47 protein-coding genes and 1 tRNA gene are annotated in these 57671 nt (G+C 59.3%); 28 read left to right on the top strand and 20 right to left on the bottom strand.

Going from position 1 to position 57671, the window contains the following annotated elements; all coding sequences use genetic code 11:
• The first annotated feature begins 169 nt into the window (after nt 1-169).
• A complete protein-coding gene (locus ADM64_RS06395) occupies nt 170-427 on the top strand; it encodes a hypothetical protein (protein WP_152907555.1) in 258 nt (85 codons plus the stop codon).
• 94 nt (nt 428-521) lie between these two features.
• Here ADM64_RS06395 and ADM64_RS06390 read toward each other — a convergent pair whose 3' ends face one another.
• The 3 genes from ADM64_RS06390 to ADM64_RS06380 are packed head-to-tail and all read right to left on the bottom strand — an operon-like array spanning nt 522 to nt 10148.
• Nucleotides 522-3704, bottom strand: a complete 3183-nt coding sequence (locus ADM64_RS06390; protein ID WP_049193583.1) for a Z1 domain-containing protein — start codon at nt 3702-3704, stop codon at nt 522-524.
• Nucleotides 3704-5203, bottom strand: coding sequence for an ATP-binding protein (locus ADM64_RS06385; protein ID WP_049193581.1), 1500 nt, complete (start codon nt 5201-5203; stop codon nt 3704-3706). The genes ADM64_RS06390 and ADM64_RS06385 overlap by 1 nt, the downstream gene beginning before the upstream one ends.
• Nucleotides 5204-5210: 7 nt before the next feature.
• Nucleotides 5211-10148, bottom strand: coding sequence for a DEAD/DEAH box helicase (locus ADM64_RS06380; protein ID WP_049193580.1), 4938 nt, complete (start codon nt 10146-10148; stop codon nt 5211-5213).
• A 280-nt stretch (nt 10149-10428) separates the two neighbouring features.
• Here ADM64_RS06380 and ADM64_RS06375 point away from each other — a divergent pair, with 280 nt between their 5' ends.
• Nucleotides 10429-11550, top strand: a complete 1122-nt coding sequence (locus ADM64_RS06375; protein ID WP_049193577.1) for a hypothetical protein — start codon at nt 10429-10431, stop codon at nt 11548-11550.
• A gap of 765 nt (nt 11551-12315) precedes the next feature.
• Nucleotides 12316-13431 carry an esterase/lipase family protein gene (locus ADM64_RS06370; protein WP_049193575.1) on the top strand — a complete coding sequence of 372 codons (1116 nt, stop codon included), beginning with the start codon at nt 12316-12318 and terminating at the stop codon, nt 13429-13431.
• A gap of 73 nt (nt 13432-13504) precedes the next feature.
• Here ADM64_RS06370 and ADM64_RS06365 read toward each other — a convergent pair whose 3' ends face one another.
• Both ADM64_RS06365 and ADM64_RS06360 read right to left on the bottom strand, forming a co-directional pair.
• A complete protein-coding gene (locus tag ADM64_RS06365) occupies nt 13505-14284 on the bottom strand; it encodes an LURP-one-related/scramblase family protein (RefSeq protein ID WP_049193573.1) in 780 nt (259 codons plus the stop codon).
• Between the two features lie 42 nt (nt 14285-14326).
• Nucleotides 14327-14845: a type 1 glutamine amidotransferase domain-containing protein gene (locus ADM64_RS06360; RefSeq protein ID WP_049193590.1), complete on the bottom strand. Its 519-nt coding sequence runs from the start codon at nt 14843-14845 to the stop codon at nt 14327-14329.
• A 143-nt stretch (nt 14846-14988) separates the two neighbouring features.
• Between ADM64_RS06360 and ADM64_RS06355 the strand changes: the two genes are divergently transcribed.
• The 13 genes from ADM64_RS06355 (at nt 14989) to ADM64_RS06295 (ending at nt 29472) form a co-directional block, all read left to right on the top strand.
• Complete coding sequence (locus ADM64_RS06355) at nt 14989-16620, top strand: CTP synthase (RefSeq protein ID WP_049193570.1); 1632 nt, start codon at nt 14989-14991, stop codon at nt 16618-16620.
• A gap of 48 nt (nt 16621-16668) precedes the next feature.
• Nucleotides 16669-17322 (top strand): NUDIX domain-containing protein, encoded by a 654-nt coding sequence (locus ADM64_RS06350; RefSeq protein WP_049193568.1) that lies wholly within the window; start codon nt 16669-16671, stop codon nt 17320-17322.
• Nucleotides 17319-18257, top strand: coding sequence for a site-specific tyrosine recombinase XerD (locus ADM64_RS06345; protein ID WP_049193566.1), 939 nt, complete (start codon nt 17319-17321; stop codon nt 18255-18257). The genes ADM64_RS06350 and ADM64_RS06345 overlap by 4 nt, the downstream gene beginning before the upstream one ends.
• A 64-nt stretch (nt 18258-18321) precedes the next feature.
• Nucleotides 18322-19197, top strand: coding sequence for a ParA family protein (locus ADM64_RS06340; RefSeq protein ID WP_049189940.1), 876 nt, complete (start codon nt 18322-18324; stop codon nt 19195-19197).
• A gap of 3 nt (nt 19198-19200) precedes the next feature.
• Nucleotides 19201-20043: a segregation and condensation protein A gene (locus tag ADM64_RS06335; protein WP_172954612.1), complete on the top strand. Its 843-nt coding sequence runs from the start codon at nt 19201-19203 to the stop codon at nt 20041-20043.
• A 137-nt stretch (nt 20044-20180) separates the two neighbouring features.
• The gene (gene scpB, locus ADM64_RS06330) at nt 20181-20795 is read left to right on the top strand and encodes an SMC-Scp complex subunit ScpB (protein WP_049193564.1); all 615 of its coding nucleotides are present in this window, start codon (nt 20181-20183) and stop codon (nt 20793-20795) included.
• 420 nt (nt 20796-21215) lie between these two features.
• Nucleotides 21216-22349, top strand: coding sequence for a hypothetical protein (locus ADM64_RS06325; RefSeq protein WP_049193562.1), 1134 nt, complete (start codon nt 21216-21218; stop codon nt 22347-22349).
• Nucleotides 22350-22543: 194 nt separating this feature from the next.
• Entirely contained in the window at nt 22544-23902 is a 1359-nt protein-coding gene (locus tag ADM64_RS06320) for an adenosylmethionine--8-amino-7-oxononanoate transaminase (RefSeq protein WP_241486345.1), read from the top strand.
• 27 nt (nt 23903-23929) lie between these two features.
• The gene (gene bioD / locus ADM64_RS06315) at nt 23930-24619 is read left to right on the top strand and encodes a dethiobiotin synthase (protein WP_049193561.1); all 690 of its coding nucleotides are present in this window, start codon (nt 23930-23932) and stop codon (nt 24617-24619) included.
• 373 nt (nt 24620-24992) lie between these two features.
• Nucleotides 24993-25844 (top strand): pseudouridine synthase, encoded by an 852-nt coding sequence (locus tag ADM64_RS06310; protein WP_049193586.1) that lies wholly within the window; start codon nt 24993-24995, stop codon nt 25842-25844.
• A gap of 51 nt (nt 25845-25895) precedes the next feature.
• Complete coding sequence (gene der, locus ADM64_RS06305; protein ID WP_049193559.1) at nt 25896-28196, top strand: bifunctional cytidylate kinase/GTPase Der; 2301 nt, start codon at nt 25896-25898, stop codon at nt 28194-28196.
• A 123-nt stretch (nt 28197-28319) separates the two neighbouring features.
• Complete coding sequence (locus ADM64_RS06300; RefSeq protein ID WP_049193557.1) at nt 28320-29312, top strand: PASTA domain-containing protein; 993 nt, start codon at nt 28320-28322, stop codon at nt 29310-29312.
• 86 nt (nt 29313-29398) lie between these two features.
• Nucleotides 29399-29472, top strand: a tRNA-Pro gene (locus tag ADM64_RS06295).
• 98 nt (nt 29473-29570) lie between these two features.
• On the opposite strand, the gene rraA is transcribed toward ADM64_RS06295, so the two are convergent.
• On the bottom strand, nt 29571-30044 hold the full coding sequence (rraA, locus tag ADM64_RS06290) for a ribonuclease E activity regulator RraA (RefSeq protein WP_016422839.1): 474 nt from the start codon (nt 30042-30044) through the stop codon (nt 29571-29573).
• 190 nt (nt 30045-30234) lie between these two features.
• Here rraA and secA2 point away from each other — a divergent pair, with 190 nt between their 5' ends.
• The 5 genes from secA2 to ADM64_RS06265 all read left to right on the top strand — a co-directional run bounded on the left by secA2 (nt 30235) and on the right by ADM64_RS06265 (nt 35547).
• Nucleotides 30235-32514 (top strand): accessory Sec system translocase SecA2, encoded by a 2280-nt coding sequence (gene secA2, locus ADM64_RS06285; RefSeq protein ID WP_049193555.1) that lies wholly within the window; start codon nt 30235-30237, stop codon nt 32512-32514.
• Nucleotides 32515-32752: 238 nt separating this feature from the next.
• Nucleotides 32753-33178, top strand: a complete 426-nt coding sequence (gene odhI / locus ADM64_RS06280) for an oxoglutarate dehydrogenase inhibitor Odhl (RefSeq protein ID WP_038625554.1) — start codon at nt 32753-32755, stop codon at nt 33176-33178.
• 73 nt (nt 33179-33251) lie between these two features.
• On the top strand, nt 33252-34010 hold the full coding sequence (locus ADM64_RS06275) for a MerR family transcriptional regulator (protein WP_038625552.1): 759 nt from the start codon (nt 33252-33254) through the stop codon (nt 34008-34010).
• Nucleotides 34011-34055: 45 nt separating this feature from the next.
• The gene (locus ADM64_RS06270; RefSeq protein WP_049193553.1) at nt 34056-34655 is read left to right on the top strand and encodes a bifunctional nuclease family protein; all 600 of its coding nucleotides are present in this window, start codon (nt 34056-34058) and stop codon (nt 34653-34655) included.
• A gap of 388 nt (nt 34656-35043) precedes the next feature.
• Nucleotides 35044-35547 (top strand): MerR family transcriptional regulator, encoded by a 504-nt coding sequence (locus tag ADM64_RS06265; RefSeq protein ID WP_172620271.1) that lies wholly within the window; start codon nt 35044-35046, stop codon nt 35545-35547.
• A 163-nt stretch (nt 35548-35710) separates the two neighbouring features.
• Here the strand turns inward: ADM64_RS06265 and ADM64_RS06260 are convergent, their stop codons facing one another.
• The 7 genes from ADM64_RS06260 to gndA form a co-directional block, all read right to left on the bottom strand.
• Nucleotides 35711-37309, bottom strand: coding sequence for a hypothetical protein (locus tag ADM64_RS06260; RefSeq protein WP_049193551.1), 1599 nt, complete (start codon nt 37307-37309; stop codon nt 35711-35713).
• Nucleotides 37310-37406: 97 nt separating this feature from the next.
• The gene (locus ADM64_RS06255) at nt 37407-38324 is read right to left on the bottom strand and encodes a hypothetical protein (protein WP_049193549.1); all 918 of its coding nucleotides are present in this window, start codon (nt 38322-38324) and stop codon (nt 37407-37409) included.
• Nucleotides 38321-39535: a hemolysin family protein gene (locus ADM64_RS06250; protein ID WP_049193547.1), complete on the bottom strand. Its 1215-nt coding sequence runs from the start codon at nt 39533-39535 to the stop codon at nt 38321-38323. The genes ADM64_RS06255 and ADM64_RS06250 overlap by 4 nt, the downstream gene beginning before the upstream one ends.
• A complete protein-coding gene (locus tag ADM64_RS06245; protein WP_016422831.1) occupies nt 39532-40917 on the bottom strand; it encodes a hemolysin family protein in 1386 nt (461 codons plus the stop codon). The genes ADM64_RS06250 and ADM64_RS06245 overlap by 4 nt, the downstream gene beginning before the upstream one ends.
• 3 nt (nt 40918-40920) lie before the next feature.
• Nucleotides 40921-42150 carry a DEAD/DEAH box helicase gene (locus ADM64_RS06240; protein ID WP_241486344.1) on the bottom strand — a complete coding sequence of 410 codons (1230 nt, stop codon included), beginning with the start codon at nt 42148-42150 and terminating at the stop codon, nt 40921-40923.
• A 185-nt stretch (nt 42151-42335) separates the two neighbouring features.
• The gene (locus ADM64_RS06235; protein WP_049193543.1) at nt 42336-43949 is read right to left on the bottom strand and encodes a bifunctional hydroxymethylpyrimidine kinase/phosphomethylpyrimidine kinase; all 1614 of its coding nucleotides are present in this window, start codon (nt 43947-43949) and stop codon (nt 42336-42338) included.
• Nucleotides 43950-43996: 47 nt separating this feature from the next.
• On the bottom strand, nt 43997-45448 hold the full coding sequence (gndA, locus tag ADM64_RS06230; RefSeq protein ID WP_049170491.1) for an NADP-dependent phosphogluconate dehydrogenase: 1452 nt from the start codon (nt 45446-45448) through the stop codon (nt 43997-43999).
• Nucleotides 45449-45553: 105 nt separating this feature from the next.
• On the opposite strand from gndA, the gene ADM64_RS06225 reads away from it, so the two are divergent.
• Nucleotides 45554-46117 (top strand): PaaI family thioesterase, encoded by a 564-nt coding sequence (locus ADM64_RS06225; protein ID WP_224433479.1) that lies wholly within the window; start codon nt 45554-45556, stop codon nt 46115-46117.
• Nucleotides 46118-46209: 92 nt separating this feature from the next.
• Here ADM64_RS06225 and ADM64_RS06220 read toward each other — a convergent pair whose 3' ends face one another.
• Nucleotides 46210-47631, bottom strand: coding sequence for an NAD(P)/FAD-dependent oxidoreductase (locus ADM64_RS06220; RefSeq protein WP_048734034.1), 1422 nt, complete (start codon nt 47629-47631; stop codon nt 46210-46212).
• 280 nt (nt 47632-47911) lie between these two features.
• Between ADM64_RS06220 and ADM64_RS06215 the strand changes: the two genes are divergently transcribed.
• Nucleotides 47912-49273, top strand: coding sequence for a class I SAM-dependent methyltransferase (locus tag ADM64_RS06215; RefSeq protein WP_241486343.1), 1362 nt, complete (start codon nt 47912-47914; stop codon nt 49271-49273).
• A gap of 117 nt (nt 49274-49390) precedes the next feature.
• The gene (locus tag ADM64_RS06210; protein WP_049170503.1) at nt 49391-51100 is read left to right on the top strand and encodes an FAD-binding dehydrogenase; all 1710 of its coding nucleotides are present in this window, start codon (nt 49391-49393) and stop codon (nt 51098-51100) included.
• A gap of 38 nt (nt 51101-51138) precedes the next feature.
• On the opposite strand, the gene ADM64_RS06205 is transcribed toward ADM64_RS06210, so the two are convergent.
• Nucleotides 51139-51423: an Lrp/AsnC family transcriptional regulator gene (locus ADM64_RS06205; RefSeq protein WP_005511316.1), complete on the bottom strand. Its 285-nt coding sequence runs from the start codon at nt 51421-51423 to the stop codon at nt 51139-51141.
• A 174-nt stretch (nt 51424-51597) separates the two neighbouring features.
• Between ADM64_RS06205 and tpx the strand changes: the two genes are divergently transcribed.
• Complete coding sequence (gene tpx / locus ADM64_RS06200) at nt 51598-52095, top strand: thiol peroxidase (RefSeq protein WP_049193539.1); 498 nt, start codon at nt 51598-51600, stop codon at nt 52093-52095.
• 64 nt (nt 52096-52159) lie between these two features.
• On the opposite strand, the gene ADM64_RS06195 is transcribed toward tpx, so the two are convergent.
• Nucleotides 52160-53197: a hemolysin family protein gene (locus ADM64_RS06195; RefSeq protein ID WP_049193538.1), complete on the bottom strand. Its 1038-nt coding sequence runs from the start codon at nt 53195-53197 to the stop codon at nt 52160-52162.
• A gap of 3 nt (nt 53198-53200) precedes the next feature.
• Nucleotides 53201-54637, bottom strand: a complete 1437-nt coding sequence (locus tag ADM64_RS06190; protein WP_049193536.1) for a hemolysin family protein — start codon at nt 54635-54637, stop codon at nt 53201-53203.
• Between the two features lie 15 nt (nt 54638-54652).
• Between ADM64_RS06190 and ADM64_RS10925 the strand changes: the two genes are divergently transcribed.
• Entirely contained in the window at nt 54653-54865 is a 213-nt protein-coding gene (locus ADM64_RS10925) for a hypothetical protein (RefSeq protein ID WP_141744325.1), read from the top strand.
• 280 nt (nt 54866-55145) lie between these two features.
• On the opposite strand, the gene ADM64_RS06185 is transcribed toward ADM64_RS10925, so the two are convergent.
• The 3 genes from ADM64_RS06185 to ADM64_RS06175 form a co-directional block, all read right to left on the bottom strand.
• On the bottom strand, nt 55146-55364 hold the full coding sequence (locus ADM64_RS06185) for a hypothetical protein (protein WP_049193535.1): 219 nt from the start codon (nt 55362-55364) through the stop codon (nt 55146-55148).
• 213 nt (nt 55365-55577) lie between these two features.
• Complete coding sequence (locus ADM64_RS06180) at nt 55578-56288, bottom strand: YceI family protein (protein WP_049193534.1); 711 nt, start codon at nt 56286-56288, stop codon at nt 55578-55580.
• 17 nt (nt 56289-56305) lie between these two features.
• On the bottom strand, nt 56306-56698 hold the full coding sequence (locus tag ADM64_RS06175; protein WP_241486342.1) for a hypothetical protein: 393 nt from the start codon (nt 56696-56698) through the stop codon (nt 56306-56308).
• An 81-nt stretch (nt 56699-56779) separates the two neighbouring features.
• Here ADM64_RS06175 and ADM64_RS06170 point away from each other — a divergent pair, with 81 nt between their 5' ends.
• Complete coding sequence (locus ADM64_RS06170) at nt 56780-57169, top strand: RNA polymerase-binding protein RbpA (protein ID WP_005511311.1); 390 nt, start codon at nt 56780-56782, stop codon at nt 57167-57169.
• 188 nt (nt 57170-57357) lie between these two features.
• On the top strand, nt 57358-57671 hold a 314-nt coding region (locus ADM64_RS06165), incomplete at its 3' end, for a helix-turn-helix domain-containing protein (protein WP_241486319.1).

Genomic DNA, 57671 nt, shown 5'->3' with positions numbered 1-57671 from the left:
CTAAGCGCCAGTGGCCATTATCGGTGTCGTCCTTTCGAGGATAGGTAGAAGTTGATTCGAAAGGTACCCATGATGGTCGCCCTCTTTGTCATCGGGGCCCATCACAGGAACTAACTCGTACACCACGCTAACGGACGCAACCCTCGCTCTGGATAATACTAAGGAGCACTTGGACTCTCGACTGGAGAAGCTGAAAGAAAGAATTGCTATCACGGGCGAGATCGATAGAGCACAAGCGCAGGAAAGAATCGAGCGCTTCCGTTTCTACTTAAGTACAGTGCTAGCGGTGCTTGGTCTGCCGATTACTGTCTACGTATTTACCGGCGCGTGGCAGATGAGCGTCACTTACACCATCTTGATCATTGCCGATGTACTCTTGATAGGAACGCTGGCCTATATCATTCGGCAGAAGCGGCAGAAACAGTAGAGGTCTCGACGAAACCTCCTCCGCCTCGAAAACTCCAAGGCGCTGCGAGCCAAATGGGTGCGGAAGTTAGCGACGGCGTTTTAGCCTTGCACATTCACTTCACACCATCGACGGCACTGACGTCAACGATCGGGGATTCCTCCTCTCCCTCAGGCGCGGCCAGGTGTACGCCCCACTCGAGGAAGCCCTCGCTGCCCTTGATGGCAGCGTGTGGCGAACCAACCGCAATGGCGACGCCGATCTCGCCCTTCGACCAGTCCGGTTTTGTGTAGGTGCCAAGTTTCTTGGCGAGGTTGACGTCGGCGGGGTCGCGGTCGTCGAAAAGGGTCAACAACACGGCAGCACGTTTGTTGGCTTGCTCGCCTGTGATGTCGAACGGTTCGGCGCCTGGGTCGTAGTTCGCATTGACGTGTATGCCGTCCTTGGCCATTGCTTCGATTTCGGGCTGCCGGTGGACCGAGATTGGATTGCCGGAGGCAATACTTTCGAGGACGTAGGTATCCTTCCTGTCTGTACCGGTGATGTCGTTACGGCCTTCACGGCGTTTACGCACCACGAGAGGCACGTCGAAGGGAACGCCGGGGATGCTGACGGTTTCCGGAGTGCTCCCGCACTTTTTGTTCTTGGGGAGCAGGATGCCTACCTCAAGGAAGTCGGAGCGAGATGGGTCAGCGTGGCGTCCTCTCCCCAGCAAACCGCGGAGGTACTCAATGAGGGGTTGGACGATGTTGTGTTTGTAATTCACAGACTCGTTCCAATTCATTGCGTCGAGGATCTGAATGAATTTCTGGGCAGGCATCGTGCCGCAGTAATAATCCTTCATGCCGTGACGGTGGGTCACTTCATCTTTCCACTTGCCTTCCTTGCGGTAGAAGGCAGCTGAGACTGGGACCGGATTCATCTTTTTGAGCATGGGGATCGCGACATTTTCGAAATTTTGGCACAACGCTTCCTTCTGCTCCCGGACGGGGATGGAGTTGAACTCCACCGGGTGGGGTGCTGCTGCCTGCTTCATGATGTACGCGTTGAACATCTTTGAACTGCCCGTTGGTTTCAGGAACGGCAACGATTGTCGGACGAGCGGTGCAAGCTTCATCGGGGTGAGACGAGGTGCGTTGTCGTCGTCAAGCTCGGAGAACGCCTTGATATTGTCGCGGAAGACTTCCTCGTCATGCATGGCAGCTTCAAACATCTCGACCAGGTCAGCAGGTGCGTAGAGCCGAACGAGGTCTTGGTAACCCTTGCGGAACCCGAACCAGCGCCCGGTCTGCATGAGCGTGTCGGCGCTGCCCGCTCTGCGACGGAAATAAGAGACGGTGAGACCCTCGACAGTGTAACCACGCGATAGTTTCGCGCCACCGACCAAGACCTTCCAGACCTTGCCGGCCTCGAAGTTCGGGGAGTCGTTGCCTTCCGTGTCCACCTGCATCACCGGCCCCGAACTATCGGTGACGCCAACCATCATCTCTGCGAACGCTTTGTTGATGAACGGCAACAACTCTTCATAGCGCTCGGGATACGGGTAGCCAGGGTTGTAGCGTTTCTCCTGCATGACAGGCAAGAGGTCAGTCTCGAAGAGCTTCTTCATCTCGGGAATCGTGCGGCCAAGATTATAACCACGCTCCCTCCACAGTTCACGGAGCATCTGCGCTGCGTCCTGGTGAATGGCAGTATCGACGCCCTCGTGGACCAGCATCGTGTGGTGACGGAAGGAATACTTCGGGTCTTTCGCCTCACGGTACTTCTTCAGGGCGCCGGTGAGAACGAACATATCCAGGGCTGTTTGGAGCTCATCCCTGCGCGTTTCGTCATAAAACTCATCGCTCACTGAACTTTCGTCGATGAGATCGCGGATGAATGCCTTACTCTGCGAGTTCCGAATCGTCGGGAATTCGCTCCCATCAGCGAACTCTGCGCGGTCGTGGAACCAACGCGCACCACGATACGCTGGCGGCTCCTGCAGCATTAGCACAAAGTGGCGTGGGTACAGATCAACCGGGTCGTTGGGGTCGATGAACACGTTGGCGAATGGGGTAGCGGTGTAGCCGACATACTGTGCGCGCGGGCAGTTCTGCAGGATCTCGGTAATCTGCTTGTTCACTGCTGTACGGTCGTCTTCCTCCTTACTCCCACGGTTCTTCTGCGGACGGGTGTTAATCGACGCTTGGTCGGACTCATCGTCGATGACCAGCACTGGGAGGTTCTTAAACTCGGGATCTGCACCAGCGGCACGGCGTAGATCTGAGTTGAAGTGGCGCAGAACGGTGGCATTCTTCTTCACCACAGCAACCAAGCACTTCATATTCTCTAGGTTGGCTGGGTCATACATCGGCTTTGACTTGTCCGGGCGCTCAATATCGATGGTGTTGGTGCCTTTGCGCTGGTAGTCAATTTTCGACGTTGTGACGCGGCGGATACGTGGGAAGCCGGGCTCGCCGTAGCGCGGCCCGTGGCTCAGGAACGCACCACCACGGTCATTCCAGTCCCGCTCCCACTCCTCGTCCTCGTTAAAGTAGGTCTCGTACTTCACCTCTTCCTTCGTGAGGTTTTCATAATCCAAGCCATCGAGCACTGCTTCCTTACCGCACAGCTCCTTATCCATTCGGCGCTGCGTCTGCTCGCGCAAGTTGTTCATCGTGCCGGCAAGGATGATGATGAAGCGATACCCGGCGTCGATGGCCTTAGCGGCAAGCGCAGTGAAGTTCGCAGTCTTTCCCGACTGAACGTAGCCCACAACTAGGCCACGGGAAGACTGGTACTCAGCCTTCGTCGGGTCGGTGAGACGGCGAAGCACCTCCGTTGCTTGCTCGTCAACGGCGGCGATGGAGGCCGCATCCCAATTATTGCGGGACAGGACATTCTTGTAGTCGGTCCAATAGTTTGTGTTCTTGGCAGCACGCTCGGGGGTGTACCAATCATCAAAAGCCTGGTCAACAATCACCGAAGGTTCCGGGGACACGAGCAGCTTGTCGATTTCCCCAGAGAACTTGCCAAGGTGCAACTGTTCCAAAACCCATGCGATCCGCTCGGCGGAGTTCGGTGCAGTTGCTGTTTTCGGGTCGAGAGTCGCTCCGTCAGCATTTGCGATCTCGGTGATGTAAGAAACGAGCGGTTGGACGTCCGCGGGCGAGCCTTTACAGAGGTAGGCGCGGAGCTGGTCGTCGCTGAGTGTGGTGCCGGTGAGAAGTTCGACTCCCTGATGAATCGCAGGGCGGACACGAAGACTTCGTGCGTCATACAGATCTGAGATTGCGTTCTTAATATTGCTGAAATCCATTATTGGCTCCTACTATTCGTGTCTGCTTGCGCTGCGGCGGTGAGAAGGGCGTTCCACACTTCCACGTTCGCATTCGACTTCTTAGTTCGTTTTTGAACGGCGGCATCGTTAAAGAGAAGGTACAACAGCGTCTTGACAATCGGCGCGTCATTGAGCGAGCCTCTGCCGGGGTTAATGAGTTTGCGATACTTCGAATTGATGTAAATGCAGTGGTTGGGCTGATCGATTTCGATGAAATCTTCGCTCGGCAGTGGTTTGTATTTGATGTCGATTGGCTCGGTGAAGCGGAGGCGCGCATGCTCCTCAACTGCGCGTTTCACCTCCGGAGCGATTCCGACACCTGCTTCTGAGATCTGATCGGCATTACCTGACTTCTGGTTGGACTCCCGGAGGACGTCGCGTGCGTCTGTACAGACGTCATCGAACGTGCATTCCGCATCTTTGACGTCCCGGAGGGCATCGATGAACCTGTGGAAGCCTTCGCTCAAACGCACGGAACGCTTCTGCGGACTCACCATGAGGTACTCGTTGATCACTTGTGGGTCGTCGATAATGATTCGGAGCAGCTTCGTGTCTTTACTGTCACGGCGGAAGCCACTCCAGCCACCGCTGGTGAGGAGGCGGTCGGCGTCGTAAAAGTAGAAACCCTGGTGACCCATCGCGTCCTTGCCCTCAAGTATGAACTGATCCTTTGTGGAGCGGTTGGTCCAGATGTGGGCGGTAACACCCGGGGCGCCTGGTTTTCCGCCGACGGTGAGTGTGCGCGGGTAGTCTTTACGCGCTGAGCGGCTGTAGCCGACGGGGTTGATTGGTTTTACTGCGGGGGTCGGTGCCCAGTCGGCATCGTCCCAGCGGGTGAACATCGAGACGCTGAGGCTGCCGTCCTCGAGGAAACGGTGGTACCGGATACCGATGTGGCGGCGTACTTTCTCCAGCGTGCTAGAGATGAAGCCGAGGCCTTGTGCTTCGTCCTCACCCCGGTAGACATCGGTAAGGCTGTTCCACACGATGCTGGTTCCGTGCTTGAGAGTGAGCATGTCTGCGCGAAGGTTCCAGACGTCCATGATGGAGCGCTCACTTAACACGCCGGCATCAAAGCTTCCTTTACGCAGCTCGTAACCGGCAGAGTGCTGACCGCGCTGGCGCGACACCATGGTAACGATCTCCGCGTTGCTGAACGAGCCTTCTTTCATGCCCATCCCGTACCGGCCGATGTTCTTCTTGTTTCGCGCTTGGTGCCCACCGAGGCGGAGAATCTCCTGCATCTGCTGCACGGACATGCCGGTGCCGTCGTCGTGGATGCCGACCTGCACCAGACGGAACCCATCGACGTGGAAGTGAAGCACCACGTTTTGGGCGTGCGCATCGATGGCGTTATCGACCAACTCATCGAGGCCCGTCACCAGGTCATGGTTTGCCCCGAGGGCATGGTGAATTCCTTCGGTGGGTGGCAGGGCAACGATGTGTTCAATGTCGTTCGAGATCTCTCGGGCACTCATCCGTGTATTACCTCAGTCCCTCCACGATCCGCACCGTCTCCACCGCCACCCGCGTCACCTTGCCGATTAGGTCCACGATGTAGCGCGGGTTGCCAACCTCATCGGACCAATCGTTCGGGTCATTCACAATCCCGGACGCCTTATCCCGCTTCACCTGGTAACGATCAATCAGCCACGCCAACGCAGAACGCGACCCCAACACATACTCGTTAGCCTCAGCCGGGATACCGCTTATCGTCACGCGCTTGTTGTAAATCAGCTTGGTTACGTCGTTGACGTTCTTGCCGGTCTCCGGGTCCTTCTTGCGTGCCCACTTCATCTTCAACACACGCCAGGTATCCGGGTCGGACTCGTTGCCTTTGACCGCGATGTCCAGCGGGTACGGCCCCACATCCTCATAACCGACGTGCAGGTCCATCAATTCCTTGCCGACGCGCGCCAACTCATCAAACTCCTCCCGCGAACCCGGCGTCTCGATGTGCGGCAGCATCTTCTTCAAATCCGCCGCGTACGCCTCCCGATAATTCGGGTCGTGCAGCTTGCCGTAGACAAAGTGGAAGATATCGTCACCGGTTACATCCGCACCCAGGGCGTCGCGGTAGAGCGCCTTGATCTCGTCGGTGATGTTGTCCTTGCGCACATACCCCGCAACGACCTCGCCGACCTGCCCATAGATTGAGGACTCGCCCTCGCTTATCGACGCCCCTTCGCCGAACAACCCACCATCTTCAGCATCCACGGGTTCCCAGGTGAAACGCGAGAAGTACTGGGCCGTGTAAGTAAAGAACGAAAGATCCGGGAGTACATCGGTAGCCAACAACGCAAATGGAACTGCTTCGCGTGGCGCCATCACATCAAACCCGATGTTGTGGTGTTGCTGCGTAGGGAACATCGACGGCAACTGATACACCATGTCGTTGAGCTCTTTCGCAAAGTAACTGCGCTGTTTGAAAAACGGGCGGTACAACGAGGTGTACACACGGTCCGTATCAACCGTAATCTTGGTTCCACGGGCTAGCTCCTGTTTCAAGCTGCGGTTCCACGAACCTTGCGTGCTGTCGACCAACTCAGGGTGCTGCGCGAACAACGCGTCGACACCCCGTTTGCTTTCATCAAACCCTTCGCTTCGCAACACCTCTTGGGCTTGGCGGTAGTTTGCAACGTGCGTTCCAATGTTTTCTACGAGTTGGGCGGTCGCAGAAGAATACGACCACGCATCACGGCCAGTTTTTAAGCCTGCGGTATGGGTACCAAAGAACTTCGTCGCATCGCCCTTCTTCTCGCCGATGACCGGCCAGGTCGCGAACTCGTCGCTGCGCTGGTTCAACCAATCACCGTGCTGGTTTGGGGTAATTGAATGCCACTGAATCTGATCCACTGTCGAGTTTTCCGCAAACGCTAGTTTTTCATCACGCTTCTGATAATCAGCAGTCTGCGCATAGTGTAGGCGGAACCCCGACTTGGAAGGATCTTTCACGCCGATAAGCACGGCAACGCCAACCCGAATGTCAAACACATTGCCGCCCTCGCGCTTAGCCTGTTCACCAGCCATGCGGGAATTACCACGCAGGTTCAACACGTACAGGTCCGTGAAGTCCTCCGCCATCGACAGACGGACACCGTCACTGGTGTTGCCATCAAGCCAACCAGCGTTTGCGATAAACGCCACAACCCCCTGATCCCCGATCCGGTCGGTGGCCCACCGGAACGCACGCAAATACGAGTCATACAGGGAGTTCTTGTTCGTCGCCGTCGACTTCGCCGCATACGTTTCCGCGATCCGCGCATCCAGCGTCGGATACTTCACATTCGCGTTGTTATCGTTCGCGCTCGTCTGGCCCACCGAGTACGGCGGGTTGCCCACGATGACATTGATCGGGGCCTCCTTCTGCCGGACGATGCGTTCGTTGTTGTTCTTGAATACCGTGAGGTCGAGGATGTCGCCTTCCTCGTGGATCTGGAACGTATCGGCAAGCGCGATGCCCTCAAACGGCACATACTCCGGTTCCGGCAGTCCTTCGCGTTGTGCGGCCTCGGCCTGCAACGCGTTAAACGTCGTCTCGATATTTACCGCCGCCACGTAGTAGGCAAGCAGCATGATCTCGGTGGCGTGCAACTCGTTGGCGTACTTGCGCGCCAGATCCTTCGGATCAATCAACCCGGATTGCAACAGGCGAACCATAAACGTGCCCGTGCCCGTAAACGGATCCAAAATATGCACGCTCTCATCGCTTAAACCCCGGCCGAAGTGCTGCTTCGACACATAGTCGGCGGCGCGCAGGATAAAGTCCACGATCTCCACCGGGGTGTAGACAATGCCCAGCTTGTCAGCGTCGCGCTTGAACGCCTTTTGGAAGAAGCGCTCGTAAAGCTCCTTAATCACCTGCTGTTTACCGGAAGCGCTCGTAACCTCCGAGGCGCGCACCCGCACCGAGGCGTAGAACTTCTCCAGCGAGTCAGTCTCGGCATCCAGGTCACTGTCGTCGAGAGCGTCGACCATGCGCTGCATGACCTGAGAGACTGGGTTGTGGGCGGCGAAGTCGTGCTCGCTAAACAGGGCATCAAACACTGGGGCGGTAATCAGGTGCTGGGACAACATGCTGATCGCCTCGTCCTCAGAGATCGAGTCGTTCAGGTTGCCGCGCAGGCCCTCCACGAACGTGTCGAACTCACCGCGCAGTTTCGCATCCGCCTGGTCAAGCAGCGTCCGGATACGGGTGACCTGCGCCTGGGAGATGTCAGCGACGTCGTCGGCCCAATCCTCCCAGTAGGTGCGGGTGCCCACCTTGTCCACCAGTTTGGTGTAGATCACCTCCTGCCACTGCTCAAGCGAGAACAGCGCGATCTGTTGGGCGGTGACCTGGTCGGATTCGTGGGCCTGGGGCCGCTCACTGTTCGCGAGTTTCTTCTTCGCCTCCTGCACAGGATCAACGACTGGTTGGACGGAAATCGGCAAATCATCCTGAAGGTTCTCGTTGAGCGAAATCGAGTTCACCTTCGCGTTGAAGCGGTCGTCGTGCGCGCGCAACGCGTTGAGGATCTGCCACACGACCTTGAAACGCTGGTTGTCGTTCAGTGCCTCCGACGGCGACGCATCCGGAGCCACCGCGACCGGCAGGATGATGTAGCCATAGTCCTTGCCCTCGGACTTGCGCATCACGCGACCGACGGACTGCACCACATCGACCATTGAGTTGCGCGGATTGAAGAAAATCACCGAATCCAACGCCGGCACGTCCACGCCCTCGGAGAGGCACCGAGCGTTGGTGAGAATACGGGTCTCATCCTCGTCCACTGGGGCCTCAATCCAGGACAGTCGCGTACTGCGCTCCATCGCATTCATGCCACCATCGACATGCTGGACAGCTACGCGGAGGTCAATGTTCTGCGTGGAGACGTCGTTCAGCGCTGCCTTCTCCTTCATAGACTGCTGATAATTGTCGATTAGCAGCGGGTACGACTCTGCAATCTGCTTGGAAGTTTTAATATCGCGGGCGAAGGCAACCGTCCGGCGCATCGGTTCGGAGCCTTTGTCGAAGCCACCTTTCTTTCCTTGCAACGCGCCCGAACGCTTAGCCAAGCCGTTCCAGGCACCAATCATCGCCGAGGCCAATGTCAGATTGATTTCTTGCCCAGCGCCACGAGCCATTGCTTCGGCGGCAACGGACTCATCGACCGTCATGACAAGCACCTTGTAGTCCGTGAGCAGGCCTTTCTCCACTGCTTCACCGAAGCCGAGGCGGTGGAATTCCGGGCCGTAGATAGCCTCATCGTCCATAGATGCCAGTTCGGCGGAGTGCTCGGCGGCCTTCCCCTTGACAGTTTCGTCGAACAACCGTGGTGTCGCGGTCATGTAGAGGCGCTTGGCGGCCTTGATGTAGGTGGCGTCGTGAATCTTGGTGAAGTTCGAAGCTTCCTCGCCTGCCAGAGTCACGCCCGTGGTGCGATGTGCTTCATCACAGATAACCAGGTCGAACTCCTCCAACCCATGCGCTTGCGCTTCATGAACGGCCGGCAACGACTGATAAGTGGAAAATACTACGTTCAAACCCTTCGCCCGCTTGCCGACGCTAAAGCGTTCGGCAATATCGGCACCGTTCGTCGAAACAGGAACCTCAAGGTCGTACGAGGAAATATCCTCTGCCTTCTTAGAAACCTTCGAATCAGAGCAGACTGCGAAGCTGCGAAGATCAACGCCAGCCTGTGCAGTCCATTCCTTTAAGGTCTGCGACAGTAGAGAAATTGATGGTACGAGGAACAAAATGCGAGCTTTTCCGCCATTGTTTTCCGCAACCTTTTCAGCGAGGCGAAGCGCAGTAAACGTCTTGCCCGTCCCGCAGGCCATAATCAGTTTGCCGCGGTCGTACGTCGTGAAGCCCTGCAGAGTCTTTTCAATCGCAGTCTGCTGATGAGGGCGAGGTTTAAAGATCTCGTGCCGGGACAAGTTGATTTGAATCTCGGAGCCTGGGAACGCTACGTCCCAGTTGATTGGAGACTCCGCGATGGATGCCATCCCAATGCGATTTGTGGCGATGAGCTGGTTGGCTAGAGCCTCTTCAGCATGTGACGACCACAAATCGGTTGTCGAGATGATGAGGCGATTCTTAAAGTGCTCGGGCCCCTTCTCGGTATCGAAGGAACGGCCCGATGCCTCGAAGAAAGAGTCCAGGTTCGATTTATCGATTCGTGTGGTCGGCTTGTAAAACTTGCACTGAATCGCAGTCCAGGAATCGTCCTCAATACGGTGCGCTACGAGGTCAATGCCGGTATCCACCTTGCCACCGTTGTAGCGCCAGTCCGTCCAACGGACGACTTCATCGAACTCGTTCTTGAGAGTCGGATCCGTTCGGAAATAATTCACCATCAGTTTCTCAAACGCGATGCCGTACTTTGCCTTTGGCTGATTCTCGCGCAGCTGATCCAGAACCTCAGAGAACTTAGACATAAGTAGTATTATGACCTAACTAGTTTCCGTTTTGCAGCATTAGGTCAACATTATTTACGAGCGTGTATCGGCAGCATCTAGCACGTGGCTTCCATCGATAACAGAAAGGTTTAGCCAATGCAGACCTTCTCCTGCTCTGAGTCACTTGCAAACGCGAAGAGCCATTAAACCTGAGATTGAACAGACCACATATGTCAACCCCGGTGGCATAACCGACACGCTGACATGCGATCTATCTGCTACGATGCCGAACAACGCAACGCCGTCGGGAGTTTTCCCCATGTCGATCAGCAAGAAGTTCGCCGCAGGAGCGGCAGCCGTCGCCGTCGCCGTTGGCCTGGCGGCGTCCCTGACCGCCTGTAATGACGGCACCGACAACAGCACCGACGCCACACAACCGGCCACGACCGGAGCTGTCGAGGACGACCAGAACGCCGAACTACGCGAGCTGTACAACCAGGTCCTCGACAACAACCTGGACACCGACCGGTTCTCCAGCGAGTCGGCCATGCTCTACGACCCCACAGGTGAGTTCGAGTACTCCCTGGTTGACATCAATGGCGACGGGGTGGTTGAGATGATGGTCAGGGCGCTGTCGCCAAGTTTCAACATCAGCAAGGTCTTCGCCGTCCACAATGGTGAGCTGGTCGAGACGGACAAGCTGTTCGCTGACGGGGCCTCCTCCGCTGGCGGTGCCCGAGCAGCGACCCACGTTGACGCTGATCACCGCGGCGTGCTGGAAACCTCTGGTCAGGCTGGTACAGGACAGTTCTCCACGTCACGGTGGGAACTGCAGGGTGACGAGATGATCGAGACGCAGACCTGGGACTACCGCTCCGACCAGATCCCGTCCGACCTGGAGGACGCACAAACCGATATCGACTGGACTTCCACCGAAGACCGTGCGCCCCTGGACAATATCGGTGAGACCGAGCACGCCCCCGCAGATGATGACCGAGACGGTCCGAATCCCACCCCACCACCCAGCAGCGACGACAGTCACGGTGGTGATGATGACGGGGACGACACTGCAGCGCCCGCAGGTGGCAACCTGCCCCAGTCTGATATTGCCTCTCCTGGCCAGACCGGAACGACCTGTGGCACGGTCGACGGAGTGACGGTCACCGCCGGTAGCGCCACCAGTTGTGGGTTCGCCATGAACGTCGCCCAGCAGGCGCTGCAGCCCGGCAGCTGGGAACCGGGCGTGGCCCCCGACCCGACCGTGACCGCACCGTGGGGAAGGACTACGGTCACCGCATCAAGCCCGACGACCGGTGAGACGTACACGTTGAGTTGCAATTCCGGAACAGACTATGCCACCGCCAGTTGCACCGGCGGGAACAATGCTCGGATTACGTTCGAGAAAAGAGCGCAGGGCGGCTTGATGTATCTGGTCGGTTGATCAGGGCCACCATCATGGTCGTGACCTGCACTGTCAGGGCCCTCACCGTCACCCGGCCAGTAAACTGGCACTATTCAACGGAAAGAACCAGGACGGCTCTTCGCGTTTTGGAGTGCGTAGCTGACCGCAGCGCCCGGTTCGGGGTGGCGCAACATGTAGGGGTCCTGGCCAGTGCAAGATGAGAGTTACGACTCTTCCATCTGACCGACCCTGTGCTGCTTTCTGGGCTGGTGACAGTTTTTGTAACGGTAGTTGGTTCCGGTGCTTTTCCGGTTCTCCGTTGGAGCAAGCCGAAAGGCACAGTGCTGGAATAGTCAGTGTGAGGGCGAAAGTTTATCCCTTGTCCATGTGAGATACCTTGCTGTACAGGCAGGTGAAAAGGTGTTTTCCCCGAGTTCTGCTATCGGTGACGTGGTTTCCTCGCTGGAGGTGTAGAGCCCCGCATCGATGGCGGTCCGGCATGATCGCGAAACGGACGTTTAATCTTATCGGCGATTTGGACATCGGCAGCAATCCCGGGGATTGCAAAGAAAGTGTGGCTTGTTTTGGCCTGTGGTCGATATCACCTTAAAAGCCTGCAAACCTCTAAGTGAATAGTATTATAGTTATATTTAGTTTACATTTTATTAACCCTTTTGAAGGGCTTTCATTGATCGCCTTTCAGATTACGAAAACGATTCATAGCCTGTAATTTTTGGCTCTTGCCAATGCCGTAGTTCTTATTGGAACCGTTTTACTATTCAATGCTCTACGCAAGGAGTAATCATGGGCACTCATCGGGCATTTTCGAAGCTGGCACGGTCGGCCACAGCACTGGTAGCCGCAGCTGGTGTCGTTCTGGCGGCCGCTCCCATCGCGGCTGCCTCACCGACTTCGACAATTGGTAATAATCAGGTCCTGTCTTGGACGGAAATGGGCGAGTGGGGGCCAAAGGCAAATGATTTCCCCACCGTCATGGTCAATCAGGGGATGACGGAAAACATCAGTCCCGAGGGCGCAAATGTGCAGTGTGTTCCTGCTCCTGGTGAGAATCCGGTGGTCATGATCCACGGGATGAACTCGAACTCGTACCAGACCTATGCGCGCATGGCACCGGAGCTAAAGGCAATGGGGAAGTGCCTGTACGCATTTAACGTCGGCAAGCTGGGGCCTGACGAGTTTTCGGTGCTTGGCTCTATTCCAACCATGCGCAACATGACCCCGCTGGATACGGCTTTGGCTGAGTTGACTGCGAAGATTGACACTCTCAAGGCGGAAACTGGTGCAACCGCCGTCGATATTGTTGGTCACTCTGCTGGTGGCACATTGGCTGCCGCTTACGCCAAGCAGGAGCAGGGCCGGGGTATAGGCACGGTTGTGTCCCTGGCGGGCGTCCTGCACGGCACATCGCTGCTCGGTATCTCCTATGGTTTGGAGCAGCTCGACCAGTTCGACAACGCTGGCAATAAGGCTGCGGGGTACATTGTCAGCCCGAGCCTGGTGGATCTGCTGCAGCATAGCGAGTTCATGGCCAAGATGAATGAGGGCGGCTTGGAGCAGTCGGGTGTCAACTATGTTGCTATCTCTACCCAGGTTGATGAAGCCGTCACTCCAATGGCTGCAAGCCAGTGGAAGGCACCGAGCGCCAACAACATTCTTCTGCAGGACGGTTGCTCGGCGGACCTGTCGGGCCACATTGGTCTAACTTTCTCGCCGCGGGCAATTGCGCTGGTAGCTAATGCGCTGGGGCGCAATGTTGAGGTTCCATGTGTACCGGTAACCGCCGTTGTGGAAGGCGGCATCAATGACAATGCCGGTGTTCGCCCTGAACATGTCAATGCCGTTTCTGATGGCATCACGGAAATCGACGGACGCATTGCTCAGGCTGCGGAATCGCGGTAGCGATAGTCGCGAGCGCGACAGTAACCGGCAGTAAAACCGGACAAGGGATAGGGCGCGTTGTCGGCAGTAGCTACTAGCTGTCGGAACGCGCCTTTTTCGCCATCAAATCCAGGGCAATGGCCGCGCCAATAATGGCAGCGCGTAGCTGTGGCGGCAAATCATCCTTGAGCTGGAGCACATAGCGCTCATTGCCGGTTAGCATATTTGTAAAACCCGACCACTTGCGTGACATCTGTGCAACTTCGATGTCATTGATCTTGAAGGTTGCGTCGTAATGCCAAACGTCGCCGTCGACCTCGCAATTGGCAAAACCGGGGATGGAAATTTCCAGCCGCCGCTTAAAGAACGCAAATTTCTGCTGAATAGTTGCCAGTAGACGCGAAGCCTCTGCTCCAGTCTGCTGCTTGCCTTCAGAGGATGTCGCCTGCGGGTCGGGGTAGTAGACCTCGTAGCTGTCAAGGGCGAAATCGGTTGGATCGGTAATAACGAACACAGGAGTGCCGTCTGGTTCGGACACTGTCAGACGACGAGAGCCCATAAACATGCGGCTCAGCGTGCCGCCAGTAGTTTCAATCTTGCCGACGCAATTGCCCTCGGTGTCCAGGATGTCGAAATCATCCGCCATGAAATTTCGAATCTGCTGGATAACGATGCTGTTGTGCGAGAGCAGTCCCCGATAACGTCCTTGCTGTGGCGGAAGCTGTTCAGGTGTGGGAGGTTGCTCAGGAGCGGAGGGCTGCTCAGCCGCGGAAGGCTGCTCAGCCGCGGACGGCTGCTGCTCGGAAGCCTCTTCCGCATCATTTTGTGGAATCTGATCCCACAGTGACTTTGGGTTATCCCAATACGAAGTCATGGCAACAGCCTTCCTTGATGAGTCTTGGGGCAGGCGAGTGGGTTAGAAGTTCTCTACGAGCGCCTTGTTGAAAGCCTCAAGGTCAGCCGGGGTGCGGGAGGAAATCAGGTTGCCGTCAACGACAACTTCCTCATCGACCCAGTTGGCGCCAGCGTTAATCAGGTCAGTCTTGACGCTGATGTAGGAGGTAATAGTGCGGCCCTTCAGCACATCCGCATCGGTGAGAATCCAACCGCCGTGGCAAATCACGCCGATTGGCTTGTTAGCTGCGGCGAATCCCTTCACCAAAGCCACGGCATCCTTATCGATGCGAATCTGGTCTGCATTCACGGTGCCGCCAGGCAGAATCAGGGCATCGTAATCATCGGCAGAAACGCTGCTGGTGAGCTTATCGACATCGACCTTCGTGCCATTCTTGCCCTCAATGGAGCCTTCCTCCGTGGAGATAACGTGCACGGTCGCACCGGCATCCTTCACGGCCTCAGTCGGGCTAGTCAGCTCGGAGTCCTCGAATCCGTCAGTGGCCAAAACTGCAATGGTCTTATTCGTTAAATCAGTCATAGCCCCGAGGGTAACGACGTGATCGCGTTTATGCATCCAGGCGACCATGATCTTCGAGAGTCTTACCTAGTTGCGTAAGTAGTATCCGCCATTATGAAAAGTCGCTTGCGTTCACACCCGCGCAAGCGATATTCTGAAGTCCCGTGGTTACGAAATACATCATCGTTACGGGAGGCGTAGCCTCCTCCCTCGGCAAAGGCTTAACTGCGGCTTCGCTCGGCCGCCTGCTCACCTCGCGTGGTCTCAAAGTGACTATGCAAAAGCTCGATCCCTACCTCAACGTGGATCCGGGCACCATGAACCCCTTCCAGCACGGCGAGGTCTTCGTCACTGAAGATGGCGCAGAAACTGACCTGGACCTCGGTCACTACGAGCGCTTCCTCGATCGCAACCTCTCCGCCGGCGGTAACGTCACCACCGGCAAGGTCTATTCCTCAGTCATCGCCAAGGAGCGCCGCGGCGAATTCCTCGGCCAGACCGTGCAGGTCATCCCGCACATCACCGACGAGATCAAATCCCGCATCGTCGCTATGGGCAATGCCGACGCAAACGGCGAAAAGCCCGACGTGGTCATCACCGAGATCGGCGGCACCGTCGGCGATATTGAATCGCAGCCCTTCCTGGAAGCCGCACGGCAAGTGCGTCACGACGTCGGCCGCGAGAACGTCTTCTACCTGCACGTGTCACTGGTTCCGTACCTCGGCCCCTCCAAGGAACTGAAGACCAAGCCTACCCAGCACTCGGTGGCCGAACTTCGCTCGATTGGCCTGGTTCCCGATGCCGTCGTTTTGCGATGCGACCGCGACGTCCCCGACTCCCTCAAAAACAAGATTGCGCTGATGTGCGACATCGACCGCGAGGGCGTGGTGTCCTGCCCGGATGCTCCGAGCATCTACGACATCCCGAAGGTCCTCTATGAAGAGCACCTGGACACCTTCATCATCCGCCGCCTGAACCTGCCGTTCCGCGACATGGATTGGGCCGTGTGGGGAGACCTGCTCGAACGCGTCCACAACCCGAAGGGCGAGGTCACGGTGGCGCTCGTCGGCAAGTACATCGACCTGCCGGACGCCTACCTGTCCGTCGCGGAAGCTGTGCGTGCCGCAGGTTTCGCCCACCGCGTGAAGGCGAATATCCGCTGGGTCGCTTCCGATGACTGCGAAACCCCGGAGGGGCTGAAGAAGAACATGGCCGGCGTTGACGCGATTGTCATCCCCGGCGGCTTCGGCGGTCGCGGCATTGAAGGCAAGATCGCGACCATCCGCTACGCCAAGCAAACCGGCACGCCACTGCTGGGAATCTGCCTGGGTATGCAGTGTGTCGTCATCGAGGCGGCGCGTACTGCGGGTGTTGAGGGCGCGTCCTCGACCGAGTTCGACGAGAACGCGGCCGAGCCGGTGATCGCCACGATGGAGGAACAGCTCCAGGCCGTCTCCGGTGAGGCTGACCTGGGCGGATCCATGCGCCTGGGCTCCTACCCGGCGAAGCTTGCCGAAGACTCCGTCGCCGCGCGCCTCTACGGCGCTACCGAAGTTACCGAGCGCCACCGCCACCGCTACGAGGTCAACAACGCCTACCGCGCCCAGCTCGAAGAAGCCGGCCTGGTTATCTCGGGCACTTCGCCGGACGGCAAGCTCGTCGAATTCGTCGAGTACCCCACGGACGTACACCCATACCTCGTGGCCACGCAGGCGCACCCGGAGCTGAAGTCACGCCCCACCCACGCTCATCCGCTTTTCGACGGCCTCATCGCCGCAGCCCTCAAGCGCAACTAACCTTGGCTTCGCGAGGTCGAATCCGCCCTACCTATTAGAGTGAAACTCATGGCGCACGAATTTGACGTTGTTGATTCCGAGATTGTTCTCGAGGCACCTATTCTCGCGGTCCGCCGCGACCAGGTGCGAATGCCGGGTGGGAATATTTCCGCCCGCGAGATCGTGGAGCATTTCGGCGCTGTTGCAGTCGTTGCCGCAGATGAGGATAATCGCCTCTACCTGCTCAATCAGTGGCGACAGGCGGCGGGTCAGCGCCTGGTGGAGTTGCCCGCCGGGCTTCTCGACGTTGCGGACGAAGACCCGTTGGAGGCCGCTAAGCGGGAGCTGGTCGAGGAAGCCGGACTGGAGGCTGAGTCCTGGTCCCTGCTTACCGATATGTTCAGCTCACCCGGCTTCGCAGAGGAAGCGGTTCGGATCTACCTGGCCAGGGGGCTCCGTGCCGTCGATAAGCCGGAAGCCCACGATGAGGAAGCGGACATGACTGCGTCGTGGGTTCCGGTGGATGAGGCGGTGGCGATGGCGCTGCGCGGAGAGGTCCTCAACGGCATCGCGCTGTCCGGCATTCTGCTCGCGGCGGAGGTGCTGCTGCGGGGTGCGACGCCGCGCTCGGTCGCGGAGCCGTTCGAGATTCGGCCGACGGCTCTGGCGAAGCGCCGGACGGAGCAGCTCGGCGCCGGCGCGGACCTGAAACGTATCCGATGAGTTCGATCGATCCGCTTGTCGACGCCTTCGTGACCTACCTCGCGGTGGAAAAGGGCCTGTCAGCGAATACGCTCGCCAGTTATAAGCGCGACTTAGAGAAGTACCGCACCTATCTGCGGGAGATTGGGCGAGTGGAATTGGCGCAGGTCACCGAGCAGGATGTGACGGAGTTCCTGGCGTATCTCGCGCGGGGAGACAAGTCGGCGGGCAGGCCGGCGCTGGCCCCGACCTCGGTGACGCGGTCGCTGTCGGCCGTGCGGAGCTTCCATAAGTTTGCGGTGGGTGAGGGCGCGTTGGATGTGGATGTCGCCAAGCGGGTGGCGCCGCCGAAGCAGCCCTCGCGGTATCCGAAGGCGCTCAGCATTGATGAGGTCACCCGGCTAATCGAGTCCATCCCCAACGACGACACCGCCGAAGTGACGGATTTGCGCAACCGTGCACTGGTGGAGTTTCTGTACTCGACCGGTGCGCGCGTTTCCGAGGTCACCGGCCTGGATATCGATGACGTGGACCGCGAAACCAACCTGGTGCTGCTGCGTGGCAAGGGCGGCAAGGAACGCATCGTGCCCGTGGGATCGCCGGCCATGGCGGCGCTGGATGCGTGGCTGACACGCGGCCGGCCGAGCTGGGTGCGGGCAAACTCTGGGCCGGCACTGTTTATCAACTCGCTGGGGCGCAGACTGTCTCGGCAATCGGCAGGAAATACACTGGCGGAGCTGGGTGAGCGCGCCGGGCTGAAGGTGAAGATTTCCCCGCACACCCTGCGCCACAGTTTCGGCACACACCTCATCGAAGGCGGTGCTGATGTGCGCGTTGTCCAAGAGCTGCTGGGGCACGCCTCGGTGACGACGACTCAGATTTACACCATGATTACCGCGGAGAATATGCGACGAGTCTGGGCGGGGGCTCACCCACGGGCTGAATACTCGCGGTAATATGTGGCGGTAATATATCGCGCAGTAGAATTGATGAGAAATCTTCAAGGAAGAGGGATTGACTGTGGCTGAAGAAGGGTTGTTTGAGGCCGATCGAGTTGAACTCGGTCTCACCGGTCGTCCGGCACGTGAGCTGCCGGAACCCGCACCCCTGAACAGTCACGGCCCCGCAGTCATCCTGGCAATGTGTAACCAGAAGGGCGGCGTGGGTAAGACCACCTCGACCATTAACCTGGGTGCGGCGCTGGCAGAGTTCGGTCGTAAAGTCCTGCTCGTTGACTTGGACCCGCAAGGCGCACTATCCGCCGGTCTCGGTGTTCCCCATGAGGAACTCGACCTGACGGTCTACAACCTCATCGTCGACGACACCACCGATGTCCGCGATGCCATTCATCACACCAAGGTCTCCGGCCTGGACCTTGTCCCGGCCAACATTGACCTGTCGGCTGCGGAGATTCAGCTTGTCAACGAAGTCGGCCGCGAGCAGGCCCTCGGACGCGCGCTGCGTCCAGTGATGAATGACTACGACTTCATCATCATTGACTGCCAGCCGTCGCTGGGCCTGCTGACCGTCAATGCGCTGACCATCTCCGAGGGCGTCATCATCCCAATGGTGGCGGAGTACTTCTCCCTGCGCGGTCTGGCACTGCTCACCGACACGGTGGCCAAGGTCCGCGACCGCCTGAACTTCAACCTGGAAGTCTCCGGCATCCTGGTCACTATGTTCGACCGCCGCACGCGCCACGCCAAGGAAGTCATGGAACGCCTCATCGAGGTCTTCGGTGACAAGGTCTTCGACACGGTCATCACCCGTACCGTCCGCTTCCCGGAAACCTCCGTCGCAGGCGAGCCCATCACCACCTGGGCACCGAACACCCCAGCTGCGGCGCAGTACCGCAACCTGGCCCGCGAGGTCATCGAGCGCAAAGGCCGCAAATAATAGGTGACTTCCCCGGATAGTTACACTCCCGAACCGTCGTCAAGCGAGGGCGTGCAGGAAGAGATCACCGGCTTCCGCGTCGCGCTCGCGAACTTCAACGGGCCTTTCGACCTGCTGCTGCAGCTCATCAGCAGCAAAAAGATGGACGTCACCGAGGTCGCGCTGGCGGCGGTGACGGACGAGTTCATCTCGTACACGCGCAGCCTCGACGCAGTCAGCGATCTCGACGAAATCACCGAATTCCTCGTCGTGGCAGCGACGCTGCTCGACCTCAAGACCGCACGACTTCTGCCGCGTGGCGACGTCGACAGCGAAGAAGACCTCGAACTGCTAGAAGCACGCGACCTGCTGTTCGCCCGACTGCTGCAATACCAGGCGTATGGCAAGGTAGCCGACCAATTCGAGGAGTGGCAGAAGACCGCGCCGCGGCGCTATCCGCGAGCTGTGGGGCCGGACAAGCAGTTCGAGGAGCTGCTGCCGCCCGTGCGCCTGGGCATGACGCTCGGGGAGTTTGCCGAGTTTGCGGCCGTCGTGATGCGGCCGAAGCCGCCGGAGGAAGTCGGTGTCGGGCACATTCACGGTGTGCCCGTGTCCGTGCCGGAGCAGGCGGGCAAAATCCTCGACTCGCTGCGGCTGGCAGGCGAGGGGACCTGGCTGACGTTTACGCAGCTGACCTCGGAGTGCCGCGTGTCCATGGAAGTTGTCGGACGGTTCCTGGCGCTGCTGGAGCTCTACCGAGCCAAGGCGATCGGTGTGGAGCAGGAGGAGGCGCTGGAGGAAATCCACGTGGCCTGGACCGGGCTGGACGTGGACCCGGCCGTCGTGGCGGCGGCGAACTGGGAGTAGGTGGCTGGGCTGGCTGTTGGGCGTGGGCTTGGTTGGGACTTGGCTGTTGGGCGTGGGCTTGGTCGGGCTGGTGCTAACAGCTGATTAGCGCCCGGCCAATTAGCGCCCGGCGCGGGAGGTTGCGTAATCTGACGCGCATGAGCGAAACCAGTTCCGCACCATCCGAGCAGGCCACGGAGTCTGCGTCTGCTTCTTCGGCGCAGTTGCCGCCCATTGACCCGTTGCGAGCAGGCGTGGAATCGATTCTGCTGGTAGTCGATACGCCGGTGGCGGCGGAGGATATGGCGCGGGCGCTGGACGTTTCCGCAAGCGATGTCCGTGACGTGCTTCGCGAGATCGAGTACGAATACCGTGCACGTCGCAGCGGCATTGAGTTGCGTGAAACGGATGAGGGCTGGCGCTTCTACACGGCTCCCGCGCACGCTAGCGCGGTGGAGCGATTCTTGCTGGATGGCTCGCAGTCGAAGCTCTCACGGGCAGCTATGGAGACGCTGGCAGTGGTGGCTTACCGACAGCCCGCCACGCGTGCGCAGGTCTCCGGTGTGCGTGGTGTCAATGTTGATGGTGTGATGCGCACGCTGGTCGCGCGCGGTCTGATTGCGGAATCCGGAGAGGACCCGGCAACCGGCGCGCATTTGTACGTTACGACGACGCTGTTCCTGGAGCTTTTGGGGATTGATTCGCTGGACCAGCTGCCTGATTTGGCTCCGCTGCTGCCTGAGGTCGACTTGATCGACGAGCCGTTGGACTAGGTGGGGTTCTGGGGCGGTTGGACAGGGGGCCTAGCTGGGCCGCGGGGCTCGCACCATCGGCTAACCCACTTCACGACACGCGTGTCACCTCATGCCACCTCCACAGCTGCCACGAGGTGACATGGGTGTCGTGAAGTCGCATTTCGGGCTGGGTTTGCTGCTCGCCTCAGCTCACTGCGAGCCTTTGTACCCACCATACCCACCACACACCCACCACACGCCCTGTGGATAACTCCCGAAAACTGCAAACTATCCACAGTCGACGCCAAATTGACGCCTTCTGAGCCTCCGTGTGAGCCCAAAAATGAGAACGTAGCACTCACCAACACTCGCAAACACTCACAAACACACAAACCCACAAACACTCACACCCCGCCACCCACCAACCAGCAGTTGCAGGGACCTCAGGAGCGCAATCCGATGCCGCAGTGGATCTACGACGCCGACGACATCATCCGTACCGGCCAGCAGCGCGAATGCGCCCGCCCCAGCACATTCGCAATTTCCCGAATCGGCCAGCACTCCGACCGAGATCTCCGCCAGCGAGCCAAAAGCGGCAGCCTCCTGTGGCTCGCACACGGCGCGTACGTGCCGGTCGACAGGTGGCTCACCCTAAACAGCACCGAACGTTACATCCTGGAAATCAAAGCGCTCGTCCATCGCGGCACCACCACCGTAGTCACCCGCGATGCCGCCGCTGCTCTCCACGGTTTACCTCTGCTCACACACAACACTCCCATCGCGATAGCCAACTCCGGCCGCAGGCGCGGGCAATCGCGAAGCACACCGAATGGCCCGTACCAGCCGCACAAACGCCTCATCCGCGTCTCCGGCCGGATTCTCCCCGAGGACATCGTAGAAATCGATGGCCGCCTCGTCACCGATGTCCCAAAGTCCGTCATCGACGTCTGCCGTTCCCGCACCCCGCACAATGCACTAGTGCTTGCCGACGCCGCCCTCCAGCGCCACACCGACACCGAGGAGCTGTTGGCCACGTTGGCTGCATATCCGCGTGCTCCGGGAAATGCACAGGCCAGGAGATTGTTGGGGCAAGCGACAGCGTCGTCGGAAAGCATTGGGGAATCGCTCACTAAAGAAGCAATCGTCCAGGCGGGGCTAGCTGCTGTCGACGATTCTCGGGCTCCGTTGCTTCAGCAGGTTTCCTTTCGGGATGATCGTGGCTTCATCGCACGCGTGGACTTTTACCTGCCCGAACTTGGGCTGGTCGTCGAGTTCGACGGCCGTATGAAATACACCGATGGCGGGGTCGCGGACACGCAGGTGGCAATCGCAAAGGAGCTGGAGCGCGAAAAGCGCCTGAAGAATCTTGGACTGAATGTCATCCGGATCGTCTGGTCACAGCTTTTCGACGGCACCGCCGTAGCCACCTTGCGGCAAGCGGCCGCAGAAATCCGACGTCACCTGGCAAATGGTGGCAGTTGCTATCGCGGAAACTACGCCTTCGCGCGGCAGCCCATCACAATCACAGGTAAGGCGGCCGAGTTGGCCATGCGTCGCCGACGAGTGTGGAGCCAGGCGGGGCGGCTGTACTAGCTGGCTGGCTCATCGGGCCACCCCAACCTCACTTCACGACACAGGTGTCACCTCATGCCACCTCCACAGCTGCCACGAGGTGACATGGGTGTCGTAAAGTCGCTGAGACTGTCTGTAATCCTTGCGAGAAGCTCCACCACCAACCCCGAACGGCGTTCAAGTCTGGCGCTGTACAGGTATTATGCTTGAGTATCATGACAGCCTCGGAAACCGCCCAGCCGCACACCCCGCCGCCCGCCCAACCACCCGCCCAACCACACACCCCGCCAACCATCGCCGACCTCGCCCAATTCGACGCCGACCACATCTGGCACCCATACGGCCCCATCCCGTCGCCGGTCGCGCCCAAGCTGGTCGAGTCCGCCGAGGGCGTGAACCTCCACCTCGCCGACGGCCGCACCCTCATCGACGGCATGAGCAGCTGGTGGGCCGCCTGTCACGGCCACTCGCACCCGAAGCTGGTCGCAGCCGCGAAGAAGCAGGCCACCACGATGTCGCATGTCATGTTCGGCGGACTCACGCACCGTCCGGCCATTGAGCTGGCGGAGAAGCTCCTAAAGCTCGCAGGCCCCGGCTTCGATGCCATTTTTTACTCGGACTCGGGTTCGGTCTCTGTCGAGGTGGCGATCAAAATGGCGTTGCAGTATCAGCAGGCCAAAGGCCATCCCGAGCGCACCCGCCTGGCCACTTGGCGTGGCGGCTATCACGGCGACACTCGCGCGCCCATGACCGTCTGCGACCCTGAGGGCGGCATGCATTCGCTGTGGACGGGGCAGTGGACTCCGCAGGTCTTCGCCGACAAACCGCCCGCCCGCGGCGCAACCGAGGAGGAACGAGCACGCTATCTCGCGTACTTCGATTCGCTTATCGACGACTCCGTCGCCGGCATCATCATTGAACCGGTGGTCCAAGGCGCTGGTGGCATGCGGTTCCATGACCACGAGCTGCTTGTGGGGCTCCGGAAGCTGTGTGACAAGCACGGGATTCTGCTCATCGCGGATGAGATCGCCACCGGCTTCGGCCGGGCCGGTGACCTGTTCACGACGCAGGCGGCCGGGATTGTGCCGGATATTATGTGTGTCGGCAAGGCGCTGACCGGCGGCTTTATGAGCTTCGCAGCCACCCTCACCACCGCCGACGTGGCTCGCACCATTTCCAGTGGCGCAGGCGGAGGCATCATGCACGGCCCGACCTTCATGGGCAACCCGTTGGCCTGTGCCGTGGCCTGCGCGCAGCTCGACCTGATTGCAGAGGGGCAGTGGCGTGAGGATGTCCCGCGCATCGAGTCCCGACTCCGCAACCAGCTCCAACCCCTAGCCAGCAGCGATGCCGTGGCCGACGTGCGTGTCCTTGGTGCAATCGGGGTTGTGGAGATGCAGCGCCCGGTGGACATGGGGCTGGCCACCGCAGCAGCTGTCGATGCTGGGGTGTGGCTGCGGCCATTCGGCAAGTTGGTGTACACCATGCCGCCGTATATCAGCACCAATGACGAGGTCGATCGCATCTGTGAGGCCATCGCCGCCATCGTCGCCGCGGAGGAAAAACGCAAGTAGCGCAACCAAAAAGGAGCATCAACCACCATGAGCATCGTCCTTGTCACAGGCACCGGTACCGATATTGGAAAGACCATCGGCACGGCAGCCCTGGCGGCGGCACTTCGCGAGGAAGGCAAGGAGGTGCACGTCGTCAAGCCAATTCAGACCGGTTTTCCGGGCCCAAATGGCGGTGATTTGGACACTGTCGCGGAGCTGACGGGGATTGACAACCTGCATGGTTTCGAGCGTTACCCCGAGCCGATGGCGCCGGTGGCGGCGGCTCAGCGCGCGGGCATGCGCCTGCCGGAGGCTACGGAAATCGCGGAGAAAATCAAGCTTATCGACGGGCCGAACCGCGTTGTCCTCGTGGAGGGCGCGGGCGGCTTGCTGGTGCGACTCGGCGAGGACTGGGCGCTGCCGGAGCTGGCGGTGTTGCTGCCGGGTAGTCAGATGGTGGTCGTGACGCGGTTGGACCTGGGTTGCCTGAACGAGGCGGAGCTCACCGTCGAGGTGGCGCGGGGCCGTGGGGTTAATGTCACGGCGCTGGTGGGCGGTTCGTTGCCGGCGGAGGTCGACCCGATCATTGAGACGAACCTGGAGGAACTGCCGCGCATCACCGGGGTGCCGCTGCTGGGGTCGGTGCAGGCGGGAGCGGGCGCGCTGGACCGGCAGGAGTTTGTGGCGAAAGCTACGCAGTGGCTGCCGGGCGTGCGAGAGTGGGCCGCAGTGCTGTAGGGGAGCCGCAGTGCTTTAAGGGGCACTCTGGCGGCGCCTCGGAGTAGGGGCCGCGCAGGACGTCGTTAAGCTGGCGCTTTACTAGAAACGTGCTAAGGTGACTAGACGACAAGGCGCGAGGCTTTCTCTGTAATTCTCTTTATTAACCTGCTTCCACCGGCCAATTTTGGGCCCACGGGGGAGAGAACAGCGTCGCCTGGCGCTGACGTTCTAACAAACAGAACATTCTCCAACGCTTGAAAAGGATGTAGGTCAAGTGGCTAAACCCGCTCGCCGAGAAGGCACACCGGCACACAAGAACCGTAAGAATCAATCCAACCGCGGCTCCACTAACGCCCAGCGCAACCGCAGCCGTCGCGACAGCGGCGCGAAGATGGAGACCTCCAACGTCCACGCGAAGGACATCTACGTATCCAACGCTCGCCCGGCGCGCCACCAGCATGTGGACGACAACCGCCGCGGCTCGGGCAAGCGCGTGCACAGCGAAGCAGGCGAGGGCGTGCGCCTGCAGAAGGTATTGGCACAGGCAGGCGTGGCGTCGCGTCGTATGGCGGAAAAGCTTATCGACGAAGGCCGCGTCGAGGTCGACGGCAAGATTGTGACGCGGCAGGGCGTGCGGGTGGACCCGAACACGTCTGTGATTCGCGTTGATGGTTCCCGCGTCATCGTCAATGAGGACATGCAGTACTTCGTCCTGAACAAGCCGCGTGGTGTGCAGTCGACCATGCACGATGACATGGGCCGCCCGTGTGTGGGCGACATCATCGGTGAGAAGATCAGCGCTGGTCAGCGACTCTTCCACGTGGGTCGCCTGGATGCGCCCACCGAGGGCCTGCTGCTGCTCACCAACGATGGTGAGCTGGCCAACCGCCTGATGCACCCGAGCTACGAGGTCACCAAGACCTACATGGCCACCGTTGTCGGCGAGGTCGATGCCAAGGTCATGCGTGAGCTGGAAAAGGGCATTGAGCTTGATGACGGCATCGCTAAGGCGGACATGGCGCAGATCATCGATGTCTGGCAGGGCCGCTCCATCGTCCGCATCGAGCTGCACGAGGGCCGCAAGCACATCGTCCGCCGGATGCTCAAGACTGCGGGCTTCCCGGTCGAGCGCCTGGTGCGCACTAAGATTCACACTGTCCAGCTGGGCGAGCAGACCCCGGGCGCTCTCCGCGCACTCAACCGGGCTGAGCTGACCTCCCTCTACAACGCGGTGGGGCTGTAAATGGCACTAGTGAAAAAGAACGAAGAGAACCAAGGAGCTGAAGGAGCCCACATGAGCGAGCAGAACACTGACGACATGCTGTTGGTTGCCATTGACGGCCCTTCCGGCACTGGCAAGTCGACTGTCTCCCGGATGGTCGCAACCGAGCTGGGTGCAAAGTACTTGGACACCGGCGCAATGTACCGCGTGGCCACCCTGTGGGTGCTGCGCCAGGGTATCGACCCGACTGATGAGGAAGCCGTGGCCAAGGCGACGGCCGCCCTGCCACTGGAAGTCTCCGATGACCCGAACTCCACTGCGGTCCTCCTCGACGGCGAGGATGTTTCCGGCGAGATTCGCGGCCCGGAGGTCACCCGCAACGTGTCGGCGGTCTCCGCGATTCCGGCCGTGCGCACCAACCTGGTCGCACTCCAGCGTTCGCTGGCCGCATCGGCTGTGCGCTGTGTGGTGGAAGGCCGCGATATCGGCACGGTCGTGCTCCCGGACGTTCCGGCGAAGATCTTCATGACCGCCTCCGCAGAGGTCCGCGCTCGCCGCCGCTACGACCAGGACATCGCTGCTGGTCGTGAGGCTGACTTCGACACCGTGCTTGCCGACGTCATCCGCCGCGACGAACTCGACAGCAACCGTGCGACCTCTCCGCTGAAGCCAGCCGAGGACGCGTTCATTCTGGACACCTCTGAGATGGACATTGAAGAGGTCGTGGAAAACGTCCTCGATGTCGTTGAGGCCGGCTACCCGGGGTCCACTATGGACTGGGACGATGTCGACAACGAGGAGTTCGAGGGCTCTTACGACGACTCCGAGGACGACACCGCCGGACACCTGGTCGCAAACGTGGAGAGCGAAAACGCGCCGGGCACCGCAGGCAGCCACACCAGCGCAGACGAGTTCATCGACCGCACAATCGCTGACCACGAGACGATCATCTCCGAAGCCATCGAGCGCGCCGAAACCGGCCAGATCGATGACGATGCCGACTGGGAAGAATTGGAAAACGCCTTCGCAGCGCTTGGCGTGAGCGACGAGGAGGAAGAAGCTCTTCCGACCGTGGCCATTGTGGGACGACCGAATGTTGGTAAGTCCACCATGGTTAACAGGTTCATTGGCCGTCGTGAAGCAGTTGTCGAAGACTTCCCGGGCGTGACCCGCGACCGCATCTCCTACCTGGGGGAATGGGGCGGACGTCGCTTCTGGGTGCAGGATACCGGCGGCTGGGACCCGGACGCCAAGGGCATGCATGCGGCGATTGCTCGTCAGGCGGAGACCGCCATGGAGACCGCCGATGTGATTGTCATGGTCGTCGACACCACCGTCGGCATCACCGCCACGGAAGAGGTCATGGCCCGCCGCCTGCAGCGCGCGGAGCAGCCGGTTATTCTCGCCGCCAACAAGTTTGAGTCGGATTCGCAGCTTGGCGACGTCGCGGAGTTCTGGGCCCTCGGGCTCGGCGAGCCGCACCCAACCTCGGCCCTTCACGGTCGTGGCAATGCCGACGTAATGGACGAAGTGGTGTCCTCCTTCCCGGAGGTGCCGCGTGCGAAGTCGCTGCCGACCGGGCCGCGCCGCGTGGCGCTGGTGGGCAAGCCGAATGTGGGCAAGTCTTCGCTGCTGAACAAGCTCTCCGGTGAAGATCGCGCAGTGGTCAGCGACGTGGCCGGTACCACGGTTGACCCGGTGGACTCGCTGGTGCAGATGGACGAGGCGCTGTGGCGCTTCGTCGATACCGCTGGTATTCGCAAGAAGACCAAGACCGCCAAGGGCCACGAGTTCTACGCCTCGCTGCGTACTCGTTCGACGATTGACAACGCCGAGGTCGTGATTTTCCTGGTCGATGCCTCCGAGCAGATTACCGAGCAGGACCAGCGCGTGCTGCGCATGATTCTCGACTCTGGTCGCGCACTTGTGGTCGCCTACAACAAGTGGGACCTCATGGATGAGGACCGCCGCGATCTGCTCGAGCGCGAAATTGAAGAGCAGCTAGCACACGTGCCGTGGGCTCGTCGGGTGAACATCTCCGCCAAGACTGGTCGCGCTGTGCAGAAGCTGGAACCGGCAATGTTGGAGGCCGTGGAGTCGTGGGATAAGCGCATCTCTACTGGTCGCCTGAACACTTGGTTGCGTGCGATCATGCAGCAGAACCCGCCACCGCTGCGTGGTGGCCGCCAGCCGCGCGTGCTGTTTGCCACCCAGGCATCCTCGCGCCCGCCGGTAATTGTGCTGTTCACAACTGGGTTCCTGGAGCATGGCTACCGTCGCTTCCTGGAGCGCAAGCTGCGTGAAGAGTTCGGTTTCGAGGGGTCGCCGGTGCGCATCGCGGTGCGTGTCCGCGAGAAGAAGAAGCGCCGCTAGGAAGCTCCGCCAGTTGCGCGTGGCGAGCTGAGAAAAGCCCAAAATGTGATTTAGGCAATTGCATTTTGGGCTTTTCGTTGGCATTTTGGTTTTTTAGGAAATTAGCGATAAGGAGAACTGACAATGGTCAGGCGCGGCAATAACCGTGACGGCTCTCAGCACGATGGCCGAGACAACAGCTACGGACGCGATTCCTCAAGCTCGTACGGCGATGACTCCGCGACTCGCTACATTCCGCGGGACGAGGGATACCGCGGATACAACCCGGATGCCGACTTCGCGGGTGAGCAGCCGACCGAATACTTCGGCGGCGACTCCTCTGAGACACAATTCCTGCAGCGCGGCGATGAAACACGTTTTGAGAACTCGCGAGGTGCCGGGGCCGGCGCCGGGGCGCAAGGAGCAGGTGCACAGGGTAGCGGCCAGTACTGGGCTCCGCTTTCTGAAGAAGAACGCGGCTATGGTCAGGCGGGCCAGCAGGCAGGTGCAACCCAGCAGTACTCCGCAGGCGGCGCAGGCGGTTACGGCGACATGAATAACGGCAACAACCGCGGTAATAACCGTGGCAACAGTGGCAATGATGACTCCAAGAAGGGCTGGGGCAAGCCTGTCGCCATCGTGGCCATCGCCGCCATGGTGGCCGTAGTCGCGCTGGTAGCCCTGGTTTTGTCCTTTACTTCCGGAACCGAGGACAAAAACGACAATACGGCGGTGCCGACGCAGGAGACGTCGTCAAGCCCGACGCCGACGACAACCTCGCCGGAAGAAACCACGACAAGTCCCACCGATCGCTTGGACCCGTCGGGCACGATTAACGACACCCGTGAGCGCCTCGAGCAGGAGCTCGACCAACTTCGCGAGTCGCCGCCAGCTATCCCCGGCCCCGGTGAGCGCAGCAGCGGTTGGGGCACCATCCCGCAGGGCGTGGTGGGCAAGAGTCCGGCATCGGTTGAGGTGGAATTGCGTACCAACGGCTACCAGAATGTGACTGTCGTCGACGCCGAGGGCAATCCGACCAACTCTGTGGCCGCGATCATGGGTAAGGTTGCCTCGATCGATCCGCCGGAGGGACAGATGGCGGAGACATCCACGCCTGTGACCATCTACCTGCAGTAATGCGGTAGCCAGGGAAGGTGCCAGGGGCGATTTTCGCCTTCAAACTCCAATGATGTAACCTATAGCTCGTTGCACTTTCGTGCACACGGGCTGTAGCGCAGTTTGGTAGCGCACCTCACTGGGGGTGAGGGGGTCGTCGGTTCAAATCCGGTCAGCCCGACAAAAATAGCCGCCGTCTTCTGGAAGATTCCGGGAGGCGGCGGTTTTGTTTACGGCTATTGCTTAAGGCTTTTTGTTTGCCCATAGCTCACAAGCGCACTAGCGCACGACAATACCGTCGGAGTCAGCGTAGAGCGTCTCGCCCGGAACGAAGTCAATGCCGCCGAAGGAGACAACGACGTCGCGCTCGCCCTCACCGGTCTTGGTGGACTTGCGCGGGTTGGTGCCAAGCGCCTTGCAGCCGAAGTCCATCTCGCCAATCAGCTTGGAGTCGCGAATCGCGCCGTTGACGACCACACCAGCCCAGCCATTGTCCTTGCCGAGCCCCGCAATAACGTCACCGACCAGCGCCGTGTGCACAGAAGCGTCACCGTCGATGACAAGCACGCCACCCTCCGACGGTTCGGAGAGGACCTTCTTCAGCAGCGCGTTGTCCTGGAAACACTTGACCGTGGAGATCTTGCCGCAGAACTCCACGCGACCGCCGAGGTTACGCATCTGAGTATCGCAGGAACGCACGTCCGGGCCGATCTCGTCAACCAGGTCAGCGGTGGGGATGAATTCGATTGCCATAGGGGATTCAAGTCCTTCCGAAAATTGCTCGCATCAAGTGTTAAACCCATTGTTTCAAACTCAAGATGTGACTAAAGACATATGGTGCAAATTCGCTGGCAGCGATTGACACTCCGAAGGCCGGCCCAGATTGATTACTCTGGTGAGTCAGAACGCGCCGACAACCACACGCGCGCAGGAAGGGTAGAAGATGGCTGGGTTTAATTGGTTTTGGAAGGCTCTTAGCGGCAAGCAAGGGCGCAACCAAAAACGCAGCGTAGGGCTGGTGGCACACGCCGCTGAGCTCGAGCCGCAGGTACAGGCGCTTTCCGACGCCGACCTCGCCGACTTCACCCGCCAACACGCCACCGACGCACCGGAGCTTTTAGCCGCGCTCCGCGAAGTCTCCCAGCGCACCCTGTCCATGCGCCCCTTCGATGTGCAGCTGCAAGGCGCACTGGCGCTCATGGAGGGAGACGTTGTCCAGATGGCCACCGGTGAGGGCAAGACTCTCTCCGGCGCCCTGGCTGCAGCCGGTTTCGCGCTGCGTGGCCACCGCGTGCACTCTGTGACCGTCAACGACTACCTCGCAGGCCGCGACGCGCAGTGGATGCAACCGCTGTTCGGGTTCCTAGGGCTCTCGGTGGCGGCTATTTCGCCGCAGGAGGGACCGGGGGAGCGTCGTAAAGCATATGCGGCAGACATCGTCTACGCCGCCGTCAACGAACTCGGCTTCGACGTTCTGCGCGACCGCTGCGCGCCGGCCATCGAAGACCGCGTGCAGTCGCCCGCTGATGTCGCGATCATCGACGAGGCCGACTCCGTGCTGGTGGATGAAGCGCTAGTCCCGCTCGTGCTTGCCGGCAATGAGCCGGGCACCGCACCGACCGGTCAGATTACCGACGTGGTGCGTCGCCTGCAGCTCGGCGACGACTACACCGTCGACGAAGGTCGTCGCAACGTCTTCCTCACCGATACCGGCGCCGCACGCGTCGAACGGCTGCTTGGCATCGGCTCACTGTACGACGCCGAGCACGTCGGCACCACTCTGGTTCAGGTCAACGTTGCACTGCACGCCCACGAGCTGCTGCAGCGCGATGTCGACTACATCGTGCGCGACGGCAAGGTCCAGCTCATCGACGCTTCGAAGGGACGCGTGGCGGAACTGCAGCGCTGGCCGGACGGTCTGCAAGCAGCGGTAGAGGCCAAGGAGGGGCTGCAGGTCTCGGAGGGCGGCCGAATCCTCGACTCCATGACCATCCAGCAGCTCGTCGGCCGCTACGACATCACCTGCGGCATGACCGGCACCGCCACCTCCGCGGGCGACCAGTTCCGCGAGTTCTACGGACTCCACGTCTCCGTCATCGAACCCAACGTCCCATGCATTCGTGACGACGAGCCCGACCGCATCTACGCCACCACCGACGACGCGTTCGCCGCGCTTGTCGACGAGGTCGTGGAACTCAACGGCACTGGTCGACCAATACTCGTAGGCACCCGTGACGTGGCCGAATCGGAACGACTGGCCGATGCGCTAGTCCTGCGCGGCATCGAATCCTCGGTACTGAACGCGAAAAATGACGAGCTGGAGGCCCAAGTCATCGCGGGTGCTGGCGATATTGGCCGCGTCACGGTGTCCACCCAGATGGCCGGCCGCGGTACCGACATCCGCCTCGGAGGGGCAGACGAATCCAACCGCGATGCGGTGGTCGAGCGCGGTGGCCTATGCGTCATTGGTCTGGGCAAGCACCGCACTGACCGACTGGACAACCAGTTGCGTGGCCGTGCCGGGCGCCAGGGCGATCCAGGCTCGTCGGTGTTCTTTGTCTCCCTGGATGACCCGGTGATTTCCGAAGGTGCTGCCGGCGAAACACTGAGCGTGCTGCCTGAGGACGATGGACGCGTTCGCGATAAGAGGGCCTACCAGTTCATCGACCGCGCGCAGCGGGTGACAGAGGCGACCATGCTGTCGATTCATGCGACGACATGGAAGTACAACAAGCTCATCGGCGACCAGCGCGAGATTCTGGATGAGCGCCGGGAGAAACTGCTGACTACGAATGCTGCCTGGGAAGAACTGTCCAAGCTGGCATCGGCGCGAGCGAAGGAAGTGGAAGCCGCAGTTGGGCGCGACGTCGCCGAGGACGCTGCCCGGGAAATTATGCTGAGCCACCTGGATCGCGGGTGGTCGGACCACCTGGCGGATCTGGACGACCTGCGGGAGTCGATTCACCTGCGCGCGCTGGCTAAGGAAAGCCCCATTGATGAGTTCCACCGCGCCGCCATCGGAGCCTTTAAAAACCTGGTCAACAATGCTGTGACCGACTCAGTGCAGACCTTCCAGGAGGTCGAAATCGATAGCGATGGCGCGCATCTGGAGGACACGGGACTTGCCCGCCCGAGCTCGACGTGGACGTACATGGTCAACGACAACCCATTGAGCAATGGTGGTGGCTCGGTCGTCGGTTCAATTGCAGCGATGTTTAGGTAAGTCGTAACCACAGGTTTGGTAACAATTTGAAAATATTTCTCAAGTGACCGGCCTAGGTACACCCACGGAGAAAGCTCTCCGATGTCGGTATTTACGCATATCAATCATGTTGTACATACCCTGTCGGTGAGCTGCGTCACAACATGGTTGGGATTAGATAACAACATGAAATCGGTTGGGGCGCTATTATCTAAAAAGTAACGAGTAAATCGCCCAAGGTTATCCCGGAGGGAAAGATATGACTAGCAATAGCGGCCAGCCAGAGGCATCGGTCGAGACCACCTCGGTCTTCCGTGCAGATTTGCTGAAGGAGATGGAGTCCAGCTCTAACACGGACTCCACGGTCTCCGGTGTTGAAGGACTTCCGGCAGGCTCGGCACTCTTGGTCGTCAAGCGGGGGCCAAACGCGGGTTCGCGTTTCCTGCTCGATCAGGCAGTCACCACCGCTGGTCGTCACCCGGAAAGCGACATTTTCCTCGATGACGTGACTGTTTCCCGTCGCCACGCAGAGTTCCGCAAGAACGGTGACTCTTACGAGGTTGTCGACGTGGGATCGCTGAACGGCACCTACGTTAACCGCGAGCCGAAGAACTCCGCGGTTCTGGCTAATGGTGACGAGGTCCAGGTCGGTAAGTTCCGCCTCGTATTCCTTATCGGTAACTAATTCGACATCGGTTAGTGTCGACGTCTGTCGGCATTAACCCTCCCTTATTTTTGTAAAGGCTCGGAAAAGACCAGTGGCAGCAGTACACAAATCAGCGGTTTCGCAGCCGGCTTCGTCAGAAAGCACTGCGAAGCAAGCACGCTCGGTGGGCAAGAAGAAGACCATCGGTGCTGTGCTGAAGGAAGTCAAGGTTGAGTTCCCTGATGTAACGCTGTCCAAAATTCGTTTTCTCGAGTCGGAAGGGCTGCTGTGCCCGTCGCGTAGTTCCTCGGGCTATCGTCGCTACAGCCAAGCGGACATTGACCGTCTGCGCTACATTCTGACCGTTCAGCGCGATAACTACTTGCCGCTGAAGGTTATTAAAGAGCAGCTCGACGAAATTGATGCGGGCAACGCTGGCGGCGACGGTCTGGCTTCGGTTACTCCACTGGTGACGGCGGATCAGTTCCGCGAAGCTGCAGTGGTCTCGCTGACGCAGGCGGAGCTGGCAGAGCGCACCGGCGCTAGCGAGAAGTTCATCACTGAGCTGGTCCGCGTCGGCCTGATTACTCCGGATACGCTGAACATGTTCGACGGCGATGACCTGCTCATCACTGAGACGGCAGTCAAGCTGGCTGAGTTCGGCCTGGATGCCCGCCACCTCAAAACTGTGCGTACCGCTGCGACCCGTGAGGCTGATTTGGTGTCGCTGGCAGCTAGTCCGCTGAGTAAGTCGCGTGCGGCTAGTGGCAAGCAGAAGGCTGTGGAGATGGGCCGTGAGATGACCGCGCTGATGGTCACGCTGCACGGCACGTTGGTCAAGCGCCAGGTCAACAAAGATCTGGGGAAGTAGTCAGTAGTCGCGCGTGAATAGCGGCTCGCTACAATTATCGCTGTTATGGACGAAAAACTCGTAGAAGTCAAGTTTCTAGACTGGATGGCGCATCCTCCTGAGGACGATCCGGTACTGCTCCTGCATGCCGAAGAGACTAACCGGATTATCCCGATTTGGATTGATTTGGCGACGGCGACGGAGTACTCCGCCCGTGAGACCGGCGCTACGCAGCGTCGCCCAGGCATGCATGAGGTCTTCGTCGATACGCTGGACATGGTGGGGCAGAGCGCCCTGCGCGGCCAGATTACGGGCGTGCACGAGGGCGTTTTCATCGCCAGCCTGGTGCTCGAAGGTGGCGCAGAGATTGATATGCGCCCCTCCGACCTAATCCTTATCGCCAGCGAGCTTGAGGTCCCGCTGTATGTTGCGCGCGATGTGCTCGACGCCACGTCGGTGTCGGCGCGTCTTGTCGCTACCAATGGCGGTTCGCTTACCGACGATACGGAGACCGACTCTGTCGAGGCATCGGTGTCGGAGTTTGCTGAATTTCTCGACAGTATTGATGCTGACTACTTCGCCGAGCCGCATGGTGATGCGGAGGACAAGAAGTCTGATGGTGAAGCCGACGGTGGCGCCGATTCAGCTTCCGATGGCGACCGTTAAACGTGTGACTGGAGTGAATAACCGGTTACTTTTGAGGTAGTTGTGACGCTTATTTCCTCCGGCGTGTCGCTGAATGACCCCATAAAAGGGGTAACTTTTCGTAAGTTATAGTTTCATCCCGTCCTGCGGTTTTGCTCCCGGGTCGTGCTTGAGCTGGGGAAACTGTGACTCCAAACTCTAAACCTTAACTTTAGGTTTAGAGATTCGGCGTGTCGTCCTGTGATGTATTGACAGCCGATTAACCTTGGCGAAAGATAAATAACGGCAGTGAAACTACCTCGGGAGAATTTATATGGTCGACGACAACAGCGGTTCGCTCTTTGGCGACAATGAGCTCCGTGCGTCTGACTCGCAAGAGCCGCGCGCGGTTCAGGAATCCCTGTTCGACATGGGACCGGACGAGCAGGTTGGCTACCGCGTTCCTATCGCATGTCAGGTAGCGGGCATTTCTTACCGCCAGCTGGACTACTGGGCACGCACCAAGCTGGTGGAGCCTTCTATCCGTACCGCTAAGGGCTCGGGTACCCAGCGTCTGTACTCCTTCCGCGACATCCTCGTTTTGAAGATTGTTCGCGGTCTGCTGGACACCGGTATTTCCCTGCAGAATATCCGTCTGGCTGTCGATCGCCTGCGCGACCTCGGCGTCGATGACCTGGCTACCATCACGCTGGTTTCCGACGGTCGCACCGTCTACCAGTGCCGCTCCAATGAAGAGGTCATCGACCTGCTCAACGGTGGCCAGGGAGTGTTCGGCATTGCTGTCCCGGGCATTATGAAGGAACTGACTGGCACCATCGCCTCCTTCCCGTCCGAGCGTATTGACGGTACTCAGGAGAACCCAGGTACTGGCATCGACGAGCTGGCTGAGCGTCGTCGCCGCCGCATCTCCTAACCGCCAACAGATACGGTAACCGCCAACGATACGGCTGGACAGCGGCGTCGCTGCTATGGCCTCCGTTCAAATAGCCGAAACAAACTAAACGAAAACCGCCTTCCACAACTGGTTCCGTTTTTCCTCTCCCGAGGTTGGACCAGATGGAGGCGGTTTTTTCTACTTACTCCGTACCGATAGCCGCAGCCAACTGAGAGGCCAGGCCATCGCCGTAGTCAGCCGCAATGCGCAGAGAGCCAGTGGTCATATTTGCCACTTCCTGCAGCTCGGGGCTGGAGCTGTCGCCGTCGGGAAGCACGATGACCTCAATCGTTACCGGGCGGTCCGGGCTAATGAGTTCCTTAATCCTCTCGACAGACTCGGCGGCATCGGCGCCCGAGGCATCGCGACCAGAGGTGAGCACGACGAGACGGTTCGGCTTGTCAGGGGAGTAGGTGTCGCGGGCGGCCTGGTAGGCATCGATAAGCGCTGGCCAGAACTGTGCCTCACCACCAGCCGGAAGTTCGGCCAGTGACCCCTTTACGGCGTCCGCGCCGTTGTTGGCCTCGTCATCGGGCGCGGGAAGTTCCGCGAGGCGGTTCACCTCAGGTGCGAATGTCCACAGGCCGTAGCGGCCACCAGGTGCCGCATCGATAGCGCCGGAAAGTGCCGTAGACAGCGCCCCAACATCGACGCCCTCGGAGGTGTCAGCGAGCAGGAGCGCCGAACCCACCGCAGTTGCGGGCTGTTGCGCGTCCGGCTGCTCCAGTGCTGGCGGCAGCGCAAAAGAATCCGTCTGAATCTGCGAGAGCACTCCAAAGTTCTCTGCTACTTCAGGGCTGAAAGTGCTCTCAGCAGCTTCGCCGTCGGCGCCGTGATCTGCTGCGAAGTTTCGGAAGTCCTCGGCCGCACGAGCCGTGTTCTCGTCGATCTTGCCGCCGGAGCCAAAGGTGACAACTGGCGCGTGCAACTGGGGTGCATCCGCAGGGGAGACCAGCTTCAGCCCCTCGCCGGCCATCTGCAGCATGGGCTGGGTCGCGGCCACGCCGTCGAAGTCAGCGACACTCTGGCTGAGCATGGTCAGCAGAGTATTGGAGGTGTAGACCTCACCCAAGCCCGCGCGTTCGCGAGCGACGTCCGGGCCACCGCCAAGTCGAGCACTAATCACGGCCGACAGTGCCGCGTCGGAGCCACCGGGGGCGGCTACGCGCAATCCTGCAAGCTCTTCCCAGGTGGCGTTGTTCAGCTGGTCAGCACGATTGGTTGTGAAGGCCACGCCGCTGGCAATCGGCGGCAACCACGTCTTGGGGTTGTTGACCTTGACCTTGTCTGAGTTCTTCGCCCGGTCTACGAAAGAGATATCGGCGGGAATCCAGACTCCCGGAGTCATAATTCCAGTACCGGCTTCACCCGCAGCGGGGTCCTCCGGAGCTCCCTCACCAGCTTCAGTGCCACCAGCCTTAGTCAGGGCGTTCACAACCTCCTGCGAGCCCGCCACCGTAATCTGTGGCCGCACACAGAAGTCCCTCACCACGGGATTCGACTCGCCGTAGTCCTGCACAAGCTTCTGTGCCGAGCCCACCGCAGCAGGATCGGCGGTCACCACCAGCGTCAGGTCACCCTTCGTGCACCGTGCACGGTCAGCATCAATCGACGAATCGTTGCTCTTGCGCAGATTAACCCAGGCAAAAACCGCAGCGACCAGAACAATTACGACCAAGACGGCAATAAAAGGCCCCTTAGCCACTCGATAGTTGTTCTCACCCGAGGCGTGTCGTCCCATGTCGTTCTAGCCCTTTCTATGCTGAGTGTGCTCGGCACTGTCGACTCGCAGCAGACCTCGTCGTAAAGCACAAACGCGCACGTAACTCCTGTCAACTTTACTGCGTGGACAATGCGACATCTACCACTTCGAGAAGACGGCCGCGCAGAACATCGGCACGCGCGCTGAGCTCACGCTGGCGGCGGACGTACTCGGCCTTGCCTTCGGGAGTTTCGATGCGAATAGGCGCAAAACCCCAATCCCGCAGATCGTAGGGAGCGGCGCGCATATCCAACTCACGGGCACTGCACGCGAGCTCGAAAGTATCCAGCCACAGGTCGCCGGGGACCGCCTCGCCGAGCTTGGTCGCCCATTTATACAAGTCCATGTTGGCGTGCAGACACCCCATCTGCTCACAGTGCGGCTGTGTCTCGCGCGTCGGGGCAAACTCGTTGAGCGGCACGGCGTCGGGCGTGAAGAAACGGAAGGCGTCGAAGTGCGTACATCGAACCGTGTGGGCCTCGACGACCTCGTCCGTGCCTGCCTGACCCAGCCGCAGTGGCTCCGGATGACGATGCTCCGGCTGGCGATACACCATCGCCCATTCATGCAGGCCAAAGCAGTCAAAGTGCGCCGGATTCGCGCGCGTCGAACGCAACAGATGGCCGATGTACGCCACCGTCTTACCTCGCTTATCGACGTACGCCGAAACATCCATACGCGCCGTCCCCGAGGCGGTATCGGTGGGCTCCTTGCAGGCAGGGCTATCGGTAGTGTCGTCCGTGTCGAGGGTAAAGAACTTCAGGTGACTGATGTCCTTGGCCGTCGCACCGGGAAGATCTACGCCGATGCCCGGTGACCAGCGGCGGAGTTGGCCGGGTTTAACGGGGTAGTACTCGAAGATGAAGTCCCAGACCGGGTGGCGCTGGCCGCGACTGCGACGGGACAGGTGGTCGCGGGTCAGGACATCGACGCGGGCGATATGCCTTGCTTTGGCTTCACGCCAATCGAAAGACGAATCGGGCGTAGGCGTCACTGCTGGCGTCCCTGCGTGCTGCCCGGTCGGGTCCGGGGCTGGTTCACGGTCGAGTGCTGCTTTGGCGCACCGCTGCGACGCGGGGAGACCTCGTGGGTCCAGTCGCGCACGACACCGACCTGCTCCTCGATGAGGTCCTCCAGAGCCACGATGCCGATCTGCTCCGCGCCGGAGAAAGCACCGGTCTTCGGAGCGATGCTTGCCGGGGCGTTTGCGCGCAGGTGCGGCTTTGGCATGCGAGCGCGTACAGCCACTGCCATGTGGGCGCTGTAGCGGCGCATGATGCGCAATCCCTCATCCAGCGTGGCATCGATCGGAATCTCGATCATCGGGCGAATCTCGTCATCGGGGATGGCTGTCTCTGGGCCGGAGGCAGGATCCATGACGCGGTCGAGGACATCTTTCACGTGAACATAGCCGCGGTACTCGTTGGGCTCATTGTTGGCCGCAGCGACGGGGAACCGGGAGAAACCAGTTTCGGTGACCGCCGTCTCTAGATCGCCCACAGTCGGTGCGGTGGGGAGGCGCCGAATCTGCTCGTGCGGAATCAGTACCTCCTCAATGGTGCGCGTGGCCGAAGCCAGTGTGCGACGAAGGCGGACGTGCTCCTCGCTGTCAAGGAGCCCCTCTTGACGAGACTCCGCAATCATCGATGCCAACTCAGTGGAATCGACAGTGGTGTCGAGCTCATCGCGCTGCTCAATGCCGAACAGCTTAAGCGTATGGCGAGCCATCCAGTTAAACAGCAGCAACAGCGGCTTGGTCAGACGGTAGAAGACCATATGAACCGGAATAAGCAGCATGGCCATCGTTTCCGGTCCTGCCAGCGCGATATTCTTCGGCACCATCTCACCGAGCATGATGTGCAGCACTGACACCAGCATCAATGCGATGGCAAAGCTCAGCGGGTGCAGCAGCGACTCCGGAATACCCATCGCCTGGAAGGGAGCTTCCAGCAGATGTGCCAGCGCCGGCTCAGAGACCTTACCCAGCAGTAGCGAGGCAATGGTGATGCCCAGCTGTGCGGCGGCGAGCATCATCGACAGGTGCTCAGAAGCATTGATAACTGTGCGTGCGCGCTTCTTTCCCTGAGCCAGCAGCGCTTCCAAACGGTCACGGCGCGCAGCAATAAGTGAGAACTCCGCGCCCACGAAAAACGCGTTGACCAACAACAAGAAGAAAGTCAGGAGGATTCCAAACCAGTCACTCATAGGTTGAACATCTCCTTAGCGCGTTCGTTGGTCACAGGAATCAAAATTGCACGGTCCACGCGGCGGTCATCCATCGCCAGAATGCGGGCGTACCAGCGTCCGGCGATACCCGATTCGAACTCGTCCATGAAATCGCGTTCGGTCTCTGGCAGCAGGACGACGTCACCGACCTCCGGGATGCGACCGAGCGCAAACATAATCAATCCACCGAGCGTTTCGAAGCTACCTTCTGGGGCGAAGTATCCGACCTTGGTCGGCAGCTCGTCGGTACGCACAAGGCCAGAGCAGTTCCAGCCTTCGATCGCGCGTTTGACTTCCTGCTCGGACTCCTTGTCGTCGTACTCATCCCAGACCTCGCCAAGAATTTCCTCGACGACATCCTCGATGGTGACAATGCCGGCGATGCCGCCGTACTCATCGGCGACCAGCGCAATCTGCGAGCCGGCCGAACGCACGGCCTCCAGCACGGCATCGCCGTCCAGCGACTGCGGCAGCGTCGGCACAGGCCGTGCAATCTCCCGCATAGTGGTGGTTGAGCGCTTCGCCGCAGGCACCGCAAATGCGTCCTTGACGTGGACAACACCGACAGTGGCATCGAGGTCCCCGTCAGTAATGGGGAAGCGGGAATGCCCCGATTCGATAGCGACAGCCAGCAGATCCAGCGCCGTGTCATCGACATCGAGGGAAGTAATCGTCGACCGCGGCGTCATTAGGTCCTCCGCCGTCGTTTCGCCAAAGCGTAACGACGACTCGAGTACAGCGGCCTTCGACTCATCCAATGCACCCTGCTCCGCAGAATTACGTACCAGTGCTTCCAGCTCCTGCGGGGAACGCGCCGAAGCCAACTCATCCGCCGGTTCAATACCGAGCTTGCGCACCAGCCAGTTCGCCGTGGCATTCAGCGAATGGATGAAGTAATGGAACACCCAGTTAAACGCCATCACCGGACGAGCCGTAACTCGCGCTACTGCCAACGGCTCTGTAATCGCGACATTCTTTGGCACCAACTCGCCATAGACCATTGACAACATCGTGGCCACAATGAGCGCAAGAATCAGCGCGGTCGGTCCCGCTGCAGACTCGCTGAGCCCCATCCAATGCAACATCGGCGTGAAGTACTGCGCCAGCACCGGTTCCGCGAGGAAACCAGTTGCCAGTGTCGTCAACGTAATGCCCAGCTGTGCACCGGAGAGGTGGAAGGACAGTCGATTATGCGCCTTGTGAACGGCCTCAGCAGGTGCATCCGCTGAACGGGCGCGGTCGGCGTCAATCGTAGACCGCTCCAGTCCCGTCAGCGCGAATTCAAACGCCACAAAGAGGCCGGTGCCAGCGGTTAGCGCGATAAAGCCGACAACCGCGACAATATTGAGAACAATATCCACTGATTATCTCTTCTTCTTTTTCCCTCGCTTGGGGCGGTGTACGCGACCGCCAGCACGATTCTTTCCGCTTGCCGACGAACCGCCGCGCCCGCGGTAACCGGCACCACCAGCACCGCCTGCCGATTGGCTCTGATCTTGACGAGCCCGGCGCGGACGCCGTGCGCCCAGTTCCTTGACAAATCGCGGCAGTCCCGGAGCGGCGCGCAGCTCTTCAGCTTCAACGCCGGCCCCTGCCAGCAGCTCGCGGGCCTGATCAACCTGGCGGTCACGCACAATCATCGCTACCGTGCCGGAAGCACCTGCACGAGCCGTCCGACCAGAGCGGTGAATATACGTCGCGGAATCCCTTGGCGGATCCGCGTGCACAACCAAGTCAAGAGCATCGATATCAATGCCACGAGCGGCCACATCCGTGGTGACGAGGACATTGATTTCACCCTCGGCAAAGGCCTTGAGGACCGCGCGGCGAGTTGCCTGGCCACGATCGCCGTGGAGGAAACCTAACTTGATGTCATAGAACTGTAGAAACTTAGCCAGCTGCACGACACGCGCCTTAGAGTTGGCGAAGATGACGCACTGATCCTTGCGGGAGGCAATCCAGGCGACCACTTCGTCGGCTTCGTTGTTGTCCTCCACCCGAAGTAACAGATGCCGCATATTGCGCATGGTCAACCGGGAGGCAGTGACCTTGTGCTTCGCAACTTCAGTGCTACTTGCGCGACGATCGCGAATAAGCCCCGCGGCGTCGTCGTTAATCGTGGCGGAAAAAACCATGCGCTGTGCCGACTTCGGGCACGCACGGACCAGGCCCAGAACATCGGGCAGAAAGCCCATGTCAGCGAGCATGTCCGCTTCGTCAACGACAACAGCGAGGACGTGCTCAAGGCTGAGGAGACCGCGGCGGCGCAAATCGTGTGCGCGACCCGGTGTGACCACAGCGATATCGACTGGTGCCGCGAGCAGAGTCTGCTGCTTGGCCACGGAGTCACCGCCGACCAAGCTCAAGACACGCAGACCTGCAGCGGCACCGATGTCAGCCAGGACATCAGCAATCTGATCTGCGAGTTCGCGCGTTGGCGAAATAATGAGCGCGCGCGGGTAACCGGGAAGCGCTGGAGAGGCGTTATTGAGTAACGCGACCAGCGGAATGCCGAATGCGAGCGTTTTGCCCGAGCCTGTGGGGGCCTGTGCGAGAACGTCCTTGCCAGCGAAAGCATCTGGCAAAGTCGCCACCTGCACGGCGGTAGGCGAAGTTATGTGCTGGGCACGCAGAATACTCACAATCGCTTCCGGCGTGCCCAACTGTCTGAAATCACTGGACTCAGCAGGAGGGGGCATGCTTGTTAGAATACCGCTATCCCCGGACAGCCATGCAATAGGCACGTCCGGTGAGCTTGAAAACTACCGTCCCATGACATTTACCAACCGCGACCCGGTTGCGCATAGGCCTCGCGCTCAAGAATGGCGGCTCGACGGAAGATGTTGCGGATGGATTTGAGCTCCGCATCGCTGGCCGTGGACATATTCTTTTCAAGGACCTCGAGAGCCTGCTGAACACTGTCAACATACTCGGGGTCGGAATACACCTCCACCCAGTTCGCGATCGCGGAATCCCCATCAACCAGCGATTTTCCTTGCAGAGTCAGCTCGGTTGCAATCCACATTTCGGCGACGATACTGGTTACGGCGACCCGATATGGGTTGAAAGCGCTACAGGAAGAATGCACGTCCAGCAAAAGCTGCGTGATGGTTGTCGGCTCGATGTCCTCGAGCGCCGAAGAAGTCTCTTCCAGCGCGTTATTGCTCAATTCCAACGCACGCACCAGGGCTTCCTGTGCGAGTGACGACCACAGAACCTGTTCCTTAGCGCAGGGTGCTTTGGTTGCCAGATGCGACAGGACTGGGAAAACTTGGTGCAAGTACCAGGCCTCTTGCGCTACGAAGAAGTTGGTTTCGTCCGAGGAAAGGTCGCCGCGGAGCATCGTGGGGACGCTGAACATTCCGCCAATCTCGGCAACGATGTCCTCGATGTCCCGCCACAGCTGGGAAGTAAAGGGGCCCGCCGGCGCAATCTGGAGTGAGTGGCCGAAGAAAGATTCCAGCTCCTTCGGCGTCTGCTCAGTATCAGTGCCTTCGATGGCCGCCGGGTAAAAACTAGAGTTCAGATGCACTGGTTGCATTCGGCGAAGCGCGACCTTTTCCAGGCGACGAGCCCTGTGGCCGTGGTCAATGGGGCCGTGCCCCTGGCCGACGTTGAGGTTATCCGCGAAACGAATGGACTCGCTGAGCCAGCGCGTAGTCCAGCGCAGGGCATCATTAATCGCAGAGCCCCCACCAATCCGTGTGGCAAGAGCTGCGGACAGCGAACAACCCGTGCCATGGGTGTTCTCAGTGTGAATGCGGGGAGAAGAGCTGAAGAAAACCTGGCCATCGGGGAAGGCCACGGCATTGCCGGCTTCCTCATCACTTAAGTGACCAGTCTTTGCAATCACGATGACATCGTTCTTGCTCGCGAACTCCAGCGCCTGCTCAATCAGCTCAGTGAAGTCGCTGGCCTCCGGGGCGTCGGCAAGCAATGCCAGTTCGGGAACATTCGGCGTGATGACGGTGGCTTCCGCGACCAAGTCACGCATTGCGTCCATGGCATCTTCGTCAAGCAGACGGTCGCCAGAGGTGGCGACCATAACCGGATCGAGAACAACCACGGCTGGCTTGGTCTCCCGAACCCAGTTGGTGACGGCCTGCGTGAGTTCGCGTGAACCCAACATGCCAATCTTCACCGCGTCGATGGTGACATCCTCAGTTACAGCAGCCAGCTGCTCGACGAGGAAGTCAACAGGTGGGGTGTGGACGGCACGAACGCCCACGGTGTTCTGAGATACCAAAGCGGTGACCACGCCCATGCCATAACCACCGGCGGCGGCGATTGATTTTAAATCGGCATGGAGCCCAGCGCCACCTGTTGGGTCTGTGCCGGCGATGGAAAGAACTCGTGGCACAAAATCAGGCTTTGCCTTCTTGGGAAATGGCATCTCAGACCCCTTTTAACTTCAAGAGCGTGAAGCGACAGACTTCAAGACTACGCTTCAACCTCGGAGCGGTCGCCAGACCAGAGGGTGTGGAAAGCACCCTCGCGGTCAACACGCTGGTAAGTGTGCGCACCGAAGTAGTCACGCTGCCCCTGAACCAGTGCTGCCGGCAGACGCTCCGCACGCAGGCCGTCGTAGTAAGCCAGCGAAGAGGAGAACACCGGAGCCGGGATACCCATCTGTGCTGCAGTGACGACAACGTCGCGCCACGCGTCGAGGCACTCGGTGACCTGGTCACGGAAGTACTCGTCGAGTACCAGCGCCGGCAGCTCCGGATTGCGGTCGTACGCTTCCTTGATGCGGTTCAGGAACTGTGCGCGGATGATGCAGCCACCACGCCAGATGGTCGCCAGCGCACCGCGGTCAATCTCCCAGCCGTACTCCTTGGCACCAGCGTTAATCTCATCGAAGCCCTGCGAGTAGGCAACGATCTTGGAAGCGTAGAGCGCCTTACGGACGCGCTCCACAAAAGCATCGCGATCTTCCGGTGCCTTAGCCAGGCTTCCCGACGGCAGGTTGCGGGCAGCCTCACGCTGAGCAAGGGAAGACGACAGGGCGCGAGCGAACACGGCCTCGCCAATACCAGTTACTGGAATGCCCAAGTCCAAAGCGGCCTTGACCGTCCAACGGCCGGTACCCTTCTGACCAGCAGCATCAACGATGACATCCACCAGCGGCTTGCCTGTCTTCTCATCGACCTGAGAGAGAACCTCAGCGGTAATCTCGACCAGGTAGGAGTCCAGGTCGCCCTTATTCCACTCGCGGAAGATATCTGCAATCTCGGCAGGGGTGAGGCCAGCGGCCTCACGCAGCAGGTGGTAGGCCTCGCCAATGACCTGCATATCCGCGTACTCGATGCCGTTGTGGACCATCTTTACAAAGTGGCCAGCGCCATCGGAGGAAATGTGAGTACAGCACGGAACGCCATCAACGTGTGCGGAGATGGACTCCAGCAGCGGGCCGAGGGACTCGTAGGACTCCTTCGTTCCACCCGGCATAATGGATGGGCCAGTCAGAGCACCTTCTTCACCACCGGAAATACCAGTGCCAACGTAGTGCAGGCCACGGGCGCGAATAGCCTTCTCGCGACGGATGGTGTCCGTGTAAAGAGAGTTACCGCCATCAATGATGATGTCGCCGGGCTCCATCACGTCGGCAAGCTGATCGATGACCGCATCAGTAGCGGCACCTGCCTGAACCATGATCAGAGCGCGACGCGGGCGCTCCAGCGAAGCGACGAACTCTTCAATGGTCTCGGACGGGATGAATGAGCCTTCATCACCGTGTTCAGCGATGAGGGTGCGAGTTTTCTCCGGACTGCGGTTGTACACGGCAACGGTGTGTCCCTTGTGGGCGAAGTTGCGTGCGATATTCGAGCCCATGACGGCGAGCCCGACGACACCAATTTGTGCGAGTTCATTGTTATCGGTCATGCCCACCATCTTAAAGCCTGGCCGGGGTTCGTTGTATCTGGGACTCAGAAATTGTTACTGCTTTTAACGTTGAAACTGCCACGAGTGATGGCGTGCGCTGGCACAATGTTTGGCATGACTGACGAGACTATTGCGAATAATGGCAGTTCACAGGACTCTAACTCTGCAGCTTCCGTCGCCGAGCAGGCGAAGAGGAAGGCGCTGCGCGATTATATGACACTGGCGACGAAGGCTAGCCAGGAAGCGCTGAGCGATGAGGAGCTGGCTGTTTTTAACAGCACCTTGGGCGATAACGGAATCGGCGGTCTAGATACCTTGCTGGGCACGAAGTTTGTCCATGTCGGGCCGGAGCGAATTCAGATGGAGCTCGAGGTCGGGCCCGACCACCTGCAACCGTGGGGCCTAGCCAATGGCGGTGTTTATTGCTCGCTAGGTGAGACTGCTGGCTCTATTGCTGGTTTCGTTGCCTGCGGTGCGAAGAAGCCGGTCGTCGGTGTGAACAATAACACCGATTTTTACCGCTCCGCCCGAGCTGGCGAGGTAATCGTTACCACGGCGGAGCCAGAGTACCTGGGGCGCACCATGCAACTGTGGCGTATTGAGCACACCCGCAAGGCAGATGAAAAACTGCTGGCCCGCACCAACCTACGAATTGCGGTACTCGACAAGCCGCTGTAGCAAATCGTTATAGGTGGTAACGGGCCTGGTAGGAAGCTCGCAGGTGGCTTGTCGTGATTAGCTGTTTTCTAATCTGGCCACCTGCAAGTTAACTACTTGTTCCTTTTTGCGCGGTGCTCGCGGCGAGTGTCGCGAACCTCCAGCGGCAGATCCTGCTCAGCCTTGTCCTTGTTGAACTCGGCCAGGCGGTCGATGGCGTTGCGTGCGTACATCTGCTGGCGGGTGGAAACCATCTGCCAACGGTTGCGGTCCAGGACGTTCAGGCCCCAGCTGACGCAGGAGACGAGGCGGTTGCGGAAGCCCACCAGGAACATCAGGTGGACGGCCAGCCACAGAATCCAGCCGATGAAGCCGGTGACCTCAACCTTGCCCATCTTCACCACTGCGGAGAAGCGGGAGACGGTTGCCATGGAGCCCTTATCGAAGTACTCGAACGGCTGACGCTCAGCGACGTCGCGGCCGTCGGCCTCAGCTGCAATGTTGGCGGCGACGTACTCGCCACCCTGAATAGCAACCTGAGCAACACCCGGCAGGTTCTCGCGGTTGGACATGTCGCCCACGACGTAGACGTTCTTGTAGTCACCAGCTGTCATGTCCTCGTTGACAACGACACGGCCAGCGCGGTCGGTCTCGGCGCCAGTCTGCTCGGCAATCATCTTGCCCAGCGGGGAAGCGGACACGCCGGCGGACCAAATCTTGCAGAACGACGGGATGAACTCCTCGGTTCCATCCTTCATGTTCTTGTAGGTGACTCCCTCTTCATTGACGTCAGTCACCATCGCGCCCAGCTTGACGATGACGCCCATCTTCTCCAGGGACTTCTGAGCCTTGCGGCCCAGACGCTTGCCAAACGGCGGCAGAACCTGCGGTGCGCCGTCGAGCAGGACGACGCGTGCAGCGTGCGGGTTGTAGCTGCGGTAGGACGATGCGAGGGTGCGGTTAGCCAGCTCGGCCAGCTGGCCAGCAAGCTCAACACCAGTCGGACCAGCGCCGACAACAACGAAGGTCAGCAGGCGCTCGCGCTCAGCCGGATCGTCGGTCAGCTCGGCGCGCTCAAACGCGCCGATGATGCGGGCACGGATTTCGAGTGCGTCGTCGATGTTCTTCATGCCCGGAGCAAACTCGGCAAAGTGATCATTGCCGAAGTAGGACTGGCCAGCGCCAGCGGCAACCAGGAGGTGGTCGTATTCCCACTTGGAAGTCTGGTGACCCAGTTCCGAAGTCACAACCTGCTTTTCGACGTCGATGTCGGTGACATCGCCCTTGACAACACGAACGTTCTGAACACCGTCGAAGATTGTACGAGTGGACGGAGCGATTTCGCCCGAGGACAGGATGCCCGTTGCTACCTGGTAGAGCAGTGGCTGGAACAGGTGGTGGTTAGTGCGGTCGATGAGAGTGACGTCGACCTCGGCGCCCTGCAACTTCTTCGCCGCGAACAAGCCACCGAAACCCGAACCGATGACGACCACGTGCGGGCGTCCGGAGTGCGGGCGGTACGGAGTCTCGGTCATGTATTTTCTCCTCACAGACTTGAAAGTTCTCGAAGTTTTAGATTCGGCTTTTAGCCGGCAAGCCACAATAGTAATCCTCTCGGTGCGCCACCGCCTATTCTGGGGCCCTGCGCGGTAGGCTTCGAGAGCAAACTCAGTTCGTTATTCGTACCTTTATGCGGCGCGATTGTTAGGAGGTTCGGGCAGGGTGAATTCGGCAAGCCGGCAGGCAATTGACGCAGAGCGATGGCCTCGGGTTGCGCGTATTCCAGAGGGGCGTTTCCTAGCGAAACGTGCCGAAATGATGGAACGCTCTTTTGAGTGGCTCTGCCAGGACAACGGCATTGAACTGGTCGAATCCGGTGAGTTTGTCGGAGAGTCCTTCATTACTCGGTCGACGGGTGACGCCGATTTGGCTATCGACGGAGTCGGTGGTGCCAGCTCTAGCAGCGGCAGTGAATCTCCCACTAGTTCTGAATCGTTTCGTCCAGTCATTTTCAGCGTCATTGATCCTGTTTTCTATTCTCGACTAGCTGATTCAGAATGGCTCGGATTGGGGGAGGCCTATCTCGCGGGCGAATGGTCCAGTGATGATTTGCCAGAGCTTCTCAGCCGACTGCTCAGCGCCGAGCTTGATATTGCTTCGTTGGGGCCGCTGGCACGTGGTCTGATGAAAGTCGCGCGTTCACGTCCGCGTCTCGATGGGCCAGATATGGCGGGAGAGTTGCCGACCTCATTGCTCGAGCTCTATTCCGGCGAATTGCTGATGGGCGGTTCCGGCCTGTTCGCCTCCGGAGTGCGAACCTCGTCGCGGGAACAGATTCAAAACTATGCCCGTGGTGCTGGCAAGGGTGGGGTTCCCTCGCACTGGTCAGTTGACGTGACTTATGTCGATGCCCCGAAATCCGTCGCGCGTGCCGATTTTCTGCATGCCCAGGTGCGCAATATTGAGCACATCCTCGATCTTGCTCGAGTCCGGGCCGGAGACCGTGTCGCCGAATGGCCGTCGGCAGGCGGAGAAATTTCCCTTCGGGCTGCAGAAAGAGGAGCGGGCGCGGAGGTTATTACCGTCTCTGATGACCACACCGAAACGGTGCTGGAACGGGTGGAAAAAGCCGGATTGCGCGGCGCGGTCGATGTGATCCAGATGGATCGCAACATTCCGTCGCCACGCGAATTCGAGTCCGACTTCGAGGCGGTTATCAACGTCGGGCGTCTGGAGACCTTCGGTCGTGCAGGTGCGCTGCGCTGGCTGAAGAGCGCCGAGCGTCTGCTTGTCGACCGCGGCACCATCGTCGTCCAAATGGTGGTAGCGACGGACAAATTCGATGCGCTCGCCGAGCGCAGCTTGGACCTCGTACGCGCTTATGTGTGGCCGCAGCTGCAGCTTTTCACCATGGAAGAGCTGCGCAAGATGGTGGACCGGGAAACCGGCCTGCGCATCGCGGCGGAAGAGTACATTCCGGCGCACTTCGCGACGACCTTGCAGCTCCAGCGAGATTTCTTTGCGGCGCATGCGCGCGAAGCCGCTGGTATCGGCTACGACAGAGTGTTCCGGAGGATGTGGAATTACTATCTGTCGCTGTTTGAAGCGCTCGTGCGCGCAGAGAAAGTCACGCTCGTACAGGTCGAGCTCGTGCATGCGCCACGCAGGCCTCACTAGCAGTGGGCGGCTCCGGGCGCGTTGGAAATTCGCCAGATAAATAATGCCTGTAAAAATAAATCACGTTTTTAGGCAAAACCACCTCAAAGGTGATGTTTAGGGTCTAAAAACGAAACTATGAACGCACAGAGCACCACACGTACTGCAGACATTGTTGTCGTCGGCGCCGGACTTGCCGGATTGGTCGCGACGTATGAGGCCACGCAGGCCGGCAAGAAGGTCATCCTTGTCGATCAGGAGAATGCCAACAACCTCGGCGGACAGGCTTTCTGGTCGCTGGGAGGAATCTTTCTCGTCGACTCGCCAGAGCAGCGCCGCCTCGGAGTCAAGGACAACCGCGAGCTCGCTGAAGCTGACTGGTTCAACTCCGCGCAGTTCGACCGCGAGGAAGACAACTGGGGACGCAAGTGGGCCAAGGCCTACCTGAACTTCGCGGCAGGGGAGAAGCGTGACTACCTCCGCAATCTCGGCGTGAAGTTCCTGCCTGTCGTCGGGTGGGCTGAGCGCGGTGAAGGGCGTGCCGACGGTCACGGCAACTCGGTACCCCGATTCCACCTCACCTGGGGCACAGGCCCCGAAATCGTCCGCGTATTCGCAGAGCCGGTCGCTGAGGCTGCGAAGAAGGGGCTGGTGGAATACTGCCATCGCCACCGCGTTGACGAGGTGATTGTGGAAGATGGCCGCGCCGTCGGCGTGCGTGGCAAGATTCTGGTTCCCTGTGAATCTTTAGAGCGAGGAGTGGCGTCGTCACGCGAGGAAACAGGGGAGGACTTTGAGATCCGCGGGTCGGCCGTGTGCATTGCGACGGGCGGTGTTGGCGGCAACCTGGAAGCCGTGCGTAAGTGCTGGCCGACCGAGCGCCTGGGCGAGATGCCGAAGGACATGGTCTGCGGTGTGCCAGAGCATGTTGACGGCCGTGGTATCGAGATCGCAGAGCAGGCCGGCGCAAACCTCGTCAACCGTGACCGCATGTGGCATTACACCGAGGGCATGAAGAACTGGAATCCCGTGTGGCCGAATCACGGTATCCGTATCATCCCGGGGCCGTCGGCCATGTGGTTCGACGCAGAAGGAAACCGCCTGCCAGCGCCATATATTCCGGGCGCCGATACTGTCGGCACGATGAAGCACATTCTGGCCACCGGACACTCGTACTCCTGGTTTGTGCTGAATAAGAACATCGTGGGCAAAGAGTTTATTTTCTCTGGCTCAGAACAGAATCCGGATCTGACCGACAAGGAGATCAAGAAGCTGATTGGCAAGGTGACCTCTGGTGTTGCCGCACCTATTCAGGCGTTTATGGATAACGGCGAAGACTGGGTGGTTGCCGACGATCTGCCAAAGCTGGTCGAGGGGATGAACGAGATTGTGGAGGCGAGCTCGGGCGGGGAGTCCGGAGCCGCAGCGCCGAAGATTGACCTGGAGAAGCTCGAGGAGCAGATTCGTCAGCGCGATATGCAGACCGGTAATCCCTTCTCCAAGGACTACCAGGTCAATTACGTCAACGTGGCCCGGAACTTCCTCGGGGACAAGATCATCCGCTCCGTGCCGCCATCACCGATTTTGGATCCGAAGAACGGCCCACTGATTGCTATTCGTCTGCGCATGCTGACCCGCAAGACGCTCGGTGGCATCGAGACCACCCTCGACGGCCAGTGCTTGCACCCGGACGGAACACCTTTTGAGGGGCTCTACGCTGCAGGCGAGGCCTCTGGCTTCGGTGGCGGTGGCGTTCACGGCAACAACGCGCTGGAAGGTACATTCCTGGGCGGCTGTATTTTCAGTGGCCGCCAGGCAGGCCGCGCGATGGCGGAAGTGGTTAAGTAGCTCCCGCATACCGCACGGCTCGGTGGAAGAATCCGCGGCTACTCCAGCCCGATGGAGAATGCACTTTCCAGGTCGTGCTGAGAGTAGGTGCGGAAAGCCAGCTGAGTCTGAGTGCGAATAACACCGTCGACCTTGCTGATGAGATTTGGAATGATTTCCGCCAAATCATCGTGATTAGTTGCGCGCACCACGACGACCAAGTCCCAGTCACCAGTAACGGAGTAGACCTCAGTCACGCCGTCGATCTCGACGATGGTCTCGGCGGCCTCCGGAATCTTGTCAGCTTCGACATCGATGGACACAATTGCGGTAATCAAACTCATGGCTGCCTTTCCTCGGAGTATAAACGTGGGGCCCGCTGAATAGCGTGGCCCGGACCGCAAGGTACGAAAGATTGCTCAAGATACTGCGGCCCGGAATTTCATTTCTGTCACGATTCTACTGATTTCCAGGAAACAGCCTGGAGGATCCGGACGAAAGGCGGTAAAAAGGGCGCTATGACACAAACCGCATTTCAGTCCAACCCAGTCCAGCTTTCCGGAGACCTGCCCCAGGTGGGCAACAAGGCTCCGGAGTTTACCCTCACCGGTGGTGACCTCGCCGAGGTCACCAATGAGACCTTCGCTGGTAAGAAGGTCGTCTACAACATCTTCCCGTCGGTAGACACCGGTGTTTGTGCAGCTTCGGTGCGTCACTTCAACGAGGACGCTGCTGGGCTGGACAACACCGTCGTGGTTAATGTTTCGCGTGACCTGCCGTTCGCTCTCGGCCGCTTCTGCGCTGCAGAAGGCCTGGACAACGTTGAGGTTGCCTCGGACTTCCGCCACGGCTTCGGCGAAGCCTTCGGTGTTGTCCAGCAGGATGGCCCGCTCGCTGGCCTGCTTGCTCGTGCCGTAGTCGTCACTGACGAAGAGGGCAAGGTCATTTACAACCAGCTGGTCGATGAGATCACCACGGAGCCGGACTACGACTCCGCACTGGCTGCACTGAAGTAATTAGCTAACAAGCTTTCAGCAGCAAGTAACCAGCTGGAATCGACGGGGCTCGTCGGCGCACGCGCTAGGCTGTTGCCTGGCGGACTTCGCCGACGAGCTCTTCTAGTACGTCCTCCAGCGCAACGATTCCGCTGACAGAGTTCTCCGAAGTACTATTTTCCTCCGTCACCAAGGCAAAGTGAGCCTGCTCGCGCTGCATCAGCCGCATGACCGTCTGGAGCTTGGCATCCGGGCTGACGCTTGCGAAGGTGCGAATCAGATTCCGCGGGAAGGGTCGGTCGCGGTGACCGTCGTCAAGCGAGAGCAAATCCTTGACATGAAGGTAGCCGATGAAGCTGCCATCGGCATCGGTGATGGGGAAGCGGGAAAAGCGCGTGCGTGCGCTGAGCTCTTCGATGTCGGCGACGGTGGCGTCGGGGCCAATGGTAACGAGGGTGTCGAGTTGCATAGTGACATCCGCGGCGGTGAGATGCTCGAAGCCGAGAGCTTTGTGGAGGAGCGCGAGCTCGTCATTGTCGAGAAGGCCCTGACGCCCGGACTCGGCGACGAAATCCTGCACCTGACTAGCGGTGAAGGAGGAATCGACCTCGTCCTTCGGAGTGGCGCGAAGAATCTTGCGAACCACGATGTTCGCGGTCGTATTCATCGCCCAGATAACCGGATTGAGCACCCGCACAATCACATACAGCGGAATAGCCACGAACTTCGCCGTCGGGCTGGGGGCCGCAATAGCGATGTTCTTCGGCACCATTTCGCCGACAACCATGTGTAAGAAAGTGACAATCAGCAGCGCCAACGCCAGCGCAACCACGTGGGCGGTGCCCGCGGGGAGTCCCAGCGCTGTCATGTAGGGCTCGAAGAAGTGCGCAATCGCAGGCTCGCCGACGGCACCGATGAGCAGGGAACAGGCGGTAATGCCCAGCTGTGTTGCCGCCAGGGAGACCGACACGTTTTCGATACCGCGCAGCGCGTACTTTGCGCTGGTAGAGCCGCTGACGGCATCCGGTTCAATTTGATCGCGGCGAGCCGAGACCATCGCAAATTCAGCGGCGACAAACCAGGCATTGAGGGCCAACAGCAAAATAAGAGTACGTAGTGGCATGTTCTAGCCCTCCTTTTCGCTGTTGTGCTCGACGTGGTTGTGACTGGTGCCGTCCTGGTCAGCGCCTTCATCCGTGCGCGTGACCTTGTTGCCGGCGAGGTCCACCTGGACACGAATACGGCCAACGCGGTGACGCGCCATGCGCTCGACTCGAAAAGCAACTTCAGCGGTGGTAGGCAAGTTCTCCTCATCGAGGTTTTCGTGGTCGGTGGCTTCGACCGTAATCGTGTCGCCGAAGCGAGGCATGCGATCCAAGCGTTCGGTGATAAATCCACCAATAGTGTCGGATTCTTCGCCCTCCGGCAGGACCAGGTTTAGGATCTCTCCCAACTCATCAGGGCGCATGAGACCGGAAACAATCACCGTATTGGGGCTAATCCGGCTGTAGAGCAACGAACGATCGTCTTGTTCATCGTCAATTTCACCGACGATTTCCTCGACGAGATCCTCCAACGTCACAATGCCGTCCGTGCCGCCGTACTCATCGACAACCACTGCGAACTGGTATGCATCCTCACGCAGTTGACGCATCAGCGGATCAAGTGTGGTCGAGTCGTTCACCACGAGTACATCTTTGGCCAGGCTCGCAGCCGACGTCGTCAAGCGTTGTGCGTGTGGCACGCTGAGCAGATCGGTGTAGTGCACCACGCCGCGAATGTCGTCGACGCTGTTGCCGACGACGGGGAAGCGGGCGTGCCCGGAATCTGCGACGACCGTCAGCATCTCTGCGACGCTCTGATCTTCGATAAAGATGATCTGTGTGCGTGGCGTCATCACATCAGCCGCCGTGCGCTCGCCGAACTCGATCGATCGCGCCACCAACTCGGCGGTCTGCGGGTTAATCTTTCCTTCATCGCTAGAGCGCGTGACGACGGCACGGAGTTCCTCCGCCGTCCTGGCACTGGCGACCTCTTCCTCAGGGGAGAAGCCGAGCCGTTTTAGCACCCAATTAGCCGCGCTGTTGAGTAGCCAGACCAGCCAGCCGAATGCGAACATGAAGGCATTCTGTGGCCTGACCACGAGGTTTGCGACTTTAGTGGGCTCGGCGATGGCCCAGTTTTTGGGGACGAGTTCGCCAAAGACCATTTGAGTGAAGGTCGCGATAATGAAAGCGCCCGTAGTGCTGATTGCAGTGACGGTGGCGGGAGAGATGCTAGTGCCACCAAATGCGGCTTCGAGGAGGACGCCGAGGGAAGGCCCGGTCAGGAAACCAGCGACGAGGCTGGTGACCGTAATTCCCAGCTGTGCGCCGGAGAGGTTAGTAGAGGTGCGTGATAGAGCACGGTCTACTAAATATGCGGACCTTGAGCCGGCGTTTGCGGCGTTCTTGACGTCGTTTCTATTAACCGTGAGGTAGGAAAACTCGACAGCAACGAAAATTGCGTTGGCGAAAACGAGGAAAAGAAAGACCGCTAAGACGATGAGTGCGGATACAATCACGCGGCATCACCTGAAGTGTTCGCTGCGTTCGCTGAGGATGCTGCGGCGGTTGCTGCGGTGATTGCGCTTACTGCGGCTACAGAGAGCCCGTCAACGTTGGCGCGAGGCTCTGGGTCGTCGGACGAGCCAGATCTATCTGATGTGTCGGATGTATTGGGTCTGTCTGAGCTGCTGGATGTGTCTGAGAGTTCAGGCATGCGGGAAATCTTACTAAAAATTCCTGAATAGACGTGTAGCGAAAAATAGTTGTTTGCTGAGTGAGTAAAGCGGTCCGGGTTGGCGGTTCATTCTGACTGGCTGGTCGGCTGGTTAGACCTGACGGTAATGGCGCATCGGCGGTAATGGGGAGGACGGGACCCTTAGGCCAAAATGTCATAATGTATATTATCGGACAAATAATGAAAGTGGTTGGCCCTGGGGTTTTCTGAATTTCCAGGGCTGCCGCTTTTTCCGCCGCCGCTTTTCTGCTGCCGTGTTCTATCTTGGCGCTTGATCTATGCCGTCGGGATTATTGCTCATTGTCCTTGGCGTTCGCTGCAAGCTCATCCGCGTTGCGGACGGCAATCTCTTCCCGCAGCCGCTTGTTCTGCCACAGCGTCATGCCAATCAGGAGTATGCCGACAGCCACGAGCCACCACGCGCCCTTGTAGGCCACGAATGCAATGAAGATAATCAGTAGTACCATTCGCACCTTTCGTGCGAGCAACATTGCTTCGTAGGTGTTCATATCGTTGTGACTCCCAACTGGTCTACCAAAATTGTTTTTGGCAGGACTTCTGTGGTGTGTGACTAAATGGCTTTATTGCGTCACAGTGACGAATCGAGGTGTATTTTCGCTGGCTATAAGCCTCTTTGGATTAGCGCTACTGCGATTCTCTTTAGAGCGCTACTGCGATTCTCTTTAGATGGCTGTGTCTGCCAGCCGCGAAACCTACGCGTCCTACGCGTCCTGCTTCTCTGCGACAATGCGCAGATTGAGTTCGCCGTTTTCCTCGATGGATGCAGCTACAAACTGTGGCAGGCGCACGTTGTAATCCAGGCGGTTGATTGGCAAAGTGCCCGACAACAAAACCAAGTTTTCGGTACGAGCGGCCTTCATTGGTACGGTGACATCATTGGTGACACCGCGGATGGTCAGGCGTCCCGGAATCTCGATATTCGCCCACTGGCCGTTATCTGGAATGCTCGAAATATCGAGTGGTTCTGCAAGCTCAAACTTAGCTTCTGGGTACTGCTCAACGCTGAAAATATTGTTGCGGACATTGATGTCACGACGTTCAATATCGCTAGTCAGAGTTGCCATATCAACAACAACGGATGCGTCCTCAAGATTGTTGTTAGCAACCTTCAGCTCGCCGGTGACATCGTGAGTGGAACCGGACGTCGTCCGCCTGCTGCCCGGCAGTACCTCGTTAAAAGTAAAACCAACGGAGGTGTTCTGTGAGTTATTGCCACCGACAATCTTCCAGGTGCCATTCGCATCAGTCGTTGCTGCAGGCAGCTCCGTGGCCTCGAAATCCCCAGTACGCACCCCTTCATGCGTGAAAACGCGATACAAAACTGGCCCCACAATAACAATTGCGAGCGCAACAACTGCAACGGCTATCAAAGTAATAATTGACTTACGGACACCAGAATTCATAGTGCTCATCCTATCCTTTTAATCCGCTATGGGATAAACCGTTCCACCTCACGCGTTTTCATAATCAATTCCTGCGTAATCTCCTGCAGGACGGCAGTCTCCATGCCGTCGTCAAGCGCGGTGCGCAAGTCTTCGGCGAGACAACGTACTTCGAAGAGCCCGTCCCCTATTCGCTTTACGACGTCATCGTCCGCCGGCCTGCTCGTGGCATCGGTGGCGGTCTTCAACGTGAGATCCGAATTGATTCGCTCGGCAATCGGCCTGGAAGCGCCTTTTGCTACGCCAGTGCGTTTTTCATACGCGCGCTGCCGGCAGGCTTGGCTGCAGAACTTGCGACGGCGACCGCGGATAGCGACCTCCATTTCGCGGCCACACCACTGGCAATTGGCGGTAGTTGTGCTCGGCTTTTGATCTGACACAGAAGTCAATTATGGCATGAATACAGATTAAGGCGTTATAATGTGTGGTCTAGTATTTCTACCAAAGGGGGCACGTTCCACATGGCAGATCGAGTTCTTCGTGGCAGTCGCATGGGCGCCGTTTCGTATGAGACCGATCGCGATCATGACCTCGCGCCGCGAATGATGGTCCGCTACCGCACTGAATCCGGTGAGATCTTCGAGGTCCCATTCGCGGATGACGCGGAAATTCCAGGTGAATGGCTGTGCAAGAATGGCCAAATTGGTGAGCTGGTTGAAGGCGAAGGCACTGAAGCCAAGCCGGTGAAGCCGCCGAGGACTCACTGGGACATGCTCCGTGAGCGCCGCTCCATCGAGGAGCTCGACGTGCTGCTGGATGAGCGTGTTGACTTGCTGCGCAAGCGTCGTCGTAACGCCGCTCGCCTGCTGAAGGCTCAGAAGGAAGCCGAAGAAGCAGAGAAGAACGCTTAAGGTTTGAGCTGGCTTGCGCTAGTGAGCTTTAGGGCGCTGCAGCTGTGAATTACATGCTGCAAAATGGGTCCGGATAAGGTTTTGCTCCTTATTCGGGCCCGTTTTTTGTTGGTGCCTGGCTGCGGCGGGCCGATCCGAGTTACTGACTGCGTTTATGACAAAAATGGCCTGGTAGGTTCAGGCGGTGAATGCATCACCACTTTCGACCAGGAGAAGTAGTGAAGCAAACCCGCCGAACGAAATACAGTGCCATCAAACCGATTGCGCTTCAACACATCGCCAACGGGGCATCAGCAAGCGCAGTTGGACGTGAGTTAGGGATACCCTCACCAACTGTCAGGCGGTGGGCGCGACAAGCCGGAATTGAGATCCAGCACCAATCGCACTACCCGAAGGTCTCGATGATGCATAAGCATCGCGTGATCTACGAGATGCTTATGGCCGGCTCATATAGTGTTGCCGAGATTGCCGCGCAGGCTGGGGTGTGCACAACCACGGTGTA

The organism is Corynebacterium sp. 401_CJEI (assembly GCF_001076435.1).
Classification (GTDB): domain Bacteria; phylum Actinomycetota; class Actinomycetes; order Mycobacteriales; family Mycobacteriaceae; genus Corynebacterium; species Corynebacterium jeikeium_D.
Note: the sequence above shows the minus strand (reverse complement) of the source record. Positions and strands in the feature narration are given on the sequence as shown.

What these genes read in the sequence shown, in the direction of transcription:
- ADM64_RS06390 (WP_049193583.1), bottom strand. Translation starts at nt 3,704, where the DNA reads ATGGATTTCAGCAATATTAAGAACGCAATCTCAGATCTGTATGACGCA.
- ADM64_RS06385 (WP_049193581.1), bottom strand. Translation starts at nt 5,203, where the DNA reads ATGAGTGCCCGAGAGATCTCGAACGACATTGAACACATCGTTGCCCTG.
- ADM64_RS06380 (WP_049193580.1), bottom strand. Translation starts at nt 10,148, where the DNA reads ATGTCTAAGTTCTCTGAGGTTCTGGATCAGCTGCGCGAGAATCAGCCA.
- ADM64_RS06375 (WP_049193577.1), top strand. Translation starts at nt 10,429, where the DNA reads ATGTCGATCAGCAAGAAGTTCGCCGCAGGAGCGGCAGCCGTCGCCGTC.
- ADM64_RS06370 (WP_049193575.1), top strand. Translation starts at nt 12,316, where the DNA reads ATGGGCACTCATCGGGCATTTTCGAAGCTGGCACGGTCGGCCACAGCA.
- ADM64_RS06365 (WP_049193573.1), bottom strand. Translation starts at nt 14,284, where the DNA reads ATGACTTCGTATTGGGATAACCCAAAGTCACTGTGGGATCAGATTCCA.
- ADM64_RS06360 (WP_049193590.1), bottom strand. Translation starts at nt 14,845, where the DNA reads ATGACTGATTTAACGAATAAGACCATTGCAGTTTTGGCCACTGACGGA.
- ADM64_RS06350 (WP_049193568.1), top strand. Translation starts at nt 16,669, where the DNA reads ATGGCGCACGAATTTGACGTTGTTGATTCCGAGATTGTTCTCGAGGCA.
- ADM64_RS06345 (WP_049193566.1), top strand. Translation starts at nt 17,319, where the DNA reads ATGAGTTCGATCGATCCGCTTGTCGACGCCTTCGTGACCTACCTCGCG.
- scpB (WP_049193564.1), top strand. Translation starts at nt 20,181, where the DNA reads ATGAGCGAAACCAGTTCCGCACCATCCGAGCAGGCCACGGAGTCTGCG.
- ADM64_RS06325 (WP_049193562.1), top strand. Translation starts at nt 21,216, where the DNA reads ATGCCGCAGTGGATCTACGACGCCGACGACATCATCCGTACCGGCCAG.
- ADM64_RS06320 (WP_241486345.1), top strand. Translation starts at nt 22,544, where the DNA reads ATGACAGCCTCGGAAACCGCCCAGCCGCACACCCCGCCGCCCGCCCAA.
- bioD (WP_049193561.1), top strand. Translation starts at nt 23,930, where the DNA reads ATGAGCATCGTCCTTGTCACAGGCACCGGTACCGATATTGGAAAGACC.
- ADM64_RS06310 (WP_049193586.1), top strand. Translation starts at nt 24,993, where the DNA reads ATGGAGACCTCCAACGTCCACGCGAAGGACATCTACGTATCCAACGCT.
- der (WP_049193559.1), top strand. Translation starts at nt 25,896, where the DNA reads ATGAGCGAGCAGAACACTGACGACATGCTGTTGGTTGCCATTGACGGC.
- ADM64_RS06300 (WP_049193557.1), top strand. Translation starts at nt 28,320, where the DNA reads ATGGTCAGGCGCGGCAATAACCGTGACGGCTCTCAGCACGATGGCCGA.
- rraA (WP_016422839.1), bottom strand. Translation starts at nt 30,044, where the DNA reads ATGGCAATCGAATTCATCCCCACCGCTGACCTGGTTGACGAGATCGGC.
- secA2 (WP_049193555.1), top strand. Translation starts at nt 30,235, where the DNA reads ATGGCTGGGTTTAATTGGTTTTGGAAGGCTCTTAGCGGCAAGCAAGGG.
- odhI (WP_038625554.1), top strand. Translation starts at nt 32,753, where the DNA reads ATGACTAGCAATAGCGGCCAGCCAGAGGCATCGGTCGAGACCACCTCG.
- ADM64_RS06270 (WP_049193553.1), top strand. Translation starts at nt 34,056, where the DNA reads ATGGACGAAAAACTCGTAGAAGTCAAGTTTCTAGACTGGATGGCGCAT.
- ADM64_RS06265 (WP_172620271.1), top strand. Translation starts at nt 35,044, where the DNA reads ATGGGACCGGACGAGCAGGTTGGCTACCGCGTTCCTATCGCATGTCAG.
- ADM64_RS06260 (WP_049193551.1), bottom strand. Translation starts at nt 37,309, where the DNA reads ATGGGACGACACGCCTCGGGTGAGAACAACTATCGAGTGGCTAAGGGG.
- ADM64_RS06250 (WP_049193547.1), bottom strand. Translation starts at nt 39,535, where the DNA reads ATGAGTGACTGGTTTGGAATCCTCCTGACTTTCTTCTTGTTGTTGGTC.
- ADM64_RS06235 (WP_049193543.1), bottom strand. Translation starts at nt 43,949, where the DNA reads ATGCCATTTCCCAAGAAGGCAAAGCCTGATTTTGTGCCACGAGTTCTT.
- gndA (WP_049170491.1), bottom strand. Translation starts at nt 45,448, where the DNA reads ATGGTGGGCATGACCGATAACAATGAACTCGCACAAATTGGTGTCGTC.
- ADM64_RS06225 (WP_224433479.1), top strand. Translation starts at nt 45,554, where the DNA reads ATGACTGACGAGACTATTGCGAATAATGGCAGTTCACAGGACTCTAAC.
- ADM64_RS06220 (WP_048734034.1), bottom strand. Translation starts at nt 47,631, where the DNA reads ATGACCGAGACTCCGTACCGCCCGCACTCCGGACGCCCGCACGTGGTC.
- ADM64_RS06215 (WP_241486343.1), top strand. Translation starts at nt 47,912, where the DNA reads ATGATGGAACGCTCTTTTGAGTGGCTCTGCCAGGACAACGGCATTGAA.
- ADM64_RS06210 (WP_049170503.1), top strand. Translation starts at nt 49,391, where the DNA reads ATGAACGCACAGAGCACCACACGTACTGCAGACATTGTTGTCGTCGGC.
- ADM64_RS06205 (WP_005511316.1), bottom strand. Translation starts at nt 51,423, where the DNA reads ATGAGTTTGATTACCGCAATTGTGTCCATCGATGTCGAAGCTGACAAG.
- tpx (WP_049193539.1), top strand. Translation starts at nt 51,598, where the DNA reads ATGACACAAACCGCATTTCAGTCCAACCCAGTCCAGCTTTCCGGAGAC.
- ADM64_RS06195 (WP_049193538.1), bottom strand. Translation starts at nt 53,197, where the DNA reads ATGCCACTACGTACTCTTATTTTGCTGTTGGCCCTCAATGCCTGGTTT.
- ADM64_RS06185 (WP_049193535.1), bottom strand. Translation starts at nt 55,364, where the DNA reads ATGAACACCTACGAAGCAATGTTGCTCGCACGAAAGGTGCGAATGGTA.
- ADM64_RS06180 (WP_049193534.1), bottom strand. Translation starts at nt 56,288, where the DNA reads ATGAGCACTATGAATTCTGGTGTCCGTAAGTCAATTATTACTTTGATA.
- ADM64_RS06170 (WP_005511311.1), top strand. Translation starts at nt 56,780, where the DNA reads ATGGCAGATCGAGTTCTTCGTGGCAGTCGCATGGGCGCCGTTTCGTAT.